Below are 56,284 nucleotides of genomic sequence, written 5' to 3'. Positions count from 1 at the left end.
GGAGGTTTGTTCTATGGAATTTAGCGAAAACTCAAATGAAATTTTACTCTCTCCATACTGCGCGAAAAACAAAATTTTAAGCCTGGAAGAGTATTTGAAATTTGCGATTTTAGCGCATCAGGGCGAGTATTTTGACTCTGAACTCGCCTCGATTTTGGGGATTTCGCGAAAATCGCTTTGGGAAAAGAGAAAAAAATATGGTATCACGCGAAAAAAATAGCATTGAGATTTCAAAAAGCGAGCTTTGCGCCCTGCACCTTTTGAAATTTGGGGCATTTGGGGGCGAAGAGAGGCTAAAAAACGGCAAAAATTTCGCCTTTGTAGCGGGGAAATTTAGAGCTGGCGCAGAGGTAAATTTAATCTGCAATGGCGAAATTTGCGGAAAATTAAAAATTATTTCATCGCAAAAAATCACAGACGAAGAAAAACAAAACTCCGTTTTTGAAAACAAACGCCCAGGAAATGAGGCGATTAGGGGCGAGCTTAGCCTAAATTCGCATATAATTGGTGATGAGTTTGCGGAATTTTTCGCGCGAAAATCAAGCTTTAAAAACCCCAGAATTTCAGCCTTTTTCACCATGGCAGATCCCTTGCACAGGGTGCATGAAAGGTTACTTCGCCTGATGATAGACAAGGCTGATTTTGTGGTGATTTTTTTGGTGGGTTCGAGCAGGGTTGACGCATTTAGTGCAAATTTGCGCAAAAAAACCTTGGAGTTTTTGTGCGAAAATTTCCTTGTAAAAGGGCGGGTTTTACTCATAGATTTAAACAATTTTAGCGCGCTAAATAACCACTCCGACCCCACGCTTGAATGCGCCATAGCGCACAATCTAGGCATAAATAAGGTCGTATTTGGGCAAAAACACAAGCATGTGGCAGGCTACTTCGACCACGGCGATATGCACTCTGTGCTGGATTTTTGCGATTACGAAAATTTCGAAATTTGGCTTATGCCAGAGTATGTGTATTGCAACAAATGCAAGGTTCTTTCTAGCGTGAAAAACTGCCCGCACGGCTCGCACCACCATGTGCATTATCACACGCGCAACCTCAAAGCCATGCTCTATGCTGGGATTTTGCCACCTGCGCTTTTCATGCGAAAGGAGATTTCGGCGATGATTTTGGCCGAGCTTTTTCCTAATCGCTTCGCCGATTTGCAAGCCCTTTATGATGATTTGTTCCCTAACGACGGGCTTATCGAGCCTAGAAGTGAGAGTGAATTTTACGAAGAGTTAATGAGGCTGTATCAAACCAGCGCGCTAAAAACTTGAAATTTGAAATTTAAAAGGAGATAATTTGAATAAACTATTTGTTACATTTTTTGGAAGTGGGCTTTTGCGACCTGCGCCTGGGACTTGGGGGAGCGTGGCAGGCTGGATTGTAGGGCTTGTGATTTTATCACTTGCGGGAGGAACGACGCTGTTTTTGTGCGCTGCTCTGGTTTTTGTAATCTCGCTAAAAATCATTGACGAATACGAAAAACAGGTCGGTTCGCACGATAATAGCGAAATCGTAATCGACGAGGTCGTGGGCGTGTGGATCGCTATGAGCATCGGTGCTAGCGTAGGCGAGGTGTATGGGATAGATTTCGCGCAGATTATTTCTGGCTTTGAAGCTAGCCAGCTTTCGTGGCTTGCGATGATTTTATCCCTTGTGCTATTTAGGGTTTTTGATATATGGAAGCCATCTATCATAGGGCGCGCCGATCGCGATATCAAGGGCGGTCTGGGCGTGATGAGCGATGATGTGCTAGCTGGATTTTTCGCTGGGCTTGGGGTTTTGATTATTTTTTCGTTGATGATTAAATTTGGACTTGGAGGGCTGATTTTTTAATCAGCCTCTACCTACATTAAAGCGAGAATATTTTTTAAATGTCTCTAAATTATGGAAAGTTTTGCAAAGATTGCTTTTTTTGTTTATAGGATAAAGCTCCATAAAGTATAAATTTCCGTCGTGTTTGAGCGTGATATCTGCGCACATTTCCATATTTCCCTTAGATTTGACGCCCACGCCGTATTTGATAGGCTTGCCGACTACGACTTTCGCGTTTAAATCCTCGTCGCTAAACTGGCGCACGCTTGTCATGTTTTTAAGCTCTCTAAATTCGCCCTTAGCGTCATAATCGCTTTTGATATCCTTAAAAAACCTATCCAAATCCGTCACAGCAGAAGCCGCCAATGGTCCGTCTGTAAGAGATGTAAATTTCGGCCACACAACCTTAACGCCGAAAAAAATCACAACTATGATTAAAATCAGACTACCTAGTCCGTTACCGCCTGCTCCGCCTTTACTCATCTTTTCACTCCTTCATCGATGTTTTTTGAAATAGCCTCTATTTTGCTAGAAAACATATAATTTTCATAACTCTTTTGAATATATGCCTTCAAAAGCTCGCCCACATCTACATGCAAACCATCTCTTGCGATCTCGCGCCAGTCCCGCTCGAAGCTGAGTGCAAACTCATCTTCTAAGCTAATAGAATACTCTTTACTCAAAGATTTGCTCGTAAATTTAACTGAAATTTCTCTCATTTTTAGTTGTCAAATTCATCTTTTGCAAAAATTTCATCTAGTTTTTTGCTAAGCTCCTCGTCGCTTAGTTTGCGATACTCGGCGTCCTCTTCTAGCGTGCCAAGCTGCATACTAATCGCCTCATTTTGCGCTTTGATACTAACTAGCTCTGCGCGCAATCTCGCGTTTTCTTCCCTAGCCTCGCTGTATCTTCTGATAAGCTCCTCGACCTTTTGACCCAAACTCTCGACTTTTTTTTCTTCGTCAAAGATTGATTCCATATTTGTCCTTTTTTAGATATAATTTAAAGTTTTTATTCTAACCAAATTTAGCTTTAAAATAAAGGAAAAATTTGCAAAATTTTAAAATATCATCAAAATTTACCCCAAGCGACGATCAAAAAAACGCGATAGAAAAAATCGTGCAGGGTATCAAAAACGGCGAAAAATATCAAACACTGCTCGGAGTTACTGGAAGCGGAAAAACCTTTACTATGGCAAATATCATCGCAAAGTTGCAAATTCCAACTCTCATAATGACACACAACAAATCCCTTGCAGCGCAACTTTATAGCGAATTTAAGGGCTTTTTTCCGCAAAATCATGTCGAGTATTTTATCAGCTATTATGATTATTATCAACCAGAAGCCTACATCCCACGCCAAGACCTTTTTATCGAAAAAGATAGCTCCATAAATGACGAGTTAGAACGCCTTCGTCTCTCAGCCACGGCTAGTTTGCTTAGTTTTGACGATGTCATTACGATAGCTTCGGTTTCGGCAAACTATGGTTTGGGTGACCCTGCCGAATACAAAGGTATGGTGCTTCACCTTGAACTAGGGCAAAGTTTTTCTAGCAAATTTTTACTTCGCAAACTCGTCGATATGGGATATAAACGCAACGACAATTTTTTTGATCGTGGCGATTTCCGCGCTAACGGCGATACGATCGACATTTATCCGGCGTATTTTAACGACGAAGCCATAAGGCTAGAATTTTTTGGCGACGAGCTTGAAGCGATGTATCATTTCGATGTTTTGGAAAATAAAAAAACAAAAAGCGTGGCTAAATTTATCCTTTATCCCACAAGTCAGTTTATCGTCGGCGAAAACCGCCTAAAAACGGCGATTAAAGGCATTGAAGAAGAGCTTGGCGAGAGATTAAAATTTTTTGAAAATGAAAATAAACTCGTCGAAGCCCAGCGCCTAAAACAGCGGGTCGAATTTGACCTTGAAATGATGAGTGCAACGGGTATTTGCAAAGGAATCGAGAATTATGCGAGATATTTAACAGGGCAAAACGCCGGAGAAACGCCGTATTCGCTGTTTGATTACTACGAGAGCAAGGGGCAAGACTACCTAGTCATCGTCGATGAAAGCCATGTTTCTTTGCCGCAGTTTCGAGGTATGTTCGCAGGCGATCGAAGTCGCAAAGAGACACTCGTAGAATACGGCTTTCGTCTGCCTTCTGCGCTTGATAACCGCCCTTTGATGTTTGATGAATTTATCAGTAAAAAGGGCAAATTTTTATTCGTTTCAGCCACGCCAAATGAATACGAAGTGAATTTAAGTGGCGGAAAGGTTGTGGAGCAAATTTTGCGTCCGACAGGGCTTTTAGACCCCGAAATTCTCATAAAAGATAGCGACAATCAAGTCGAAATCCTGCACGACATGGCAAAAAAGGTCATAGCTAGAAATGAGCGAATTTTAGTAACCGTGCTAACAAAAAAAATGGCAGAAGAGCTTAGCAAATACTACCTTGAACTAGGAATTAAAGTAAAATATATGCACTCAGACATCGATGCGATAGAGCGAAATGAGCTAATCAGGGGGCTAAGGTCAGGCGAATTTGATATGCTAATCGGTATAAATTTGCTCCGTGAGGGGTTAGATTTGCCCGAAGTTAGTTTGATTGCGATTTTTGATGCCGACAAAGAGGGATTTTTGCGCTCGGAAACTAGCCTTATTCAGACTATGGGACGGGCTGCTAGGAATTTAAACGGGCAGGTTGTGATGTTTTGCAAAAAAATCACCCGCTCAATGCAAAGTGCTATCGATATAACCACGGCTAGACGCAAATTCCAAGATGAGTATAACAAAACTCACGGTATAACGCCACACTCGGCAACCAGAAACATAGAAGAAAGCCTAAAAATTGATGATGGGGCTGAAATTTTAACCAAAGCGAAAAAATTAGAAAAAATGCCAGCTGCCGAGAGAGCCAAAATCATAAAAGAGCTTCGCAAACAAATGCTAGAAGCCGCTTCAAAACTCGAATTCGAAAAAGCCGCTGCATTGCGTGATGAAATCGCGAAAATGAAAAAACTCTAAATTTGGATAAAATTTGAGACCATAAAATAAACTCTGACAAATCCAAATTTAAAGCCCATAATTCTCAAACAAAAGTGATTTGTCAGAATTAGATTGATAGTCTCCATTTTTGGCGGGAAAAGATGCCCACCCTACGATACTAGCGGTAAAAACGGCTTTGAAGCATTAAGTGAATTTGATACAAACAATGACGGAATAATAGATAGCAATGATGAAAAATTTGCAAATTTAAATTTACTAGTTGCTTGAATTTATAAATTTAAATTCAAATAATCAAATTTGAGTTTAAATTTGTGAATTCGAATAAATTCAGTATTTTTAAATACTGACCGAATTTGAATTTGCAAAAAAACACAAAGGAATTATATGGATATTTTAATTGTTAATTTAATTGTGGCGTTTGCTTGTGCGTTGTGTATAAAATATATCGCGAATTCACAGATAAACAAATTTGCAAAAGTATTTTTTATCATCTTATTTTTGCTTTTTATTTTCTTTGGATTTTTTGTGTTTGTGTTTTTTCTGACTTTCTTATTTTTAGCATTAATCAAGAAAAAATACAGAGTTAAAATTCACAAAATAGACGAAAAAATAACTTATGAAAAAGTAGAAATTTCAAAAAATGATAAATTTTTATTTGCAAGTAAAGCCCGTTTTTTTGCTACTTTAATGGTTTTATTTTTCACTTGCGGATTTGTATTTGACGGGTTTAAGATACTTAAATTTGAATACGAGTGCAACATTAAAAAGGATTTTAAGATTGAAATCGTAAGTGATGATTATGAGATAAAAGAGAGTGATTATGTGATAATAAAAAAAGATTTTCCATATACTTACACTTCATACCCAGACAGCAATATAAGTTTTTTGTCCAACGATGATTTAAAAAGTTGTTATTACTCGGATTTGTCAGATTTAGCGAAAAAATGTGGTAAAAGTGGTTATAGACATACTGCTGATATTTTTTACCAAAATAATTTGGTAGCAAAAAAGTATGAATATTTTATGCCGTATAACTATTTTATGGCAAAAATGCAATCTATCGAAACAAGTATTCATTATGAAAAATGTGGATATGGATATAACGAAATAATCGATATTTTAAAACAAAACTTAATAAACAAAAATTTCAATGAAAAGGATAAAAGATGAGTATCGTAGGGCGGGTATCCTTGCCCACCAAAAAAATACTCAATTTAAATAAAGCTTCTTTGCTTTGCAAAGCTTTACTCATAATGACACAAAACCAATCGTAAATTTAATCTCGCAAATCGCCACGACAGCATTGTTGCCTCGCACTGACAATAGCAAGCATCGAGGCAGTGTTTTTAGCTTGCGAAATGCAATAATAAATACAAGAGTAAGGATTTTCCTTGAATTGCTTCGGCGTTGCACGCCTCGCAATGGCAAATTTTGCGCCACTGCGAGAATTTGCAAATTTAAGCCGAAACTAAAATTTAAAATTTTAATTCCTAAAACTATGAATCGGCGCAGGTATTTGCCCGCCTCTGGCGATAAATTCAACCGACGAGGCCGAATTTACACTCATCACTGGCGCAGAGCCTAGCAACCCGCCAAACTCGATCATATCGCCCTTTTGGCCTAACGGGATAATGCGCACAGCGGTAGTTTTTTGGTTTATCACGCCGATTGCGGCCTCATCGGCTATCATCGCTGAAATCGTAGCTGCGGGCGTATCGGACGGAATCGCAATCATATCGAGCCCCACAGAGCAAATCGCCGTCATCGCCTCTAATTTTTCCAAATTTAGCGCGCCAGCCTTGACCGCCTCTATCATGCCCTCGTCCTCAGAGACCGGTATAAACGCCCCAGACAGGCCTCCGACTTGGTTGCACGCCATGACGCCACCTTTTTTAACCGCGTCGTTTAAAAGCGCAAGCGCAGCCGTCGTGCCGTGCGCGCCCACGCGCTCCAAGCCCATTTCTTCGAGCACTCTCGCCACAGAGTCGCCAACTGCGGGCGTTGGCGCAAGCGAGAGATCTACAATGCCAAATTTCACGCCCAGCCTCTCGCTAGCCATTGAGCCGACCAACTGGCCTATGCGGGTGATTTTAAAGGCGGTTTTTTTGACGGTTTCAGCGAGTATATCAAAGCTCTGTCCGCGCACCTTTTCTAAGGCGCGTTTGACCACGCCAGGGCCTGATACACCGACATTTATGACGACATCAGCCTCGCCTACTCCGTGAAATGCGCCCGCCATAAAGGGATTGTCCTCGACGGCGTTTGCGAAAACTACGAGCTTAGCGCAGCCAAATTTGCTTAAATTCGCGGTTTGTTTGATGATCTCGCCCATATCGCGCACAGCGGACATGTTTATGCCGGTTTTGGTCGAGCCTACATTTACGCTAGCACAGACACGCTCGGTTTTGGCTAGGGCGCGCGGGATTGAGCGGATTAGGATTTCATCGCCCTTTTGGTAGCCTTTTTGCACAAGAGCGCTAAATCCGCCGATGAAATTCACACCCACAGCGTGCGCGGCTTCATCTAGTGTGCGCGCAAAAATCGTGTAATCATCTAAATCCGTGGCTGCACCGATGAGCGAAATCGGCGTTACGCAGATGCGTTTATTTACGATTGGGATACCAAGCTCGGCTGAAATTTCATCGCCCACAGCTACCAAATTTTCGGCTTTTTTTGTAATTTTGGCGTAAATTTTCTCGCAGGCTTTTTCGGGGTTTGCGTCGATACAATCAAGAAGCGAAATACCCATTGTAATGGTGCGGATATCGAAATTTTGCTCCTCGATCATTGAGATTGTTTCGGTTACTTGCTTGATATTCATTTGCGCGCCTTAGATATTGTGCATGGCGTCAAAAATCGCCGAGCTTTGGATATTGATTTTGACATTTAGACTAGCTCCGAACTCTTCAAGCTCACTGCGAAGGGCCGTGAAGTCCTTTTTATCATCGCTACTAACCACAGCCATCATTGTGAAAAACTCGTCTAAAACGGTTTGCGTGATATCGTCGATATTTAGCCCAAGTGCGGCTAGCTTGGTAGCTACGCCAGCTACGATGCCGACTTTGTCCTTGCCGACTACTGTTACAATTGCTTTCATGTGTGTCCTTGTAAAATGTGAAATTTAAAGGGGATTATAGCAAATTTGGGGGAAATTTGGAATTTTGAAATTCCAAATTTTAGCTTGCGCCCTCACGGAATAAAACGGCTTTTATGGTTTTTAAAATAATCACAAAATCAACATAAAGCGTCCAATTTTTGACATACCAAATATCCATTTTTGCTCTAATTTTAAAATCAGTATCGCCTCTACCCATAACCTGTGCTAGTCCCGTGACGCCGGGTTTTACATGGAGTAAAATTTTCATATCAGCTTGGCTTATTCCTCCGTTTTCTCGCTCTCCGACCACAAACGGGCGGGGACCTACGATACTCATATCACCTTTTAGGACATTTATGAGTTGCGGAAGCTCATCAAGCGAAGTTTTACGCATAAAATTTCCGATTTTTGTAATGCGTGGATCGTTTTTATATTTATGATATTTATCAAAAAATTCGACTTCATCGGGATTTTTTTCAAGATAATTTTTCAAAATTTCATCGCCATTTTCTCTCATAGAGCGAAATTTAAAGCAATTAAAAGGTCTGTTATTTCTGCCTGCTCGTGGTTGCGAAAATAAAATTTTTCCCTTTGGTTCTTCGATTTTCATTAAAACAAAAATCACAAAAAAAGCCACAACCAAAAATGGTAAAGCCAAAAGCACGACAATGTAATCAACCAAACCCTTCATAAAATAATTTATCGGCTTTAACAGCGAATTTTCCAGCAAAAATAAATTCGTGCGAGAGTTAAAAAGGCTGAAAATTTCTCCGCCAGCAAAATCATATCCTTGCAAAGCGGGAGTGAAAATCACCTCGCGGTTTTTGATGACATTTTCTTCGACCAACCTGTTTAGCTCATCAATACTCTTTAAATTTTTATTTGCGATAAAAACGGTCTCGTAGTCATCGCCACGGGTAAATTTATAGCCCAAATAGTGATTTTTAAAGATTTCACGGCGGAATTCTTTATCGCCATTGATAACCCTAGCGTTTTTTTGCCAAATTCCAACGCGATAAAGGTATTTTTTAAGAAAAAATTTGCACATCGGTATCAAAACCGCGCACAGCCCAAACGCCAAAAATATCACAAATCGCGAGTGCGAGACATTTTTGTTAATCGCAAGCAAGAAAAAAATCATCACCAGCGCAAACATACATGATGAAAACACAATATAACTTTCATGCCAAAAATCATAGCGTTTGGTGTAAATTTTGCGATACGCTAATGTGCCGATAATCAAAACATATATAAAAAATGATCCAATATAGGTGCTGTAATGCTGCGGTGTATTGCCTGCAAAATCGAATTCTATGAAATTTCTCACGCTCACAGCGATGAAAAATGATATCAAAATGCACAAAACATCAGCTACTAAAAGTATAGCCATAGCATAAAATTTTTTCATAATTAAATTTTCCAAAAATAAATTTGCGACATTGTAGCCAAATTTTAGTTTAATTTTGATAAAATTAGAACTTTTAAGATTTTTAAAATATTCGTATTGATTAATGTAATACACACTGGCTTGGCGCAAGTTTGATAGCAAGGGAAAAATCAAAAATTTTCGCTATAATCGCGCCAAAATTTTAAGGCAAAATTTTAAGGATAATAGTGAAAATCGCACTTTTTGGCGGGAGTTTCGATCCGCCTCATGCCGGACACGACGCGATAGTAAAAGAGGCTCTAAGCGCAAATTTAGCCGATTTGCTAGTGATTATGCCAACTTTTATAAATCCGTTTAAGTCCGAATTCACAGCCCCTCCAAGCCTGCGCCTAAAATGGTGTCAAAGCCTTTGGGGTGAGCGCGAAAATATCCTTATTAGCGATTACGAAATCTCGCAAAACCGCAAGGTTGCGACTATTGAAAGCGTGAAATTTTTAAAACAAAAATTTAACCCTAGCCAAATTTACCTCATCATCGGCGCAGACAATCTCGCCGAGCTTGAAAAATGGCAAAATTTCGAGCAGTTGCGAGATTTGGTTTGCTTCGTGATCGCCACCAGAGAGGGCGCTAGTATCCCCACAAAATGGGCAAATTTGCCAAAAATTAATATTAATGTTAAAATCTCTTCCTCATCTTTTCGCGCTAGTTTAAAAGGCGAAATTCCAGCGCAAATCAAAGATGAAGTAATAAATTTTTACAAAGGAAAAAAATGCAAGAAGTAAGACAAAGAGCCGAAAAAATCGCTCATATCCTAAGCGAAAAAAAGGCCGAAAATCCCCAAATCATCGACATGAGCGAGAAAGAATACATAGCTAAATTTGTAGTCATCGCCACGACCTTTACTGGTCGCCACGCATACTCACTGATTGAAGAGATGAAAACCACTCTCAAACCAGCTGGCGAGGAATTTTTGGCGATTGAAGAAGGCGATGATTGGAGCGTGGTTGATTTGGGCGATATAATCGTGCATCTTATGAGCGATACATACCGCGCCAAATACGATATCGAGGACTTTTTAGCAAAACTTAAAAAAGAAGAGTTCTAATGGAGCGTCAAACTTGGAGTAACAAACTCACCTATATCCTAACCGTCGCAGGCGCAACAATCGGCTTTGGCTGCACCTGGCGTTTCCCGTATTTAGTCGGCGAAAACGGCGGTGGGGCGTATGTTTTTGTATTTTGCGTAGCGATGATTGCGCTTGGAATTCCAATGATTTTGGTCGAAAATGTCATCGGACGCAGGGCGCTAAAAAATTCAGTCGATGCCTTTGGTGTGCCAAAACTTAATGGCGAGCAAATATCGCAAAAATGGAAAATCGTAGGCATTATGGGGCTAATTGGCGCGTTTGGAATTTTGGCTTATTATATGGTGCTTGGCGGCTGGGTTCTGACATACATTATCAACATAATCAATGGAAATTTCAATCTCTCCGCCCCGATAACAGACCCAAAATTTACGGAAAATTTCTACAACGCAAATATCGAAAACAACCCGCTTTGGATCGGAATTTACACATTTATTTTCGTAGCTATTAACTGGTATATCCTAAAAAAGGGCATAATAGATGGAATCGAAAAATTTGTCAAATTTCTCATGCCAGCACTTTTTTTGTGCTTTATCGCGGTTATTGTTACAAATTTGACCCTGCCTAGCGCGACAGCGGGCGTGGGGTTTTACCTTAGTATCGATTTTGCCAAAATCACGCCAAAGCTTCTAATCGATGTGCTAGGGCAGGTATTTTTCGCCCTATCTTTGGGATTTGGCGTTATGATTACCCTTTCTAGCTTTTTGGACAAGGAAGAAAATTTAATCCAAACCGCCACACTCACAGCCGTGATAAACACGATAATTGCGGTGCTTGCGGGATTTATGATTTTCCCTGCGCTCTTTTCTGTGGGTTTAGAGCCTACAAAGGGCACAAGGCTAGTGTTCGAATCCCTACCTATCGCGTTTTCGTATATGCCATTTGGCAATCTAATCGGCGTCGTGTTTTTGTCGATACTGCTCATCGCAGCACTTACCACATCGCTTACGATTTATCAGGTTTTGATAAATTATGTCGAGGAAAAATTCAACCTCACCACCATAAAATCTACAAATATCGTGCTTTTAGCTATTTTTGTGCTAGGAAATATCCCTTGCATACTTTCAAGCAATATCTTGGGCGATGTGCAAATTCTCTCTCGCTCGATATTTGACGCGTTTGACTTCGTGAGTGCAAATATTTTCTTTGTCCTAACAGCCTTGATGTGTAGCCTTTATGTAGGCTGGGTGCTAGGCGATGACGCCGTGTATGAGCTCACGAACGGCGGAAAACAAGGCGCAGGTTTAGCCAAAATTTGGCTAGTATATGTGCGATTTGTGCTACCACTAATCATAGCGGTCGTCTTTGTGTATGGAATTTTTGGATAGAAATTTATGATTTTATTTTTTCTTACAATGTTTCCGATTTCGCTAATGCCGGGCATTAATATGATTTATGCGCTAAATTTAGGCATGTCGCATGGATACGCACGCTCGCTTCCTGCGCTCATAGCCCAAACTATCGGCATTGCACTCGTTTCGCTTGCTTGCATTTTAGGCATTGCTGGGCTTTTGATAACGCACCCAAGCGCACTTTTTGTAATCAAGGTTTTGGGCGGAATTTACATTTTATACCTTGGAATTTCGCTTTTTAGAAGCAACGGAAAATTCGAAGAAAAAGAGCAAAAAATAGAGAAAAATTTATTCGCGCAAGGCTTTGTGATTTCTACGACAAATCCCAAAGCATGGATATTTTTCGCCGCGATTTATCCTAAATTTATCGATGCTAACCAAATTTTGGGTTATTATAATTTCGGCTTAATCGGCGTAATGTGTCTAAGCGAGATTATCGCGCTTAGCGTGTATTCACTCGGTGGAACGATTTTGAAAAATTTGCTTAAAACACATTTGCGATATTTAGAGATTTTTTGCGCGATTTTAATGTGCGTAATCGGAATTTTGATGATTTTTAGATGATTTAAGGAGGGAAAATGGCAGAGAGGTATGAAGGCTACAATTTTAGACTAAAAGATTCGCTTTTGGGCGTGCAGTTTCTGTTCGTAGCGTTTGGCGCGCTGGTGCTGGTGCCGATTTTGACAGGGCTAGATACTAATGTCGCACTATTTACGGCTGGTATCGGAACGCTTGTTTTTCAGCTTTGCACGAGAAAACAGGTCGTGCCGATATTTTTGGCTAGTTCGTTTGCATTTATCACGCCGATAACTTTCAGCGTATCGCAATGGGGCGTGAGTGCGACAATGGGCGGATTAATGGCGGCAGGTTTGCTCTATGTCGCACTTAGCTTTGTGGTTAGATACAAGGGTGATGGCTTCATACACAAGCTCTTGCCCCCAGTCGTCGTGGGTCCTGTAATCATCGCAATCGGCCTAATCCTAAGCCCGACAGCTGTGAATATGGCTATGGCAAAGGATATCGACGCGATCCCGCAAACCACCGCGCTTATCATCGCTTTTATCTCGCTAATCGCCACGATAATCGCCATAATGTTTGGCAAGGGTATCATCAGGCTAATACCGATTTTATCTGGTATTTTTGTAGGATACATCGCCTCGCTGTGCTTTGGGATCGTGGATTTCTCGCCCATTAGCAACGCAAAGTGGTTTTCCGTGCCAAATTTCAGTGCACCAAGCTTTAATCTAAACGCGATTTTATACATGCTTCCAATCGCCATAGCCCCTACAATCGAGCATATCGGCGATATTTTGACGATTAGTAATGTCACAAAGGAAAATTTCTTAAAAAACCCAGGACTTAAAAGCACGCTTTTGGGCGATGGCTTGGCGACTACGGCAGCTGCGTGTTTTGGTGGTCCGCCAAATACCACTTATAGCGAAGTTACAGGCGCTGTGCGCTTAACCAAAGCCTTCAACCCAGCCATTATGACATGGACAGCCATAACTGCGATTTTGCTTGCATTTGTGGGCAAACTAGGCGCATTTATCGCCACAATCCCGGTGCCTGTCATCGGCGGAATTATGATTTTGCTCTTTGGAATCATCGCTTCTGTGGGCATGGAATCTCTCATCAAAGCCAAAGTCGATCTATCAAATCCGCGAAACATGGTCATAATCTCGCTAATCTTAGTCGTTTCAATCGGCGGGTTGGTGCTGGATTTTGGTTTTGCTAAATTTAGCGGAATTGGCCTAGGAGCAATCGTGGGCGTAGTTTTAAATCTAGTCCTACCAAAGGTCGATAAAATCGAAGAAATGGACTTCGAGCAGTTAGAAAGCGACGAAGAATAAACTCAAAATTTAAAGATAAATTTGCAAAAATTTATCTTTAAATTCCTACTAAAATTCCAAATAAAACAAAATTTGTAATAAATTATAATTATGTAACATTTTAAGCAAATTTATTGATTTAAATCAATAAATTTTTACTAAATCGTGCTAAAATACCAACTTAACAAATTTTAAATGAAAGGAGTGCTTTGATTACTAACAAATCATCACAGAAAAAGCCTTTTTCTGTAGCCGGCCTCATTCTTTCAGCCTTGATAGGCTTAGTGTTTGGCTTCGGTGTTTTTACATTTGTCTATGCAGACGGCCTAGTGCATCTTAGCAAAGATCCAATCGCCTGTAAAAAATGCCATGTCATGAACCAAGTCTATGAGAGCTGGGAAAAAGGTGGTCACCAGCATGTCGCTACTTGTGGTGATTGCCACTTGCCACACGACTTTGTCGGCAAATGGCTAATGAAAGCAGAAAGCGGTCTTCACCATGGCTATGCTTTTACTTTCAAGGACAACCCGGTAGCTTTTTCAGCTAGCCCTAAGAGCAAAGCAATCGTGCAACAAAACTGCATTGAGTGCCATAAAGAGTATGCTGAACCAGCGATTCACGCTAAACAAGCAGGTGGCTCAGATGTCCAAAACGAAGCCCTTAGTTGCGTATCTTGTCATAGACAAGCCGGACACGCCCATAATTATTAAAATTTAAATAGGAGTACCATAATGAAAAAACTTTTTGCTACCGTTTTTGTCATCGCGGCACTTGCAGGTGCTGGCGTCCTTGCGCTTTTCGCTGACATTAACAGTAAAAAAAATGAGGATAGAGAATATCCACTAATGCTTACTAAAAACGACGATACTGTTCCAAATATCCAAGAGTGGGGTAAAAATTTCCCAAGCCATCTTGATATGACTTTGAAAATGAAAGACATAAATTTCGAGACCGATTGGGCTGGTTCATTACCATACTCAAAACTTCGCCGCTTCCCAGCTGCTAGCGTATTTTGGAAGGGCTATGCGTTTGCGGTAGATTACAATCGCCCAAGACTTCACTACTATTCACAAATAGATCAAATGGAGACTAAACGCAACAACAAAGAGTATCTAAATTCTCACGGATTGCCTAAATTTAACGGCCAACCAGGATATTGTATGAACTGCCACAGCGGTCATATCATGGCTATAATGAGCGATCCTGATTACAAAGAATTACACGATCCAGCTACTCGCCCAGAGTCATTTAACCAACCAATGGGTTATTTCGACAATGACAAAGAAAATGGCGTATTCAAAAAAGAAGCATGGACAAAAATGAACTCTATCCCATACTTCGATGTTGTTAAAATGATCACTAAAAAACACGGCGAAGATCCTCACGGCGGCGCTCAACTAGGTTCAGCCTGTGCAGACTGCCACCACCCAGATGATATGAGCCTACGCGTAACTCGCCCAGGATTTGTAAATGCAATGGTTGAGCGCGGTTATGAAGCAGATCCTAAATCAGGTATCAAAGGCACAAGAGTCGAGATGAGAAACTATGTTTGTATGCAATGCCATGTCGAATACTATCCAGGCATGAACTCTACACTAGTTTTCCCATGGGCTAAATGGAAAAAAGATGAGCCTTTCAAAATCGAGAATTTCGATGAATACTACGATGAGAAAGCTGCAAATGGTCAGTTCAAATTCGACTACAAACACAAACTAACTGACGCTCCAATCGTAAAAATGCAACACCCAGAAGCAGAGCTATACTCTACAAGTATCCACGCTAGAAGCGGTGTAACATGCGTCGATTGCCACATGCCATACAAACGCGAAGGTGCTAAGAAAATCACAAATCACACTATCCAAACACCTTATGCTGACATCACTGGTGCTTGCAAAACTTGCCACATGCAAAGCGAGCAAGAGCTAAAAGATAGAATTTCATTTATCCAAAATCGCTATGCGTTCGAGCTTAGAAAATGTGAAAACAACCTAATGGCATTTATCCAAGATGTCGTTACAGCACGCGAAGAGCTAGCTAAACACGAGCAATTCTCAGGCCTTGATGCTGACGCTCAAAAAGCAGCTATCAGCGAGGCACTAAAAGATGTTCTAGCTTACCACAGGAAAGCTCACATCCGCTGGGACTTCGGATTTAGCGAGAACAGCTACGGATTCCACGCTCCACAAGAAGCAAGCAGAATCGTAGGCCAATGCCAAACTATCGCGAGAGAGGGTCAAGCAGCACTTGTTAATGCCCTAGCTCCATACGGTATCACAATCGCTCTACGCCAAAACGCAGACGAGATCCCTGAGCCAGAGGTTATCACATCTCACAACTACCCAACAGCGATTGATCCTTCTGATAGACTCAAAAAACTTGACGAGGATATCAAAAATATGAATTTCAAATAATCTTTGATTAATTGAAATTCAGCTGCCCCGAGCAATCGGGGCATTTTTTTTGCCCTAAAATTTTAAAATTTAACCTTCACAAAAGCACTATTTAACGCTAAATTTTGTATAATCGCCAAATTTTATTTTTGAAGGACGCTTATGAACGCAAAGGCATATTTTGGCGCATTTGGAGGGCAGTTTGTCCCAGAAACTGCGATGTTTGCGCTAGAAGAGTTAGAGGAAGCTTACAATAAAATTTCAAAAACCAAAGAATTCCAAGACGAGCTAGCAGATTTGCTGAAAAACTACGCCGGTCGCCCTAGCCCACTTTACCACGCTACGCGCCTTAGTGAGCATTACGGGCATGAGATTTATCTCAAACGCGAGGATTTAAATCACACTGGCGCGCACAAAATCAACAACGCCCTAGCCCAAGCCCTATTAGCCAAAAAAATGGGCAAAAAAAAGGTCATAGCAGAAACCGGCGCAGGTCAGCACGGCGTGGCGACTGCGACAGCTGCGGCGCTTTTGGGTTTAGAGTGCGATGTGTATATGGGCGAAACAGATGCCGCTAGACAGCAGTTAAACGCATTTCGCATGAAGCTACTTGGCGCAAATTTAGTCACTATTTCTGACGGATTAAAAACGCTCAAAGAGGCCACCACAGCGGCAATTCAAGCATGGGTAAATGAGATTGAAAGCGTATTTTATGTCATCGGCTCGGCTGTGGGACCGCACCCATACCCTGCTATGGTGCGCGATTTCCAGCGCATTATCGGCGACGAAGCCAAAGCACAAGCCACAGAACTTGGCATAAAGCCTGATTTCGTCATTGCATGCGTGGGTGGCGGAAGCAACGCGATTGGAATTTTCACTGCGTTTTTAGACGATGAGAGCGTAAATTTAATCGGCGTCGAAGCAGCTGGTCTTGGCGTGAATACACCTTATCACGCCGCGACTATCACAAAGGGCAAACCTGGCATAATCCACGGCATGAAAACTATCGTTTTACAAAACAAATACGGCATGATCGACCCGGTCCATAGCATTTCAGCAGGTCTTGATTATCCGGGTGTGGGCCCACAGCACGCGCATTTGCACGATATCGCTCGCGCCAAATACGCAGCCGTCACAGACGACGAGTGCATAAACGCGCTTAAACTTTGCTCGCGTTTAGAGGGCATTATCCCTGCGATTGAGAGCTCGCACGCCCTAGCCTATCTCGAAAAACTCTGCCCGAATTTGAAAGAGAAAAAAACCATAATCGTAAATGTCAGCGGACGCGGTGATAAGGATATGAACACCGTAATGAATTATCAAAAAGGAACAATCTATGGATAAGATAGCAAGCGCATTTAAGGGCAAAAAGCCAAATATCGGCTACATCGTCGCAGGATACCCAAGCGTGGCGCACACGAAGGAATTTTTATCAAATTTAGACGCTGGCGCGCTTGATTTGCTAGAAATCGGCATACCATACTCAGACCCAATCGCCGATGGCAAAGATATTTTTAACGCTAGTTTTAGCGCCGTGCAAAATGGCGTTACCACAGATACGGTGTTTGAAATTTTAGGCGAAGTAAAGACGCAAAAACCGCTAGTTTTTTTAGTGTATTACAACCTAATTTTCGCTTACGGCGTGGAAAAATTCATCGAAAAATCCGCGCAGTGCGGGATTAGCGGATTTATAATCCCTGATTTGCCATTTGAGGAAAACGAGGAAGTATTCGCTCTGTGCCAAAAATTTAACCTTGCCCTAATCCCGCTAATTAGCGTTACTAGCGAGCATAGAGCCACGCGCCTTTTAAGCAGGGCTAGCGGATTTATCTACGGCGTGGGCGCGATCGGCGTAACAGGCACGAAGCAAACCCCGCTAGATAGGCTAAAAAACATGGTCGCCGACCTGCATAAAATGAGCGATTTGCCAGTGGCTATTGGCTTTGGAATCCGCACCAAAGAAAATGTTTCAGAAATCAAATCCTTTGCCGACGGCGCGATAATCGGCACTGCGATTGTGAATTTGTGCGCGAAATTTAGCGGAGCCGAGCTACAAAAACAAATCGCAAATTTATTTGAATAAAGAAAGAAAAAAATGAGAAAACTACTTTTAATCTTACTTGCAAATTTCGCCCTTGGGGCAAATTTATTACAATACGAAATTTTCAACAACGACGATAGCGTCGATATTGTGCTCTCTTTCGACTCGTCGTATGAGCCAGATATCACGCGCACGATCGACGGGCAGTCTATGAGCCTAGTGCTAAAAAACCTAGGCAGCGAAGAGAAATACAACGAAATGCGCACCAACCAAAAGGTTTTGCGCGGATTTACTATCGCGCCTAAGGGCAACAATGTCGAAATCAACTTCCCCTCAGGGGCAAATTTAATCGCAAATGCAATTTCACAAGACGCGAAATTAAAGCTCTCGATCAATATCAAAAACCCAAATTTCGACCAAAGCCAAATGAGCGTTTCGCCTAGCCAAACCGAAACCGAGCAAGAAAAGCCAAGCTCAAATTCTGGCCTTGGCTGGATACTGCCTAGCATTGTCATTTTGCTACTAATCGGCGCAGTAATGGTGCTCGTGCGCAAATTTAAGGGATTTAAAGGGCGCAAAAGCATAGATGATACCTGGGAGCAGTTCAACTCATCTGTGCTAGAACGCCAAAACAGCGATGAGAGCGAGGATACAGGCGCGCAAGGTAGCGAGCGCAACTATGAGGCGCGGGCAAATTTCGACGATGAAATCAGCGACGAAGTAGCCCAAAACATATCCTTCACCCAAGAGAGCGAAAAATCGTGGCAAGAACTAGCCCAAAGCGACGAAATAGAGGAAGCAGTAGCGGAGGAATACGAGCCACGCGACGATAAATTTGACGATGAAATGCAAGATGAAATAGAAGAAGAATTTGAAGAAGTCCCACAAAACAGCGCTTTTCAAAATACTGCGCCGAAAAATACTGCCCCACAAAGCTCGTTTAGCTCGGAGCTTAAAGAGCGTTTGGAGGCTAAAAGCGATAAAATTTCAGCCTTTGAAAGCGTTTTGCGAAATGAAATCAAAGAGAGCGTGAGCGCAAGCCCTAGCGATATCGGAGTCGAGTTTGTCAAAGAAATCGACGAAAGTAGCACCGCTGTGGTGTTGAAATTTAACGGCAAAAAACACCTTGTCGTGCTAAAAAACTCAAATATCATCGAATAATTCTAAATTCAGGGCGAAATTTAGCCAAATTTCGCCTTTTTTATCAACTCATATTGTAGTTTTTATGCTTTTTCAAATTCTACATAATTTTAGAGTTTGTCACAAATTTGGACAAGTCATATCTTTTGTATCGTAAAAATTATATATTTTTTGCATTTTTTACAACGCACAAATTTTTTCAATAATTTTATTTATTTAAATTTGCTATTTTTTTTATATATTGAAAATTCAAAAAATAAATTAGCGTAAATCAAAATAATCACATAGATATGTATGACAAAAATAAAAAGCCAAAATAAAAAATTAATTGATTCTAGGCTCTTCATTATAAATTCTATATCTGAAACAATAGCTAAAAAAGCAAAATAAAAATTTGGGACAAATATAAGCAAAATCGCAAAAACGCTGACCAAAAAATAACCATTATCACTCAATTTGTAAAAAACATAATAGGTTTTGTATATAAAAATACCGCCAAATAGGTAACCTAAAAAAATAATAATATTAATCAGCAAGCTATCATCAGATACAAGATTGCGAAAATGCAAACAACTCGCCAACATAATAATCAAAACTCCAATCAAATATAAAATCCAAGAATTTTTGTTTTTTGCAGTTTTTGACATTATGTAAAATTGCTTTATTTTGATTAAAAGCACAGAAAATAAAGCAAAATAAGCCAAGCCTAAATTTATCGAGCTTGAAACTGGGAGAAAAACTATACACAAAAGACAAACGCTGACTATAAGTAATTGAATATGTATATATCTCTTATATTTTTTTAAATCAGTTTTTATTAAGTGCATCGTTTAAATTCTTTATATTTTTCTATATTATTCTAAATCCTGCTTCTTTTTCACAGCCTCGTAAATTTCATCTACGCTGGTTAAATTCTGCTCGATAAATTTTTGCGCGCTTTGGCGGGTTTTGCGCCCGAAAATCCCGTCTTGCTTGGCTCCGACAGCCTTTTGGATAAAGAGGATTTTCTCTTTTTGACTGATATTTGCGCTATCGTTTGCGTCGCGGATTATCACGACGGTGAAATTGCCCTCGTCCTTTATCGCCACGGGCGCGCTCGCAGTATTTTCAGAGCCAAATTTCGCGCACAGCTGGCTGGCTAAATTTTCAAATTTGCCCGCAAGCGCGATTTTTGGGACGCTGTTTTTAGCCGCCAGCACCCCATACACGCCCCCTGCTAGCACAAAAGCAGCCAAAATTTTCGCAAATTTCACAAACGCAGGGCGATTTCGCAGACTTCTGCGGTATTCGCTTGGGATTTCGCGCTGTTTTATCAGCGTCCAAACGCTACTTAGCCCCCACAGCACCGCACCGCACACGCCAGCAACCAGCGCAAAAATACATAATACGCCAAAAATCCCCACTAGCGCGCTTTTACCAAACGCTCCCGCCATAAATCCACACGCTCCAAGCGCGCCTAGCACCCATACTATCGCGCCTAGCACGCCCCACACAGCGCGCGAGTGCGTAGGCGAGACCCTATCTAGACAGCCCCTTATCATCGCGCTCATATTTCGCGCCATTTCATCGCCGATGAAGCCCTCGCATGAGCGTTTTACGATATTTGCAGCCTCGTCCTCGCTAGGATTTGGCGCACTAGCGATTTTTTTCATCGCACTATCAAGCACAGGCTGAGCGGAATATTTCTCGAAAAATCCATAAGCCTGACGCGCGCTCATACCGCCTTGGGATTGAATTTTGACCAAATTTATAGCGTCATCGGCGAATAAATCATCGAAAATTTTAGGCTTTATAAAGATACTAAGCGGATCGCCAAAGCCCACCAAAACATAATTTTTATCAAAAATTTCAAACCTTAGCTCGACCACCTTGCATTTGCCGATATATTCGGCCTCGCACGCACTTTCGCTAAGCTCTTCCCCGCTTTGGGTAAAGGCGATTTTGCTAGCAATGAATTCTAAATTTTGCGCGCACAAATACGCCAAAAATTCATCATTATAAGCGATTTGGCGCAGTCCGATTCTAGCGCTTGCACTTGCATTTGCGCAAACGCTTCTAGTGCGGATAAAAAAGCCATTTCCCGCGCATACTTCGCAATCGCTCCAACCAGCCCCGTCGCAGGCTTTGCACTTCAATTTCCCTGTGCCAGCGCATTTTTGGCACTCTTCATAGCCTGCGCCACCGCATTTTTGGCAGGTTTGCACGCCCTCGACCATTTTGGTAGAGCCGTCGCTTTGCTCCCTAATATATGTGGCTGGGATCTGACCTGCGCCTGCGCAGATAAAGCAGGGCTGTTTGCCCGCACCCTCGCATGCTGGGCAATCTTGCGTGCCTGAACCTGCGCATTTTTTGCAGGCGATTTTGCCCTCTTGGGCGCATTTTTCGCAACCCTCATAGACGCTAAATGGGCTAAATGAATAATACCTTTGCTGTGCTTGCGCGCTTGCGATTGCCGAATTTGCGCCTTCCCTGAGTGAGTTAAGCAAAATTTCATGCAGTTTTTGGCTGTTTTTGGCCTCGCTCATGCACTCGCTTGCATGCGCTTCAAACCCCGCTCTATCCTTGCCAAAATGGATTGAGGCGTTTTCTCCGCCAGCTACGACCTCATCGCTAAATTCGCCGTCAAATTCCCATTTAATGGAAATTTTGACCTCGCTAGGGAAAAAATCCCCCCTAGCATTGCGCAAATCGCTAGCCTTGGCAGAGTTTTTGTCGATTAAATTTCGTAATTTTTGTATCAGTGCTTCGTATATTTCGTCCATTTCATCGCCTCAAATTTAATCCCTAATTATAATCAAATTTTGCTTTATTATTTTTCAAATTTCGCCCACCAAGGCGCAACTAGCATTAAAATTTTGTTTTATAAGCAAATTTAAATTATAATCGCTTTATAAAAAAGGAAAACGGACAAAATGAAAAAACCAACCCCCATAAACGAAGAAATTCGCCTAGAACCCGATCGCTACATCGTATCCAAAACCGATACCAAGGGCTTTATCACCTTTGCCAACACCTATTTTTGCTATATTTGCGGATACAGCGCCGATGAGCTTCTAGGCTCGCCACACTCGATTATACGCCACCCAGACATGCCACGCCTCGCCTTTAAAATGATGTGGGACGAGATAAATCAAGGGCATGATTTTATCGCGCTAGTTAAAAATTTAGCCAAGGACGGGCGGTATTATTGGGTGATGACAGAGTTTCGCCCATACCGCGATCCCCTAAGTGGCGAGATTTACGAGCATACCGCATACCGCAAGGCTCCGCCTCGCTCTGCGATTGAGACAATCGTGCCGATTTATGCCAAGCTTTTGGAGGCTGAAAAAACAGGCGGAATCAAGGCTAGTAAGAAAATTTTGGACGAGCTTTTAGCTAGCAAGGGCAAAACTTACAAAGAGTGGATTTTGGAGCTGACACTACGCAAAGATACATTTACCGATAATTTTTTCCGCACGATGAGAAATATCTTTAACCGCGGCGAGATTTGAAATTTTGCGTTATTCATTGTCGTTGTAAGCAGGCGCGCGTTTGATTTGTCATTGCAAGAATTTGCTCAATTTGTCATTGCGAGAAATGCGAAGCATTTCCGTAAAAATGAAACCAGCTAAATTTAGAAAAACGAAGTTTTTCTAAATTTAGCCACCTTGTAAAGCGTCGTCGGGGGAAATTCGCACGGTGCAAAAGGCGCGAACAGCGCTTTTGCGTGCGAATTAAATGCAGGGGAAGGGGCGCGACCTCGCAAAATGAGCGTAGCGACGGCGACAGCCGGCATTTCTTGCGAGCGAAGCGAAGCAGAGTAATTTAAGCCCTTTCCCCCTTACGAGAAAAGCACGGCGCAGGTTAAATTCAAAAAATCGTTCAATGCTAGATTTAGGTTGAATTTTGAATTTAAATTTCTCTGGATTGCTTCGCTCGTTGCACTCGCTCGCAATGACAGCAAATTCGCGCACTTTAAATTTTAAAGTCGTAGATTGCTTCGTCGCTATCGCTCCTCGCAATGACAATAGCGAGCAAAATTTGCATAATCTGTCATTGCGAGAATTTGCGTAGCAAATTCGAAGCAATCTACGAATTAAAAATTTAAAGTCAGTTTTTTTGCAAAATTTGCTTAAATTACTTCGCGCGTTGCGCTTGCAATAAGAATAAATTCGGCTCAGTATTTTGAAGTTTGCGCTAGCGGAATTTGAAGAAAATGGCTAAATCTAGCCTTTGCCAAATTTAGCCTGGATTTTAAAATTTAGCCGTTTTTACGGGCGAATTCGTTCATAAACTCCACGAGAGTTTTGACATTTTCTGCCGTGATTGCATTGTATAGCGACGCACGGATTCCGCCTAGCACGCGGTGTCCTTTGAGCCCAATCATACCAGCCTTGCTAGCCTCATCGATAAATTTCGCCTCAACCTCAGCCCCGCTTGCGATATTAAAGCTAATATTCATCAAGCTTCTGCTATCCGCTCTCGCATGCCCAGCGTAAAATCCGCCACTCGCGTCGATTGCCTCGTATAAAATCGCAGCCTTTTGCTCGTTGCGCTCAGCCATTTTGGCTAGGCCGCCGATTTCGTTTTCGATCCACTCTAACATCAAATCAAGCATATAAATTCCAAAGGTATTTGGAGTATTATACATAGAATCGGCGTTTGCTTGGGTTTTGTAGCGCAAAATCATAGGGGTGCTGGTATCATCAGCCCTATCAAGCAAATCCTCGCGGATCGCCACCATTGTTACACCTGCTGGGCCGCCGTTTTTTTGGATACCACCATAAAACAGCCCCACACTTGAAATATCCACAGGCCTAGAAAACAAATCGCTCGAACTATCCACGACTAGCGGGCATTTGCACTTCGGTAGAGCCTTATACTGCGTGCCATAAATCGTATTATTCGAGCAAATGTAGCCATAATCGGCGTCGTCGCTGAATTTCACCTCTGGGATATGGTCGAATTTGCTCTCTTTGCTACTTGCGATTACGCGGTGATTTATGCCTAAAATTTCCGCCTCTTTTATGGCTTTGTTCGTCCAGTTTCCGGTGTTTGCGTATTCGGCGTAGCCTGTTTTTGTCATGAGATTCATAGGCACTTGCGCGAACTGCAAACTGCCGCCGCCTTGCAAAAACAAAATTTTGAAATTCTCGCCAAAGCCATAGAGCCGTTTTACGCGCGCCATTGCGCTATGTAGGACTTCCTCGAAAATTTTGGTGCGGTGAGAAATCTCGATAATCGAATATCCATGACCCTTGTAGTCGGTAAATTCGGCCTTAGCGTGCTCTAAAACGCTTAGCGGGATCGTGCTAGGACCAGCGCTGAAATTAATAACTCTACTCATTTTGCCTCCTTGAAATTTAATCTAATATTTGCGCCACTTTTTTAGCATTTTGCGATACAATCGCGATTTTATCGCCACTTTGTAGCTCTTCTAGGCTGATTTTTTTGCCATCTTTTTGGATTTGCACTAAATCTTTTGTGAGCTCAAAATAGCTTGCTTTTTGTTTTAAAATTTCGTTTTTTAGCTCGATTTGGTGAGTTAAATTTGCAAATTTGGCGTTGATTGTGTTTTTAAATTTAATCTCTAAATTTTGCAAATTTAATAAATTTTGCGTGATTTTGGTATCCACGGACTTGCTTTTTAGCTCGAAATATCGCATTTTAAGCTCACTATGCAAATTTGCGATTTTTTCATTTATAAATTTTTTCAAATAATTTTCCGCGCCGTCTAAATTCTGATAAAGCGTGGAAATTTCAGGCAATAAATCCACCATAGCCGCTGTTGGCGTGAGTGAGCGATGATCTGCGACAAAATCGCTTATGCTAAAATCTATTTCGTGCCCCACAGCCGAAATTATCGGTGTTTGCGCTGCATAAATTTCGCGGGCGAGCATTTCGTCGTTGAAACACCACAAATCCTCTTTGCTACCACCTCCCCTTGCGATAATAATCGCGTCATAGCTCGCGCTATCAGCCCTGCGCAGTGCCGATATGATCGAGCTTGGCGCGCTAGTTCCTTGCACCAAAGAGTTGTAAATATCAATTTTAAGCATAGGAAATCTATCGTTTGCTACTCTAAGCATATCCGCGCACGCTGCCGATCCTGCGCTCGTAATAAGCGCGATATGGCGCGGAAATTTTGGAAGCGGTTTTTTGCGCGACGCGTCGAAAAGCCCCTCGCCAGAGAGCTTTTCTTTAAGCGCATTAAAGCGCATTTCTAGCTCGCCAGCCCCAGCTTCGCGCATTTGCGTTACTTGGATTTGATACGCACCTGAGGCTGGATAAATCGTAAGCTTGCCCGTTAGCACGACACGCATACCGATTTTTGGCGCGAAATTTACCTTTTGATTGGCAAAGCGAAACATAGCGCAATTAAGGGCTGAGTTTTCGTCTTTTATCGTAAAATACCAGTGTTTGCTTATGCTTTGCTCGCTAAATTTCGAGATCTCGCCCTCGACCTCGATACCAGCAAAGGTCGTTTCTAGTAGCGCTTTGGCCTTTTCATTGACTTCGCTGACGCTAAGCATCTTTCACCTTTTTGGCGATAAAAAGCGTGCTCACATCGAAGCTAAATCCCTTTATCACAAGTGGCTCAAAGCCCGAATTTATGAGCTTTTCTTTGAAGCTTGCGGTGTCTAGGAAATTGCCGATTGAGCTTGGCAAATACTCGTAAGCTTCCTTGTTTTTCGAAATCGCCCCACCGATTAATGGCAAAATTTTGCTGACATAAAAATCGCGCATTTTAAATACTAACCCGCCATTTTGCGCCTTGGTAAATTCTAGCACCACGACTAAGCCGCCTGGCTTTATAACGCGGTTAAACTCGCGCAAAGCTTCATCTAGAGCCACTACATTTCGTATGCCATAGCTGATACTTACGATATCCACACTAGCGTTTTCTAGCGTCGTTTGCGTCGCAGTCGCGGTGATAAAGGTGTGGTCTTTGAATTTCTCTTTGGCTACGCCTAGCATGCCCACGCTTGGGTCAATCCCTATGATTTGCTCGATTGAAACGCCGTGTTTTGGGGCTAATTCCTCCCAAATTTTAATCATATCGCCAGTTCCGCACGCTACATCGGCGATTTTTACGCTTTTGTTTTTGCAGTATTCAAGCGCCGCTCCCACGCCTGCTTTGCGCCACGAAGTATCCACGCCAAGGCTGATTGCGCGGTTTGCCTTGTCATAGGTAGGCGCGATTTCATCGAACATTTTTATGATTTTTTCTTGTTTTTCCACGATTTTTCCTATCTGTATATTTTGATTTTTGCAATTGCTTTTTTTATGGATTTTAAAAACTCATCTTTGTGGTCTAAAATCTCGCTTTTTAGGGACTTTGTCTTGGCAATTAGCTCGTTATTTAGAGCCAAAAGATATTTGAAACTCTCGTCGTTTTTATCGCTTGCTTTTTGATACATGGCGATGAAATTTTGCCAAATACTCACATCTTGGAGCGCGCCAAAGCTCTCTTGCGCGATTTTAACCTGCTTGTAAGCCTCGCTGATCCTAGCGCTCTCATAAATCCTAGCGCAAAATTCAAGCTCATAGCGAACCTTTTTTAGATAAATTCGCGCGTCGTGAAATTTGGCTATTTCACTTTTTTCGTTTAATTCACCAATCACGCCTCTAAGGGCTTTTAACGCCTTGTTTAGGCGATTTGAGATAAATTTTTTGGCGATTTTTTCATACTCTGGGCTAAGGTAAATTCCGCCTAAATTTTTCAAAAAATCCTCAAATTTAGCCCTAAATTTATCAAATTCAGCGTCGCTTAAAGCTCTTTTTGTGCGCTCATTAATACTGCGCCCAAGTGTATTCATCTGCGCTCCAAAGTGCGCTGGGGCGGAGTTTTGTACCAAAAATTTGCTAAATACTTCGATATCTCGCATTTGATTTGTTTTGCCGACGATGTTTTTGAGATGAGTTAAAATTTCATCAGTGATTTTTGGCGCGAAAAGCGGAGCGAAAAATTTCACCATAACCCGCATTTTGCGCATTGCAATGCGAAATTTATGAAGTGCTTCCTCATCTTTGGCACCCATATATTCATCGTGCGATTTTAAAATTTGCGAATAAATTTTAGCAAAAATCACGCCAGCACTTTGCGCGCTATCGGCGTATGGCGGGATTTGAAATTTCATATCGTCAAATTTTTCAAACACGCTTTTGGCGAAGCCATAATTTAGCTTTTCGCAAGGCTTGCCAAAACGCGCTAAATAGCGTGTTTTATAGCGAAAATCATCGCTGATATCTAAAAATTCGTGCTCGCCAAATGTTTTGATAAAATCAAACTTCTTGCTAGCTTCTTCGCTTTTGAAATTCGCAACTAGCGTGATTAGCGTAGATAGCCTGGAAGAGTAAATTTCTAGGTGAAAATCAGCCTGAGAATTCGCAAAGCCATAACGGCATTTTTGCACCATTTCGCCCTGCATATCGGCCTTGGCTTCGCTAAAATCGTCTTTGGAAATTTTAAATTTTAAAGCCTCGCGGATGAGATCTTCTTTTTTATGATGAAGCGTAAAGGTATTGTTTTCGCAGACATAGTAAATTTCGGGCGAAAATGATGTATAAAACCAGCTAACATCGCTTTTGCGAAGTTTGACGCCAGCATCTTGCAATGCAAATAAAATCGCCCTATCATAAAGTAGAAATTTGCGCTTTGTCTTCATACCCACTCCAAAAATAAAATGGGTAATGATAGCAAATTTAAGCTTATATTACCTACAAAACTCGCAGTCTTCAACTGTGGCTGTGATATTTAGTTTGCGGACAAAATTTTTAAGCTGTTTTTCGACGCTGGTGCGCATATCGTCCATAAAAATATCGCCCATAAACATATCGCTGACATTTCCGCATTTTTCGCAAACAACATGCATGTGCGGGGTGTTGTAGATATCGTATCTTGGCTTTTGGTTTGGAGTATTTACCTCGACAACCACGCCCTCATCAAGCAATCTATTTAAATTTTTATAAACCGTAGCAAGTGAGATTGATGGGTAATCCTCTTTAATCCCGTCATAAAGCGAGTCGATATTTGGGTGCTCGTGGCGGTCTAGCACTTTTAGGATACAAAGGCGTTGTGGCGTGGCTTTGAGCCCGCAGTTTTTGAGCAAATCTACATGTGTCATAATGTCGTCCTTAGATAAAATTTACTCATTATATGCAAAAAATATTAAACCAAAATTATACTAATTGATAATTTTTTGTATTTGATATTACTTTTGCTAAATTTTGCGCATCTAAACCTAGCGATTTCTCCACATCTGCGGTGCTTCCGTGCGGTAAAAAAATATCGTCAAACTCATAAGAAATAATTTTTACATTTTGAATATTTTCCTCTTGTAAAAACGCGCCTAGTATTTCGCCCACACCGCCTTTTTTCATACTTTGGCTAAATACGAACCAAATTTTGGTTTTTTTCGCTAAATTTAGTAAAAATTCTCTATCCAGCGGCTTTACAAATACCAAATCAACGATATTTACGCTCATTTTATCATTTAGGATTTTTGCTACCTCGCACGCCTTGCCAGTGCTATCTCCATAGCCGATAAATGCGATTTGGCTAGCCTCGCACTCTTTGATAAATCTCGATTTTAATGGCGAAATTTCAGGAATTTGCCCGAAATTTGGCTCCAAGCTTTGCATCGTAAAACTTCCGCGCGGATAGCGAATCGCCAAAATCCCCTTATGCTCGTGCGAATACCTCATCAAAGCCCTAAAACTCGCTTCATCGCACGGCGCACACATGCTTAAATTTGGAACCCCGTTAAAAAGGCTGATATCAAACACACCCTCGTGCGTCTCGCCGTCCTCGCCCACGATTCCAGCCCTATCCATGGCGATTACAGCGTTTAAGCCCATAAGCGCTAAATCGTGGATTACTTGATCGACCGCGCGCTGCATGAAGGTCGAATATATCGTAATGTATGGCCTAAAACCCTCTTTTGCCATTGCCGCCATTGAGGTTACGGCGTGTTCTTCGGCAATCGCCACATCCCAAAATCTATCAGGGAAACGCTCAATTAGTGCGTCTAGCCCAGTCCCGCTTGGCATAGCAGCCGTTACGCCCACTACATCAGAGTGAGCCTGCGCTAGCTCTAAAAGGGCTTCTTGGTAAATTTTTGTAGCTGATTTCGCGCCCGATTTTTTCTTAAATTCGCCACTTTTTATGTCGAAAGCTCCCACGCCATGCCAGTTGCCGTCGTCGTTTTCGCTGTTTTTATAACCCTTGCCTTTGATTGTTTGGATATGCACGATTACGGGCTTTTTAGCACTCTTTGCAACCTTAAATGCGCTAATTAAATCGCCTAGGTTGTGTCCATCAACGGGGCCGATGTATTCAAGGCCAAGCTCCTCGAAAAACATGCCAGGAATTATGAGTTTTAGCGAGTTTTCAAAGCGCCTTGCCATGTATGTGGCACTCTCTGGCGCGTGAGATAAAAGCTCTCTTATGCGCGATTTAAATTTTTGATATGTCTCGCCCGCCATCATCTGGCTAAGATACTTGCTAAATGCGCCGATTGGCTTAGAAATACTCATTTTGTTATCATTTAATATGATTACGCAGGGCAAATGCAAATCCCCTAGCTCGTTCATCGCCTCATAAGTCATGCCCCCACTCATCGAGCCGTCCCCTACTAGCACCACAGGCACCCTATCCTCGCCTTTGAGTTTGATTGCCTTTGCTGCGCCCACAGCTAGGCTAATCGAGGTGCTAGCATGTCCAGCCACGAAATAATCATGCTTGCTCTCGCTAGGCTTAGTATATCCGCTAAGTCCGCCAAATTTACGCAAAGAGCCAAATTCCTCCCAGCGCCCAGTCAGAAGCTTGTGCGCGTAGCTTTGGTGGCTGACATCGAAGATAAATGGATCTTTTGCGCTATCAAAAACCACATGCATAGCCACTATTGCCTCGACTGCGCCCATATTTGAGCTAAGATGACCGCCGTTTTGGCTCACGACTTCGACGATTCTGGTGCGAATTTGCTCACAAAGCTCGCTAAGTTCGATTAGGCTTTTGTTTTTGATATCCACTACAACAACTCTTTTAAGGCTTTAAAAACGCGCAAATTTTGCTTCGGAAGTCCGATTGTAATGCGAATCGCGTTTAATCCATAACTCTTTAAATTTCGCAAAATTATACCTTGTCGCAAAAGAGCGTCGCAAATTTGGGTTGAATTTTGATTTTCGCCTAGCATAAATGTTATGAAATTTGCATAACTTGGCAAGAATTTAATGCCATTTTTGGTGGCGAATTTTTCAAATTTTTTCATTTCTTTAAAATTGTTTTGCAAGGTCTTTTGCACAAATTTATCATCGCCAAGTGCCGCAATCGCCGCTGCTAAGGTCGGCGTGGTGATATTAAATGGCGGACGCAGTTTATAAAGCGCGCTAATAATTCCGCTCTCGCCAATTCCATACCCCACTCTCATGCCCCCAAGCCCATACGCCTTAGAAAATGTCCCAAGATAGAGGGCGTTTGTGAAATGCGTGGCTATAAATTTAGGGTCAAGGTGCTTGTTTTTGTCCTTAAATGTGGCAAACTCGTTATAAGCTGCGTCGATGATGACGAGGGTGTCCTTATCCACGCTAGCGATAAATTCGTAAATTTTCTCAGCGTCCAAACACTCGCCAAGAGGATTGTTTGGCATACACAAAAATATCGCTTTTATCTCGTTTTTATGCGCCTCGTAAAGCGATTTTAGCGCCTCTAAATCGTGCGAAATTTCTTTGGTTTTATAAATTTTGCCCTCGCAGTGCCTTGCGTAAATGCCATACATCGCAAAGCTTACCCCTGCTTGAAGTATCGCAAAACCCTTGCTAAGCACGCTGTGAAGGGCAAATTCGATGATTTGATCGCTACCTGCGCCGATTATGATATTTTCGCTTTTTACGCCAAATTTCGCCGCTAGCACGTCTTTTAGCTCAAACATACTATCATCAGGGTAGAGATGAGCGGAGGCGGCGCATTTTTTAATGGCTTTTTGCGCTTTTTTGCTAGATCCAAATGGATTTTCGTTGCTAGCTAGTTTTAGCACATCTTTTTTCTTCACGCCAAATTCGCGCACCACTAGCTCGATTGGCTTTCCAGCCTCGTAATTACTCAAATCGTCCAAAAATTTGTTAAATTTCATTATTCATCTCCATTTAAATAGCTTCCAAGCCAAGTTATTTCATGAGCGTGGCGAGTGGCGTTTTCTAGCACTCTAATCACACCCTCATCGTCAATATGCCCCTCAAAATCGATATAAAATACGCTTTTGAAATCATGCGATTTAATCGGGCGGCTCTCTAATTTGGTCAAATTTATTCCCTCATTGCGAAACATTTGAAGCAGCTCCACCAAACCACCCGGTTTATCATCGGTTTTAGCCAAAATGCTGGTTTTGTTGCGATCACTTCTTTGGTTTTTAAAGTCGCTTAGCACGAAAAATCTCGTGCGATTGTTTGCATTATCTTCGATTTTTTCATACATTACAGGCACGCCATACAACTCGGCTGCGATTTTAGAGCAAATCGCTGCTGAATTTGGGGTTTCAAGCGTCGCTTGGGCGGCTTTGGCAGTGGATTTGGTGGCTGTAAATTTAACCCCGCTAAGCCCGTGATCGTCTAAGAATTTCAAGCATTGATTATAGGCTTGCGGGTGAGAGAAAATCTGCGTAATCTCGGCTGTTTGCGTGCAGTTTGTAACCAAAGAGTGGTGGATATCCATATAAATTTCGGCTACGATTTTGACCTCTTGGTATTTGCGCAAACAATCCAGCGTCACGCCTACTGCGCCTTCGGTGTTGTTTTCTATGGGCACGACGCCGTATTTAGCCTCTTTGGTGATTAGGGATTTAAACACTGCCTCGATGTTTGAGAGTGACTCATAGGTGCTAATCGCGCCAAATCTAGCCTTGGCTGCTTGGTGAGTGTATGTGCCAAAAGGCCCTAAAAACGCTACGACTTGCGGTTTTTCTAAATTTCTAGAAACGGAGAAAATTTCAAAAAATATCGCCTCAATCGCCTCTTTGTTTAAATTTTTAAGTTTGACGCCATCGAGCCTAGAAATTATCGCACGCTCCCTTTCTGGGCGATACACGGCGCTTCCTGTGGTCTGCTTCAATTCGCCGATTTTTTTGACATAATCCATACGCAAATCAATCAAACGAATAATCTCATCGTCGATTTTATCAATCCCTACGCGTAAATCTTCTATGCTTTTCATCACTCTTCCATATATTTTTTTTCGTTTGCAACGAGATCCTCGAAACTCTCTCTGGCTCTGATTAGGCGATCCTTGCCCTCGCTAATAGCCACCTCAGCTGGACGCGGGCGCGTGTTGTAGTTGCTAGACATGCTAAACCCATACGCTCCTGCGCTTTTTATCACCAAAATATCGCCGTGGTCTAAATTTGGCAAATTTACATTTTTGGCTAAAAAATCGCCACTCTCGCAAATCGGCCCTACAATATCACAAAGCGAGCTTTCGCCCTCTTTTTGCACTGCTACGACCTCGTGATAGGCTTGATACAGGCTTGGACGGATTAGATCGTTCATAGCTCCGTCTGTGATGACAAAGCGTTTGGCGCCGTTGTATTTCTCGTATAAAACGCTAGTGATAAACTCGCCCGCATTTCCTACGATAAACCTGCCCGGCTCGCATGTAATCGTAACATCTAAGCCACTTAAAACAGCCAAAATTCCTTGCGCATAATCATACAAACTAACCTGTTTTTCGTCTTTATAGCGGATTCCAATCCCTCCGCCGATATCGAAAAATTTAATCTCAATCTGCGCTGCAAGCAGTTCGCGCAAAAGATCGCTTACGATTTTCGCTGCGTCGTGGATCGGCGAAATGTCAGTTAGCTGCGAACCTATGTGAAAGTGGATCCCAACTGGATTTAAAAATTCAGACTTTTTGGCGTAAAGATACATAGCGCGCGCATTATCAATGCTAACGCCGAATTTGTTTTCGTTAAGCCCAGTAGAAATGTATGGGTGGGTTTTGGCATCGACATTTGGATTTACGCGGATACTAATCCTAGCGGTTTTGCCCAAATTTTGCGCGATTTTTTCTAGGCGATACATTTCGGCTTCGCTCTCTAAATTTATATATAAAATTTCGCTTTTTAACGCCTCTTCTAGCTCGTAATCTTGCTTGCCCACGCCTGAATATATGATTTTATACGGATTTGCCCCAGCTAGTAGCGCGCGTCTGACCTCGCCGATACTCACACAATCAAACCCGCTTCCTAGCCTTACTAAATGTTGCAAAATGCTTAAATTTGAGTTTGCCTTAATAGCGAAGCAAACTAGCGATTTGCGCGCCGCAAATGCACCTTTGAGCAATTCATAATTTTTCGTAATCTCGTCGAAATCATAAACATAAAGTGGAGAGCCGTATTTTGAGACTAAATTTTTGTAATTCATCTATTTTCTTTCGGTAAAAAATTTTGCGCATTTTAGCAAATTCGGACTTAACGATGCTTAAAAACCAGCCAAATCGCAAATACTAAAAGTAGCAAAATCGGCACGATAATGCCTAATTCTGGGAGTATCACGCCATTAAGCGAGAAGCGAATCAGCACGAAAAACAGCCCCCACGCACACAGCGTAATGATAAAAAACCCAAAACTCATAAGAGCTAGGTTAAAAAACCTGCCAGTAATCGGAAAATAATAATAAAGGATTAAAATCATAATTGGCGCAAAAAGCGGGAAAAATATCATATTGTATAAATTTGCCTTGATTGAATTTACATTGACGCCTTGGTTTGCGAAGGTTTTGATAGAGCGAATCGCGTCTTTGATCGAATAGACATTGCTCGTATCATACACGCTTTCGATCGAGCTTGGGTTAAAGCCCCTTAGCATGGCTTCGTTTTGGATACTTTCCCTTTTCAACCCAGCCTCGCCAAGGCTTAAATTTGTAGGAATTTGGGTTTTTTCGCCCTCTTTAAATTTCCACTCTTTCGCGCTGTATTCGCCGTTTTTAGCCCAAATTCTACTTTGCAACTCGCTAGCGTTGATATCAAAGGCTATCATCTCATCAGCGTGGTTTTGGTGAAGTCCGTTGATATAGATATATTTGCCCTCGTATTTTAAAAACATCTCGGGTCCTACTGGCGTGAAATCCGTCAAATTCTTTTGAAATTTCAAAGCATAGGCAAAAGGGGTGGTATTTAGATAAATATATCCTAGCGTGATAAAAAGCGATATCAAAAAGGGCGGGATTATCAGGGCGTTTTTGCTCACGCCAAGGGCGTAAAAGCTGATAAGCTCGCTACTTCGAATCATGTTAAAAATCATTATAATTAGCGCAAAAATCAGGCTTAATGGCAAAATATAAGTAATCGCCACGCCAGCTGTTAGTGCCACATATAAAAGCCCTGTATTGGCGCTTTGCGGGAAGTCTTTGAGATTGGTTAAGACATCGATTCCCACATAAAAAAAGTCCAAAGCTACAAATAAAATAAAAAAATATTTAAGATAAACAAGGCTTACATATTTGGCATACAGCTTCATTGCGCAACCTTTTTTATCGTGAATTTTTGCGAAATTTCATCTATATCGCTGTGAATTAGCTCATTTACAGCCTTTTTGGCATACTCTAAAATTTGACTTAGTTTTTCTGTATCATCGTCCCCAAATTTAGCCAAAACAAAATTTGCAGCGTCCCAGCCTTCTGGCTTTTTGCCCACGCCGATACGCACTCTTTCATATTCAGTCCCGATTAGATTGTCAATTGATTTAAGCCCGTTATGTCCGCCAGCGCTTCCGCCAAGCTTAAATTTAATCGCACCAAGTGCTAAATCAATATCGTCGTGGATTACGATAACTCTATCAGGTTTGTAAAAATCGCAAACCGCTTTGATTGAATTTCCACTTAAATTCATAAAAGTTTGAGGTTTAAGAAGTAGAAGTGAGCCTTTTTTATAAAGCTCACCCTGAAATTTCGCTCCGCTAACATCGCTAAAACCGCCATTGCTTAGCAGAGCGTCGATTAGCATAAATCCTACATTATGCCTAGTGTGAGAATACTTCTCCCCTGGATTACCAAGTCCGACGAGCAGTATCATAGCTCACCTATTTAGCCGAAGTTACTCCGACAACTGCAACAGAGCCATCCATAATAATGCTTACGCCATCTTTTACAGGGATATCGCGAACTAGGATAAAATCGCCTAAATCTAGATCTGTAACATCTAGCGTAAAGCTATCTGGTAGATCTTTACCAGCGCATTTTACAGCTAAGCGGCGTTTTGATTGGACTAAAACACCTTTGTTTTTTAGGCCTTTTGCGACACCTGTTGTATAGACTGGAACAAGATATTTGCTAACTACATTATCATCTACTACGCGTAAATCAACATGAGTTAGGGCGTTTGTTACAGGGTGTTTTTGGTATTCTTGCACTACTACTTTGTATGTGCTATCGCCCACTTTTACCTCGAAAGGCAAAGTATTTTTGCTGCGAACTGCTTTGATAAAATCGTTTGTTTTAAACGCAGCATTTATATTTTGTAATCCTTTCGCATAAATATTAGCGATTAGATAACCATCTCGTTTTAAAGACTTAGAAGCCTTTTTACCGATACTATCTCTAACGATACCTTCTAACATGAGTTTTCCTTTAAAAAAAATAGGGGCTGATTTTACTAAAATTTAACTTTAATATAGCTTTATAAAAGGGTGCTAGCAAGAAATTCTTGCTAGCGTAAATTTAACGACGAATATCTTGGAGTTGAACGACTTCTTCTGCGAGTTGATCTGGGATATCCTCGCCGTTTGCGAGCATCATACCGCGTTTTTTCGCTAGGTCTGCGTTTTTCATTTTTAGCTCTAAGTCGTTGCGTTTAGAAGCCTTATCAAGGGCTTCATCTCTCGTAATCACCTCTTGGACATACAGATCAAGCAGGTGTTGATCGAAGGTTTGCATACCGTAAGTATTGCGTCCATCGGCGATTGCGTCTGGAATTTCGGAGTCGCGTCCTTCTAAAATCATATCTCTAATACGGGTATTTTTACGCAAAATTTCAACTACCGCCACGCGTTTTCCATCAATTGTGCGTGCAAGGCGTTGTGAGATTACAGCCTCGATAACGCTAGCTAGTGTCATACGGATACGCTCTTGCTCAGCTTGTTCAAACATCGCAACGATACGGTTGATTGTCTCTTTTGCATCGATTGTATGCACGGTAGAAAACACAAGGTGACCAGTCTCGGCTGCGTGAAGCGCGGTCTCAATCGTAACAAGGTCGCGCATCTCGCCCACAAAAATAACATCTGGATCTTCACGAAGCGCAGCACGAAGCGAATCAGCAAATGTGTTGCAGTCCTCGCCGATAGCGCGTTGGTTGATGATACATTTATCATCTTTGAAAACGAACTCAACTGGATCTTCAATCGTAACGATATGGCTCGTTCTAGCGTGGTTTATGCGATTTAGCATAGAAGCGATTGTGGTTGTTTTACCGCTACCTGTTGGGCCAGTTAGAAGCACGACGCCACGCATAGCAGTATCGCAGATCTCTTTGATACTTTTTGGAAGTCCAAGCTCATCAATTGTAGGAATTTTAACTGGAATCGTTCTAAATACCGCACTTACGCCGTCAATTTGGAAAAAGATATTTACACGGAAGCGGTATTCGTCGTTTAATTTGTATGTAAAATCCACGCTTTTGTTTTTAATCATCTCTGGGAAACGAGTTTTTAAAAGCTCTTTTGCCAAAGTCATCATATCCTCTTTAAGATAAGGATCTTTTGTAAATTTTACAAGCTCACCATTAATCCTACCACGCACCACAGAACCTGCTTTTAGGTGCAAGTCGCTACCGCCGTTTTGAACCAAAAAATTCAAAAATTTATCAAGTCTATCGCGTTGCTTAAAATCCAGCGTGCTTACATCGACTTGATATTGTGAATAATCAATTGCGTCAGCCATTATTTCTCCTTTTCAAGTGTTGTCATAATCTCATCAAATGCTTGTTCGAAAGCCACTAATCCGTCTTTTAAAAGCTTTTTGTAAATTTTATCCATATCAATGCCAGCCTTTTGCGCGACATCAGCGAAAAATTTATCAATTTCCTCATCGCTAAATGGAGTTTTTGGCTCACATTTCGCCCCTATGAAAGCCTTGATTGTATCAAGCGGGGCAGTATTTACGCTGGAAGGATACAAAAGCTCTTTTATATAATAATCCGCAGGGATTTCGCCACCTTTTACCCCCGTGCTAGCAAAAAGCGCCCTAACAAACGGCAAATTTTCCTTTGCGATTATATTATAACATTTCGTAGCGTTCATAATGCCGATTTTTGCAGGCTCTAAGCCAGATTTTTTCATATCCTCATCAAGGGCTCTATCAAAACGGCTAACAAAAATGCTAATCACAGATTGCGGAAGTTTTGCGCCTTCAAATTTAGCCGCGAACTCGCTTGTGCCCTCTTTAATTGCTTCTAGGCATTTTGCGGTTTGCTCTGGCGAGAAAATCAAGGTCGCATTTACATTTATACCACGCCTCGTCAAAGCTCTCATCGTCTCGTATCCAGCATGGGTCGCTGGGACTTTTATCATCACATTTGGCATTGCGATTTGCGCGAACAGCCTTTTGCCCTCTTTTATCATAGCCTCTGCATCATCTGAGATACTAGGATCTACTTCGATACTAATAAAGCCGTCATCGCCCTTAGCGTAGTTTGCCAAAAGTGCGTTTGCAGCGTTTTTGATATCAGTTATGGCTAAAATTTCATAAAGTTTTTTTGTGTTTTTGTGCGCAAATTTCGCCTTTTGCGCACCGTAAGCTTGGGAGGTTGTAATGGCGTTTTTGAAAATAGAGGGATTTGAGGTCGCGCCGTTAAATGTGCCTTTTGCGAGAAATTCGCCAAATTCCTTTGCGATAAAATCGCGCTCGATAAAATCGCACCACAAGCTAAATTTGATATCGTCGTTATACATACTGCATTATCTCCCTTAAATCTTTTTTATCCACGCAATGAGTTGCCTCTTTTTTCAGAATTTCATTGGCGCAAAACGCGATTCTTAGCCCCGCTTCTCTAAACATCGCCACATCGTTTGCCCCATCTCCCACGCACATAACCTCATCTGCGCTTAAATGCAAAATCGCTTTGAGCTGTTGCAAGACCACGCCTTTTGAGTAGCCAAACATCATCTCTCCGCCCACATGACCGGTTAAAACGCCGTCTTTTCGGTGCAAGATATTGGCAAAACTCGCATCAAATCCTAGCACCTCTTTTGCCCAGTCTGTCGCCACATGAAATCCGCCACTAAACACCACGACGGTAATTCCCTTGGCTTTGAGATAGCTTATAAGCTCTTTTGCGCCTGGCACAAAGGGCAAATTTTGCGCGATTTTTTGCATATCCGAAAATTTCATACCCTTTAAAAACATAGCCCGCTCTTGCAAACTCTCGAAAAAATCGATCTCGCCCGCCATTGCGCGCTTTGTAATCTCTTTAACCTCTTTTTCTTTTCCTACGCTTTTTGCAAAATTCGTTATCGTCTCCCCGTCCATAAGCGTAGAATCGAAATCAAACACACAAAGTTTTATCATTAAATTTCCTTTATAAAAAAAAGCAATTATATCTAAGTTTTAATTTAAGTTTTTTGAAAAGAGCTCAAAATTTTGGCTATTTTGCACCTCGTAAATTTTCTCACTCACGGCAAATGAGTTTAAATTTATATATTTTACGCCTTCAAATTCTAAAATTTCATCTTGGTGATAATGCCCCTCGATTACGATAGGCGCGGTGTAGTTGTGGATTTTTGGCTCGATATAGGATTTGAAATTCTCAGCCTTTTTATACAAAATTTTATTCTCTTGGCTTTTTAAAATCATTTTTGAAATTTTAAAATTTAGCGCGCAATCAATTTTATCCATAAATTTCAAAAACGCCCTATTTCGCAGTGATAAAAGCGCAAATTTTGTCAAAGCTGGCAAAAAAATATCGCCGTGAGAGATTTGAATTTTTTCGCCTTTAAAGCTGAAATTTGCCGGCTGGGCGCAGTTTGCGAAGACCCGCGCGTGCGGGAAAATAGCCTCTAAATTAAAATCATGATTTCCCTCGAAATAATAAATTTCGCATTTTTGCGAAATTTCATTGATTATTTCAATGTATTGGGCGTAAAATTCGCGCACAAATGTCGTATTTGCGAGGAAATCAAACATATCGCCAAGCATAAAAATTTGCGGCGGCAGTGTTTTCGCGCTCCCTAAATTTCGCAAAAATTTCAGGAAATTTCGCTTGTTTGCGTTATCGTGCGCGTCGCTGATAAAAACAGCTCCGGGCTTTATTTGCAGATTTTCCACGATTTAAATGCTATTTCCTAGGAGTGGCAAACCCTCGCCCACATCGTAACCAAACATCAAATTCGCATTTGCCACAGCCTGACTTGATGCGCCTTTTAGCAGATTGTCGATTGCCGAATTTATCCAAATTTTATCCCCCTGCGTTTTGACGAAAATATCGCAAAAATGCGTTCCTGCGACATTTTTCACAGACACTGGCTCACTACGCACACGCACGAAAGGCGAATTTGCATAAAATTCGCGCAAAATTTTCTCTGCGTCGATACTCTCTTTTAGCACGCCAAAGACGCTTGCAAGCATTCCGCGCGTAAATGGGGCTAAATTTGGCACAAAAGATACGCTAAATTCCGCGCCATTTATCAGGCTAAGTTGCTCCATAATCTCGTCAGCGTGGCGGTGAGTGAGTGGGGAGTATGCGTTTATGTTTTCATTGACGCTCACGAAATGGCTAGTGGCTTTTAGCCCCTTGCCTGCGCCACTGACGCCACTTTTAGCGTCTATAAAAACGCCGATTTTGCTATCCATGTATTTCACAAATGGCGCAGTGGCTAGAACCGAGCATGTCGGATAGCAGCCAGGATTTGCCACGAGCCTTGCAGAGGCGATTTTTTCGGCGTTTAGCTCAGCCAAACCATACACAGCGTGGGCTAAATTTAGCGGGTCTAAATGTTTGGTGTAGTTTTTCTCGTAAAGTTCAAGCGATAGGCGATAATCCGCGCTTAAATCCACGACTTTGACGCTAGGAAATTTCAAAATTTCACTCGCAAACTCCATTGCCTTTTCGTGCGGAAGTGCCAAAAACACCACATCGCAACTTTGCGCGGCAGTTTTAGGATCTGCTATTTGCACCCTCATATCCAAAATCCCAGCCAACTGCGGGAAAATCTCAGAAATTTCGCCCTCACTCGTAGCGGCAAGATACGAAATTTCAAAGCCTTTGTGCGCTAGTAAAATTTTAACTAGTTCAAGCCCAGTATATCCCCCTACGCCGATGATTCCAGCTCTTTTCATATTTTCGCCTTAAAATTTAATCGGTTTGTAGCTAACGCTGATAATCTCGACATCTCTGGTGCCACTTGGCAAATTTAACACCACTTCATCGCCCTCGGCCTTGCCCAAAAGTTGGCGCGCTAGCGGGGTGTTGATATTAAGTAGTCTTTTTGAAATATCAGCCTCCATAAGCCCCACGATGACATAGGTTTCCTCGATTTCGGTTTCCACATCCATAAAGGTTACGGTAGAGCCGAATTTGACCTTGTCATGCTCGTAGCTTGCGGGATCTATTATGCGAGAGCGCGAGAGTATGTCGTTTAGCTCGGCAATGCGAGAGAGCAAAAACGCCTGTTCCTCGCGCGCTGCGTGATACTCGGCATTTTCCTTCAAATCGCCGTGATCTCGCGCGATATCGATTTGTTTGATGATGTGAGGGAGTTTGACATTTTGGAGCTCTTTAAGCTCGGCAGTGATTTTTTCGTATCCATAAGAGGTCATGGGTTCTGTGATACTCATAGCAATCCTTTTTCAAATTTTTCTAATTATACTTTAAATTTCGCGTTTGTCGTTAAAATTCGCGCCACATTTTTCGCACTTGGCATAGCCAAATACTCTCTAAGCTCCACGCAAGCGCGCGCAAAGCGCTCATCATCGCGCAGGGCGTAGGCGTCGTAGAGATTAGCCACACTCACTTCTTCTTGGATTAATTCTTTGTGAAGCTCGTCTTTTTCGCAAAAATCAAAGATTATGTTTGCAAGGCCGACATGTTTTAGCTTCACAAACCTGCGCGCGATCGCGATATCTAGGGCCTTGGCTTTGTAGCAAAGCACAAAAGGGGTGCCAATAAGGGCAGCTTGCAGGGTCGCAGTCCCAGAGCAGATAAAGGCAAATTCGCTTTTTGCCAGGGTTTTTATAGCGTCTGTTTCTATGCTAAAACCGCGCGTATCGCCGTAAATTTGCTCCACCTTATCCGCCAAAAATGGTGGCACAACTAGGCTAAATTTTAAATTTGCATTTTCGCTTTTTAGCTTTTTAGCTAATTCCCTATAAACTGGCATAAGCCGCGAAATCTCAGCCCTGCGAGAGCCCGGCATAAAGGCGATTAGGCCGTTTTTTTCATACGAGCTTTTGCGCTCTTTGATTTCATCTAAAAGCGGGTGTCCTACGAAGCAAAAACCGCTTTTATCGCTTAAATTTGGCAAATTTTCAAAATTTAGATCCAAAATTTTAGAATAAAACTGCCTCTCAAACTGCCAAATTCCACACAAAAAATCGCAATTTTCTTGCAGAGCTTTGACTCTACCGCGCTTCCACGCCCAAATTTGAGGCAGGATATAATACACTATCCTCGCACTCACGCCCGATTTTTTCAGAGCCTTTGCAAGGGGCAGGTTAAAGGCTGGGCTATCGATTAATAGCACCACATCGCAGTTTTTTGCTAGCTCGCACATCTGCTTTAACGCCCTTTTTGCCTTGAAAATCAGCGGGATAATCTCCACAAACCCCATTGCCGAAAATTCGCTCGATTTATACAACGGCTCGCCGTGCGCGCTAAATTCCTCGCCAAAAATGCCATAAATTTTAGCGTTTTTATCGAGGATTAAAATTTCACGCAAAACCTCGCTAAAATGCAGATTTGCAGACGGCTCCAAACACGAAATCAAATAATTCAAACTCTTGCCTTTTTTAATTTTTGGCAATTATATCAAAATGTGCTAAAATTAAACATTTTTAAATTTTAATCACAAGGAAAAATTATGCAAAAATACCTAATTTGCGCCATTTGCGCGCTGTTTGTGGCAGGGTGCGCTTCCACTCCGAGCTACCAAAAAATGCAAATCGACGAACCAGATAGTGCCATAAAAGTGGCAAAGACAATGACCGCAAACAACGCCCCAGAGGGTATCGCAAGGCAAATCAGCGATAGTTTTCGCGCTCACCCTGGCGCGCAGGCTGATTTTAACGGCGCAAGGCTAGTAGATGTCACGAGCGAGGGAGCTAGCGCTGTTTATCACTTCGAACTATCCTCAAAATGGGGCGAAATGAGCCCAAAAAATAAGGAAAATTATCTCAAATCCTTTCAAATCGTCCTAGCAAATCAAGCTTGCAACTCGCCTAGCAAGCGCATTTTGCTCCGACATGGCGTGAAATTTAGCCATAGATTTTTCTACGATGACCCAGCTTCGCCACTCTCATCTAGTGATGTCGATGAGAGCTTTTGCCTAAGCAAGGGGCTTTAATGCACGAAATTTTAATCACAAACGACGATGGCTTCGAAGCTAGGGGGCTTTTGGAACTTGCAAGCGCGCTAAGGGATATCGCGCATATCACTATCGTAGCCCCAAGCTCGCAAAAGTCCGCCTGCTCGCACTCTCTCACGCTCACTCGCCCACTTCGCTTCATCGCAATCGGCGATGATTTTTACAAACTCGACGACGCTACGCCTAGCGATTGCGTGTATCTCGCACTTCAAGCCCTGTATTCGCGCAAACCTGACCTCGTGATTTCTGGCATAAATCACGGCGCAAATATAGCCGAAGATATCACATACTCAGGCACTTGCGGAGGGGCTATGGAGGGGGTTTTGCAAGGAATTCCATCTATCGCAATCAGCCAGTATTACAGCGCAGATTCGCTGGATAAATACGGATTTAGCCTAGCTTGCAAATTAGCGCGAAATTTGGTTAAAAAGATTTTTGCCACCAGTTTTCCGCTTCCGCCAAAGCAGTTTTTAAATTTAAATGTCCCGGCTGTGAGCGCGTCGCAGTTTTTGGGGCTAAAATGCGCGAGGCTTGGCGAGAAATTTTACGGACACGACGCCACGCTAAATCGCAATCCGCGCGGTGAGGAATATTACTGGCTAGGAAATGCGGTTTTTGAGTTTGATAGCGAAAAAAACGCAGGTAGCGACATAGACCTTTTGATGAAGGGCTATGCTACGCTCTCGCCAGTGCAGTTAAATTTAACCGCAAATGACCAATTAAATGGGCTTGAAGAGTGGATTATGAAATAAATGACCGCTTCACCAGAGCGCGCTGGATTTTTGGCGAGAAATTTGAAATTTTGCAAAATGCGCGCGTGCTTGTGTGTGGCTGTGGCGGCGTAGGAGGCGCACTCATCGAGGCGCTGTATCGCAGCGGCGTGGTAAATTTGAGCGTGATTGACTGCGATGAATTTGATATAACCAATCAAAATAGGCAGTTTGCAAGCGAAAATTTAGGCGAGAAAAAGGCAGAAGTTTTCGCGCGCAAATTTAATGGCGTGCGCGCAATCTGCGCTAAAATCGATAGCGAATTTTTGGCAAATTTTGACATAGGCGAATTTGACTTTATCATCGATGCAATCGACGATGTGGGCGCCAAAATCGCGCTTGCCACGCTCGCGCACGAAAAAAATGTGAAATTCATAAGCTCTCTTGGCGCCGCCAAACGCCTAGATCCCGCCAAAATCGAAATCGCCTCCGTGTGGAAAACCCACACCGACCCATTTGCACGCAAATTTCGCTACGAACTCAAAAAAGCGGGATTTTCTGGCGATTTTCCTTGCGTTTTTAGCTCCGAACTTCCGCGCTGCGAAAAGCTTGGCAGTTTTATGGGCGTAACGGCTAGTTTTGGGCTTTTTATCGCCAGCTATGTCGTGCGAAATCTAATAGGCGAAAAATGAAATTTTTCATCGCCGAGTTTTGGGCTTTTGGGCTAAAACAAATCCGAGCTTGCATTTTTGCTGGCTCATTTTTTGTGCTACTTTTCGCCTCAAAACACCTAAATTTGGGCTTCATCGCGCGCTATGATTTTTTGCTAATTTCGGCTTTGATTTTGCAAATTTTGCTCGTCGCGTTTAAATTCGAAAGTCTTCGCGAGCTTTGCGCGATTTGCCTTTTTCACGCCATTGGGCTAGCCTTAGAGATTTTTAAAACCCACCCAGCTATCGGCTCGTGGAGCTACCCGGAGGCGGGAGTGTTTAAAATTTATGGCGTGCCACTTTATAGCGGATTTATGTATGCGGCTGTGGGAAGCTATATGATTCAGGCATGGCGAATTTTGCATTTACGGCTAGAAAACATGCCCCGCTCATACGCTAGTTTCGCCCTTTGCGCGCTAATTTATGCGAATTTTTTCACCCACCATTTCATAGGTTATGATTTTCGCTATGTTCTATTAATCGCTGTTTGCGCGCTGTATTTTCGCGCGAAAGTCTATTTTCGCCCGCGCCAAAGAGAGTATGCAATGCCACTTTTGCTTGCGTTTTGCCTAATCGGATTTTTTATCTGGGTTGCCGAAAATATCGCTACATTTTTTGGCGCATGGGTTTATCCAAACCAAGCTCAGACTTGGCATATTGTGAGCTTCGGCAAGATTTCTAGCTGGATTTTGCTTTGTATTATTAGCTTTATTATCGTGGCGATTTTGAAGCGAATAGAGGGCAAAATTTTGGGTAATGGCTAAATTTCGCTAGCGCAACCCAAAAATACTGCGTCCAAAATTTTGCTTTTTCAAAATTTTACCCAAAACTATAATCTCAAAGAATTTTGCGAAGCAAAATTCAGTAAAATAAATGCGTGCGTAGCACGCCACCTTGTAAGCGTCGCCCGGGTGGGGGTGCGGGGGCGGGCGGGCCTCGCCACTCTGAGCGCCGCCCCCGCAAAAAAGGATTAGACTTAAAAATTTCTAGCGGTTCGCAATTATCAAAAAGAAACAAAAATTCAAAATTCTGCCATTTACCCTACTTTTAATTTAAGCTTTGGCGATTGCCACGCCGTGCTTTCGCACGGCTCGCAATGACACTTAAAAGCAAATTTTGGGCGTAGCTTTTAAAATTTACAAAACACGATTTAGAATTTTAGACTTAATAGTCAAAATTACAAATTTATCGCAAACAATCCTTATTTGAAACTTCGTATTCATAAGTATTATCCAAATTTTGCGTTTTAATAATTCGTTTAAAAGTTAAATTTGCATTGCGAATATTAACAAAATCTTCGCTATTACAATATCTATTTTTTACTATTTCTCCAATAAAAAATAAAAAATTTGATTTCTCTTTTTCGCCCATTTTTTCTAAATCAACAGAAAGGATACTATCGTGTGTTAGAATATTGTTTTCACATTTTATTTCACGCAAAGTAGTAAAATTATCCATTACTTCTCCTTTTAACCTTTCGATTTTTTCTTGTGCAAATTTGTTCTTACAACCGCCTTCGCCAAAAGCAAATACGCTTAAAATAGCTACTATAACTAACTTTTTCACAAAAAACCTTTCTAAAAATTTGCAAATTTACTCGCTAAAATGGTGCCTTTCGCCCTTAAATTCACAAGTATTGTCTAAATTTCGATCCTCCGCCTTGCCAATGACGCTAATTGGGGTTTTGGTTTTGGAGGCGATTTCGTAAATTTTGCTAAGAAATTTTGGCTCGAACGCGAATAAAATCTCATACTCTTCGCCCGAGTTTAGCACATATTCTTTGGGGCTAACAAGCCAGCTCATACCCACGCCGCTAGCGCGCAAAAGGCGCTCCAAATCCTGCCCAAGCCCGTCGCTGATATCCATAGAGGCACTTATATATTTGGCGGCTTTGTAGAAAAATTTCGCCCTGAGTTCTGGGCGAAGCATGCGAGAATGTGGCGAAATTTCACTTCTTTTGCCCCCTCCAAGCAAAATTTGCAAATCAATTCCCACATAGCCGAGCTTGCCCGTGTGCGCGATCAAATGCCCGCACTTCACGCCATTTCTGAAAATCGGCTTTTTGCACTTGCCTATCATCGTGATACTGATGGAAATTTTATCGTCGCTAATCGTATCCCCGCCGATAATCTCAATGCCCCATTTCTGCGCGGTTTCGTTTAGCCCAGCGCACAGCTCGTCAATCTGGACGGTGGTAATGTCCCCGGGCAGCGAAAGCCCGATTAGAGCATATTTTGGCTTAGCGTTTTTGGCGATCATGTCCGAGATATTTACCAGCATGGCTTTCGCGCCGATTTCGTGCATGCTAAGCCACTCGCGCCTAAAATGCACGCCCTCGACAAAAAGGTCCTTACAATACGCCAAATCGCCCACGATAGCGCAATCATCGCCGTTTAGTTTGCTTTTGAATTTCGTGTAAATGTAGGCCTCTTTGTCCATTTGCTAACCTTTTTCGCGAGAATTAAATTTTGCTATTATATGAAATTTAGCTTAAATTTATGGGGTAAATCAAAAAGCTGTGGCGATACCAAAGCTCGTTTTGATGCGCAATCGTTTCGCGCTCATTTTTTATTTTCGCAAATTTAATCTCAAAATAAACGCTAAATCAAATTTATCCACAAACGCCATTATAAGGCGAGTGGAGAGTTTTGTTTTATTTTTTAGTATTTTTCGTGCAGTGGTGAAAAACGGCGTTTTGCTTAAAATTTCACACTCGCACTTACTAGCAAATTCGCCCACATTTTGCACGAAAAACTCCATTTTAGCCATATCTTTGCCAAAGCGCCCAACATAAAAATTCGCGCATCTTATGCCAAATTTTGTCGTAGCGTCAAAAATGAGCTCGGAATTTTTAAAATTTGCCTTTAAATTTGCGATTAAATTTAATATTTTTTTCTCGGAAAAATACATAAAAACGCCGTTTGCGATGAAAATCGTAGGCAAGCTTTTATCTAAATTTTCGTTCCATTTCATATCAAACAAATCGCATGAAATCAGAGTTTCATTATCATTTTGCAGTAGCAAATGTTGCCTAAATTCGATAACTTCTGCCAAATCAACGCCGTAAAATTTCGCACTATTTTTGCCGAAACGAAATGCCAAAGTCTCCAAGCCACAGCCCAAATTTACGACATTGCAAACGCCGTGCGTGGCAATGAAATCCTTTATCATAATGTCGGTTTCATAGTATCTTGCAGCAGAAGCCAAAGACTCGTATTCAGACGAAATTTTTAGAAATTTTTGCGGGATTTTATCTTTAAATTTCATCGCCGTCTCATCGTAAAAATACTGCTTGAAATTTTTACTTGCATGAATTCTTGCAATCAACGGAATAAATAGCGTATTTGCGATTTTATTTTGCATAAATATCCTTTTTACGGGATTTTGTAAAATTTAATAACGATATATTTTATCAAAAAATGCTTAAATTTCTCAGTCCAATGTGTTTTTGTAGGCTTTTAGCGTCAGGGCGGTGATTACAAGCACGATTAGGCAAAGAGGGGCAAGGTTTGGCAAAACATCGGCAAATTGCGCGTTTTTTAGCATTATCGCGCGACAAATTCGCAAAAAATATGTCAGTGGGAAACACTGTCCCAAAAACTGCGCCCAGCTTGGCATGCCTAAAAACGGGAACATAAACCCGCTTAATAGCATTGATGGAAGCATTACGAAAACCGACATTTGCAGAGCTTGGGTCTGGTTTTTGGCGATTGTCGATATCAAAAATCCTAATGCCAAATTGCAAACAATGAAAATAAACGAACAGAAAAAAAGCAGTGCCAAAGAGCCTAAAATAGGCACTTCAAAGAGAAATTTCGCCATTATGATTATGAGAGAGGTTTGCACAATGCCGATGAAAACAAACGGCGTGATTTTGCCAATCATCACTTCGAGCGGGGTTACTGGCATGGAGAGCAGATTTTCCATCGTGCCTAGCTCGCGCTCCCTCGTCAGCGATAGTGCCGTCATCATAACACCGGTAAAAATCAAAACCATGCCGATTAGCCCAGGGATTATGTTGTATCTTGTAAATCCCTCTGGGTTGAAATTTCGGTGAAGCAGAATTTCAAATGGCGGATTTTTGGTGCGCAAATGAGCCAAATTTCCTTTAAATTCTTTATTTATCACGCTTTGGCTGACCCCAGAAATCGCGCTTATAGCCGACGATACAGCCACTGGATCGCTAGCGTCTGCTTGAAGCAAAATTTTAGGATTTTCAGCGCGGATTATACCCTTGGTAAAATTTTCGCCTATATTTAGCACGAACAAAACTTTTCCCTGTTTTAGGAGCTTTTCGCCGGTTTTGTCATCTGAGATTTCGGCGACTATCCTAAAATAGCCCGAATTTTCAAGCCCACTTACAATGCTTCTGCTAAGCGGCGAATTGTCCCTGCAATTAAGCGCCATGGGTAGGTTTTTGGGGTCCATATTTATGGCGTAACCAAACATCAAAAGCCAAATTATCGGGATCGCCACGACCATGCCAAATGTGGTTTTATCGCGCCTTAGCTGGATTAGCTCTTTTTTGACGAGGGCTTTTATGCGCGCTAGCCTCATTTAAGCGCCTTTTTTAGGTAATACACGAAGGCATCTTCTAGCAAAACCTCGCTTTTTTGCCACGAAAGTTCGTGCTTAAATTTATAGGTTTGCAGGATTTTTTCTAGCCTTTGCTCATCTTCGCCACAAATTCGCAAACTCTCTCCAAACATCGCTGTTGTGGTGATTTCGTCCATGTTTTGCAAAATTTGCGCCAAATTTGCCAAATTTATTCCGCCAAGTATAAACGAAAAAAGCCCAGTTTGCCTAGCGACGCTTTTTGGCGTGCCTTTGACGACGATTTTGCCGTTTGCGATATAGACCAACTCATCGCAACGCTCAGCCTCGTCCATATAGTGCGTGCTCACAAGCGTGGTAATTCCCTCGTCCCTAAGCCTGCCAAGCTCGTCCCAAAACTCGCGCCTAGCCTTTGGATCGACGCCTGCCGTGGGCTCATCAAGCAACAAAATTTCAGGCTTGTGCAGTATGCAAGCACTAAGCGCAAGTCTTTGTTTCCAACCGCCAGAAAGTCCCCTGCTTAGCTGATTTTGTCTATCTGTAAGGCCTAAATTTGCAAGTGTTTCGTCGATGATTGTTTTTGAATTTGGGATTTGATAAATTTGGGCTACGAATTCTAAATTTTCCCTTATCGTCAAATCTTCCCAAAAGCTGAATTTTTGGGTCATGTAGCCGACTTTTTCGCGGATTTTATCGCTTTGGGTCAAAACATCGTATCCTAAAACCTGACCTTTTGCGCTATCTGGGGTCAAAAGTCCGCAAATTAGCCTGATTGTCGTGGTTTTGCCGCTGCCGTTGGGACCCAAAAATCCATAAATTTTGCCACGCGGGACTTGAAGCGAGATATTTTTTATGACCTCTTTGCCGCCGAAACTTTTTCTTAGCTCGCTAACATCGATTGCAAATTCGCTCATTTTATTCTCACGCTAACGCCCAAACCCGGCTTAAATTCGGTGTTTGGCGCAAAGGTCGCTTCGAGCATAAAGACCATTTTTTCTCTGCTTGCGACGCTGTAAATCACGGGCGGAGTAAATTCGGCGCTTGGCGAGATATACGAGATCACAGCTGGTTTTTCGCCCTCGCAGCCGTCGCACGAAACTCCGATTTCATCGCCGATTTTGAGCTTCGCAAGGATTTTTTGTGGCACAAAAAATCTGACTTTGATATTTTGCGGTTCTAAAATCGATAAAACCGGGCTGTTTGAGCCGACAAATTCGCCTTTTTTGAAATAAATATCGTAAATTTGACCGCTGTGTTGCGAGACGGCTGTGTTTTTGGCAAAGATTAATTTTGTTTTTTCTAAATTTTGCTCAGCAATGGCGATATTTGTTTTTGCGATTTCGATTTCATCGTCCCTTGCGCCAAGGTTAGCTGTTTGTAACACTGCCTCGATTTCCGCGACTTTGGCTTTTGCAGTGTCGAAATTCGCAGATTTTTGGTCGAATTCGGATTTGCTTATGGTGTTTGATTTGAAAAGTTTTTGCGCTCTAAAAAACTCTTTTTGTGCGTTTTCGAGTGCGATTTTAGCGGAATTTAACTGCGCATTTAGGGCAGAGATTTCGCTTTGTCTTTTGCCTTTGATTAAATTTTCGTAGTTTGATTTTGCCTTATTTACTTCGTTTTGGGCGATTTTGACATTTGCTTCGCCAAGAGCCTTATCTACGCAAAAAAGTTTATCTTCTGGCGAAATTTCTTGCCCTTTTTGGACATAAATTTCATCTAAAATCCCAGAATTATACGGCGAAATATAGGTAAATTCAGCCTCTATGTAGCCATTTAGTAGCTCTTGTGAGTTTGCAAATGAAAAAAGGAAAATTAGCAAAAAGAAATTTTTCATAAAATACCCAAAAATTGAAATCTGGCGATTATATCAAAAGAAAAATAAAATTTATATAGGTTTTAAGCCAAACACTTTAAGGATTAAAAATTATGTGGATAAAAAAGTGGTGTCCTGCGTTGGATTCGAACCAACGGCCCCCTCATTAAAAGTGAGATGCTCTACCGACTGAGCTAGCAAGACACGGATTGTAAAGTTAAGTGGCGCGATGGATGGGGCTCGAACCCACGACCTCCGCCGTGACAGGGCGGCATTCTAACCAGCTGAACTACCATCGCACAAGTGGTGGTCGCTATAAGACTCGAACTTATGACATCCACCTTGTAAGGGTGGCGCTCTACCAACTGAGCTAAGCGACCATTTATTAAAAATGAAGTGTGATTATATATCGATTGATATTAAATTTCGCTTAAATTGGAGAAAAAAATCGAATTTTTTGCTATACTCACGCAAAGCTAAATTTAATAAGAAAGAGTTATGAGAAATTTTATACTGATTTTATTTTTTTCATTGCGATTGTTTGGGTATTCGCACGCAGATATTACAAATTCCATCGCGTATGTCGCCACAAACGAGGGCGTCAAACCCGAAATTTTATACACAATCGTAAAAATCGAAAGCGATTTTAACCCCTTTGCGATTTCATTTCTCACAAACAAAGCAAACGCCGATTATTTCGCCACCCTAAGCAGTCCAAATGCGCGAATTCGCACTAGCAATTACAGTCTAAATCGCTCCAAATGGGTCGTGGCAATTCACCCCATAAACGAAGCCTACGCAATCCAAATCGCAAAAGAACTCTACGAAGACGGCTTTCCTATCGATGTGGGACTTGGGCAGCTAAACGCCGTAAATTTCGACAAAAGCGAGATTGATTATATCTTCAATCCCGTTTATAATCTCACAAAATGCGCCAAAATCCTGCGCAAATGCTGGAATGCCAAAAACAAAAACATAAAAGACACAATCGAGTGTTATAATTACGGCATGCGCAAACGCTACTCTAACCCCTACTACAAGCGATTTTACGAGCATTATGAGAAGATGTTTGGCAAGCCGTATTAAGATTAATTATTAATTAAATTTGGTTAAAATAGCCGAAATTTAAACAAAGGATAGAAAATGATTTTAATCGCAGGACCTTGCGTCATCGAAAGCAAAGAGCTAATTTTCGCGGTGGCTGAGAAGCTTCGCAAATTTCACGAAATGGACGGGATCGATTTTTATTTTAAAAGCAGTTTCGATAAGGCAAATCGCACGAGTATTGCAAGCTTCCGCGGTCCGGGGCTTAAAAAGGGCTGCGAAATACTAGCCGAAGTGAAGGAAAAATTTGGATTTAAAATCCTAACCGATATCCACGAAAGCACCCAAGCTGCGCCTGTGGCGGAGGTCGCCGATGCGTTGCAAATCCCGGCATTTTTGTGCCGCCAAACCGATTTGCTCGTAGCCGCTGCTAAAACAAAAGCGGTAGTAAATATCAAAAAGGGGCAGTTTCTCGCACCGCAGGCGATGAATCACAGCGTAAAAAAAGTCCTTGAAACGCGTGGTGTAAAAAGCGCAGGTTACGAGGCTGCCAAAGAAAACGGCGTGTGGCTGTGCGAGAGGGGAAGCACATTTGGATACGGAAATCTCGTCGTTGATATGCGAAGTTTCCCGATAATGCGTGAGTTTGCGCCCGTGATTTTCGACGCGACACACAGCGTGCAAATGCCAAGCGCAAATGGTGCCACAAGTGGCGGAGACGCGAGATTTGTGCCGTATTTGGCGCGCGCGGCTGCTAGCGTGGGGGTCGATGGGTTTTTCTACGAAACGCACCTAAATCCGTGCGAAGCCTTGTGCGATGGGCCAAATATGCTAAATTTGGACGAGTTAGAAAAAAATATAAACGAAATTTTGGCGATTAAAAAAGCGCTAAATTTTGCCTAAATTTACCCCAAATTCGCACCCAAATTTCGCGGGTGCGAATTGATTGCTTAACCAATTTTATTCATTATTTCTGAAATTTTTGTATATTTCACTGATTAAATCAAAAATTTTTCTAAAATTTTCAAAATTAAATTCACTTGAATTTGCCATTACATACTCAGCAAATTCGTTTTTTGAAGCTAATCTTGCGTTATCACTAATAGCTTGTAATTTGTTATTGTCCGTGGAGAATAATTCATTATAATCACTAATTGGGTTTTTATCTGCGCCTTTTACAATAAATTTACCATCGCTGGATTTTCCAATTTTATCAAAATCTACGCCTAAATATAATCGCTTGCCATTATTTAATGTTTTGGTAATTTTGTCATTTAAATAATAGTGTTCTATGCAAATTTTATCACCTCTTTTTCTTTCTTCATTTTCCAAAAATGGAATTAAGCAAGCATAGACATTATTGCCTAAATTTTTAAAGTTACTCTCTATCCAATTGTTTATCTTATTCTCGTCTCTATCAAATAAGCCAACAATAAATAATATTATTATTGTTTAGTTTGGATAGATAATTCAACATTGGTTGTAATTCAGTATATCCTAGCGTTTTAGTTTCATTAAAATCATAAAATTCAATTTTATTCAAAAGTTCTTCGTCTAAATTTTCTAAACAACCAAAAGCTGTTTTAATGTGTTTAATATCTGTTTTTCCTTCTGTTATAAGTAAAATTTTATCTGTCAAATTTGCTAATTTATTCTTTAATTTTTCATTTTCTTCCAATATTTTTTTTGAATTGTTTTGTAATTCTTCTTTCTTTTTTTCTACATACGGAGCAACAAGTGGCATAAGCCCCATTTCTTCATCTATATCATCGACTTCGTTCATATCATCGCGATTGTTAAATAAATTTTTTTCAGTATTTTTTTGGATTTTTATTGATATATTTCGAATCACCATTTATAGATTTACTAACATAATAAAGTTTTGAGCTTTCCTCTTTTCCTTTTAAATAAAAAAATGGAGAGTGAGTTGTTATTAAATTTGTTTATCTTTACTCATTTCATACAATTCATCAGCCATTTTAGAACAAGATGTAAATTCTATACTATTTTCTGGTTCTTCGTATCCCCAAATAAAAATTCTTTTTACTTTACTTGATTCCATATTGTCATCTATATATTTTAAAATTGATGGTATATGACGAGTCCTGATGCCATCACCACGACGAGCTAAATTTATCTCTTTTACAAAATTATCACTAGTTGAAAATTCTAGATTTTTAAACAATACACTAAGATTTTTTGGCATTTCAATAACAGAATTTATATCTAGCGTATTACTCAGCGTTTCGGTTAAATTTTTTGTTATTTTTTGCAATTCATCTGAATATTTTTTATTTATATTAGATAAATTTTTATCAGCACTATCCATCATAGAATCATACATCTTAGACATTAAGTCTTTAAAATATTCATTGCTTTTGATTGCCGGGATGTATTGATATTTTATTTTATTTTCTAATAAATTTCTTGTTTTTGACCTTGACGAAACAATGTCGTTCATATTGTCGCCAAAAAAACCATTTTGTCTCCAAATTTTTTTCCAAGTTATCACATTATCTTTATATTTCTTTGAAGGTAAATTAAAAGCAATAGAAATAGTTATCTCTTCTGCCTTTTCATTACGCTTTTTAGCAAATTTAGAATAATCTCTGTCGAAATCAAATTCTGTATTAAAATCAGTTTGTTTATTAAAAAATAAATTTAAAGCTTTAAGAATATTCGATTTGCCACAATCGTTGTTTCCAACTAAACAAGTAAATTTGTCAAATTCTATCGTTTGTTCCACAATTGAACGAAAATTTTTAATCGTGATACTTTTTATCATATAATCTAAACCTTAAAAAATAATTTTTATCAAGTATTCTATCTAAATAGCATTTATAAAAAAACAAAAATTTAGCAAGCTTGCGCAAATTCAGTGAATTCAAAAAAAATCTAAATCCGCAAATTTAATACCAAAAGTCAAGTTAAATTGTAAAATCCACAAAAGTAACCTTATTTTAAAGCTGCTAAACTCTGCACTTACTACGGCTTCTACAAAGTCCTCTGCAAAAAATTGTTAAAAATAAAATTTACTTCATTTTTTAGCATTAAAATTCCGCTTGATGAAACATAATCAAAAAGCTATTTGCTAAAATTCTAATCACAGGTGCAACCACGCCCCAAACTAAAAACGCCAAAACCACGCCCAAAATCGGTCTTACATATTGTGAATGCTTGTTTATAAAGCCATCTATGGCAGACGCTGTTTTGGCTATAAAATCAGCCAAAAAATTACTAAGTGGCAAAACGCCTCGCCGATATACTAGCTCCAAGGTTTAAAAGCGAAATTTTAAGCCTTTCAAAGCCACTTTTAGCCCCGCTAGCTACTTCTGGGGCTTTTCCCACACTTAGCATAGTTGCACAAGAGCCGCTGCACTATCTGCGCTAAGTCCTAGCATATTTTGGCAAACTGCTCTTCGCTTTCAAACTCTATGTATTTTTTCACATCTACCATAGCGCTTTCATAATCCACAGCTAACTTTACAGGCACGCTAAGTGCGCCAATCTTGGCTAGTGCAGAAGGGCTTTTAGCAAACTCATCATCGAGCCTAGCTTTTGCTAGGTTTATGCTTTTTGTAGCACTGCCTAGATTTGCTATTTTTGCATTTAGCGTGCTCGCATTTGCTCCTGCTTTTTGTAGCGAAGCGCTTATTTGCTCAAAAGAGCTATTTAGCTTATGAATACTTGGCAGTCCTTTTATCGCCACACCTAAGACTGCGCCTAGTGTTGTATCATCCATGACTTGACACCTTTTTTTATTTTATATAATCCTTTTTATGAAAAAGGTTATAAGATACTCTGAGGGCTTTGTTATAGCTCTAATCATCGGCATTTACTTCTTTGAAGGCGATATAAGCAAGGATTGGAAATATGTCCTTTTGCTACCGCCTTTTTTTGGTGGATAGGCTATAAGATCGCAGACGGCTATGATGCTGGTGAGCTTCGCGATGAGAGCTTAGAAAAATACAAAGAGCCATTAGTTTGTTTTATGACCGCTTTTGTAACTTTTATAGTTTTTATTTCATCCTTTTTTATAGAGATGGGCGAACAAAACGCCTATACTATCGCTCTTTACACGATTATTTTTATATATATCTTTTTTGTGCCTATAACGCGGGTTTTAAGATATATTCTTCGCTTTTAAAATTTGCATTGAAATTTCTAAAAACTCGTTAAATTCAGCTAAGAAAAAACTTTGTTTTCTTTAAAAATCATGCCTTTTATCAATGATAAAATGATTATAAAATTTTGAAAAACACCGAATCGAATTTACAATGACATTTAGTAAAATTTATACACTCTCTATCGTCATTGCAAGTGTGTCTAATATGCGAAGAAATCTATGAGCAACAATCACCAAAATGTAAATTTCGTGTCATTGCGAGCGTAGCGAAGCAATCCAGTAAAATTTAGAGAGAATTTGAAAATTAATAAAATTTATTTGAATTTCCCTGGATTGCTTCGCTCGTTACACTCGCTCGCAATGACAGCGAATTTAGCGTAATGACAATGGTTAGCGTATCGGGGCAGTATTTGAAATGCGATAAAATTTGCGAATTTTAAAATTTCAAGCTACGGGCTAAATTTAAAATTTAACCCATAGCCTAAATTTGGAAATTTGAGAATTTTGCAGAATTTATAAATTTTAAATTCTTACTCACTCACAGCTTTTTTGATTTTTTTGACTTCATCGGCTATATCTT

Annotated in this window: 63 protein-coding genes and 3 tRNA genes (1 of these 66 cut by a window edge); 25 read left to right on the top strand and 41 right to left on the bottom strand. The window is 41.2% G+C overall.

Features of this window, described 5'->3' with window-relative positions; all coding sequences use genetic code 11:
• The 3 genes in view from OFO10_RS07645 to OFO10_RS07635 are tightly spaced (at most 25 nt apart) and all read left to right on the top strand, a layout consistent with a single transcriptional unit that may run on beyond the window.
• Positions 1-220 carry the 3' portion of a hypothetical protein gene (locus OFO10_RS07645; RefSeq protein ID WP_270866726.1) on the top strand. 647 nt of this gene lie to the left of the window's left edge, so 220 of the gene's 867 nt are visible here — the last part of the coding sequence; its start codon lies off the left edge, out of view; the stop codon is at positions 218-220.
• Entirely contained in the window at positions 198-1,271 is a 1,074-nt protein-coding gene (locus OFO10_RS07640) for a sulfate adenylyltransferase (protein WP_270866725.1), read from the top strand. The genes OFO10_RS07645 and OFO10_RS07640 overlap by 23 nt, the downstream gene beginning before the upstream one ends.
• A 25-nt stretch (positions 1,272-1,296) precedes the next feature.
• Entirely contained in the window at positions 1,297-1,833 is a 537-nt protein-coding gene (locus OFO10_RS07635) for a phosphatidylglycerophosphatase A family protein (protein ID WP_270866724.1), read from the top strand.
• On the opposite strand, the gene OFO10_RS07630 is transcribed toward OFO10_RS07635, so the two are convergent.
• From OFO10_RS07630 to OFO10_RS07620, 3 genes are read right to left on the bottom strand one after another with little or no spacing between them, the layout of a single operon-like run.
• Positions 1,834-2,295 carry a hypothetical protein gene (locus OFO10_RS07630; RefSeq protein ID WP_270866723.1) on the bottom strand — a complete coding sequence of 154 codons (462 nt, stop codon included), beginning with the start codon at positions 2,293-2,295 and terminating at the stop codon, positions 1,834-1,836.
• Complete coding sequence (locus OFO10_RS07625; RefSeq protein WP_270866722.1) at positions 2,292-2,531, bottom strand: hypothetical protein; 240 nt, start codon at positions 2,529-2,531, stop codon at positions 2,292-2,294. Before OFO10_RS07625 ends, OFO10_RS07630 begins: the two co-directional genes overlap by 4 nt.
• A 2-nt stretch (positions 2,532-2,533) precedes the next feature.
• Positions 2,534-2,791 (bottom strand): hypothetical protein, encoded by a 258-nt coding sequence (locus tag OFO10_RS07620; protein WP_270858296.1) that lies wholly within the window; start codon positions 2,789-2,791, stop codon positions 2,534-2,536.
• Positions 2,792-2,862: 71 nt separating this feature from the next.
• Here OFO10_RS07620 and uvrB point away from each other — a divergent pair, with 71 nt between their 5' ends.
• From uvrB to OFO10_RS07605, 3 genes are all read left to right on the top strand, one after another.
• The gene (gene uvrB / locus OFO10_RS07615; RefSeq protein WP_270866721.1) at positions 2,863-4,839 is read left to right on the top strand and encodes an excinuclease ABC subunit UvrB; all 1,977 of its coding nucleotides are present in this window, start codon (positions 2,863-2,865) and stop codon (positions 4,837-4,839) included.
• 93 nt (positions 4,840-4,932) lie between these two features.
• On the top strand, positions 4,933-5,088 hold the full coding sequence (locus OFO10_RS07610; protein ID WP_270866720.1) for a hypothetical protein: 156 nt from the start codon (positions 4,933-4,935) through the stop codon (positions 5,086-5,088).
• A gap of 117 nt (positions 5,089-5,205) precedes the next feature.
• Positions 5,206-5,991 (top strand): hypothetical protein, encoded by a 786-nt coding sequence (locus OFO10_RS07605; RefSeq protein WP_270866719.1) that lies wholly within the window; start codon positions 5,206-5,208, stop codon positions 5,989-5,991.
• 313 nt (positions 5,992-6,304) lie between these two features.
• Here the strand turns inward: OFO10_RS07605 and OFO10_RS07600 are convergent, their stop codons facing one another.
• The 3 genes from OFO10_RS07600 to OFO10_RS07590 all read right to left on the bottom strand — a co-directional run bounded on the left by OFO10_RS07600 (position 6,305) and on the right by OFO10_RS07590 (position 9,326).
• Complete coding sequence (locus OFO10_RS07600) at positions 6,305-7,642, bottom strand: PFL family protein (protein WP_270866718.1); 1,338 nt, start codon at positions 7,640-7,642, stop codon at positions 6,305-6,307.
• Between the two features lie 9 nt (positions 7,643-7,651).
• A complete protein-coding gene (locus OFO10_RS07595) occupies positions 7,652-7,918 on the bottom strand; it encodes an ACT domain-containing protein (RefSeq protein ID WP_270858301.1) in 267 nt (88 codons plus the stop codon).
• A gap of 79 nt (positions 7,919-7,997) precedes the next feature.
• On the bottom strand, positions 7,998-9,326 hold the full coding sequence (locus OFO10_RS07590; protein ID WP_270866717.1) for a sugar transferase: 1,329 nt from the start codon (positions 9,324-9,326) through the stop codon (positions 7,998-8,000).
• Positions 9,327-9,532: 206 nt separating this feature from the next.
• On the opposite strand from OFO10_RS07590, the gene nadD reads away from it, so the two are divergent.
• The 10 genes from nadD to OFO10_RS07540 all read left to right on the top strand — a co-directional run bounded on the left by nadD (position 9,533) and on the right by OFO10_RS07540 (position 19,222).
• Positions 9,533-10,087 (top strand): nicotinate (nicotinamide) nucleotide adenylyltransferase, encoded by a 555-nt coding sequence (nadD, locus tag OFO10_RS07585; protein ID WP_270866716.1) that lies wholly within the window; start codon positions 9,533-9,535, stop codon positions 10,085-10,087.
• Complete coding sequence (gene rsfS / locus OFO10_RS07580; RefSeq protein WP_270859674.1) at positions 10,075-10,410, top strand: ribosome silencing factor; 336 nt, start codon at positions 10,075-10,077, stop codon at positions 10,408-10,410. Before nadD ends, rsfS begins: the two co-directional genes overlap by 13 nt.
• On the top strand, positions 10,410-11,777 hold the full coding sequence (locus OFO10_RS07575; RefSeq protein ID WP_270866715.1) for a sodium-dependent transporter: 1,368 nt from the start codon (positions 10,410-10,412) through the stop codon (positions 11,775-11,777). Before rsfS ends, OFO10_RS07575 begins: the two co-directional genes overlap by 1 nt.
• 6 nt (positions 11,778-11,783) lie before the next feature.
• Positions 11,784-12,365, top strand: coding sequence for a LysE family translocator (locus tag OFO10_RS07570; protein ID WP_270859676.1), 582 nt, complete (start codon positions 11,784-11,786; stop codon positions 12,363-12,365).
• Positions 12,366-12,379: 14 nt separating this feature from the next.
• Complete coding sequence (locus tag OFO10_RS07565; protein WP_270859677.1) at positions 12,380-13,651, top strand: uracil-xanthine permease family protein; 1,272 nt, start codon at positions 12,380-12,382, stop codon at positions 13,649-13,651.
• Positions 13,652-13,839: 188 nt separating this feature from the next.
• A complete protein-coding gene (gene nrfH / locus OFO10_RS07560; RefSeq protein WP_270859678.1) occupies positions 13,840-14,340 on the top strand; it encodes a cytochrome c nitrite reductase small subunit in 501 nt (166 codons plus the stop codon).
• A gap of 21 nt (positions 14,341-14,361) precedes the next feature.
• Positions 14,362-16,041 carry an ammonia-forming cytochrome c nitrite reductase subunit c552 gene (locus tag OFO10_RS07555; protein WP_270862141.1) on the top strand — a complete coding sequence of 560 codons (1,680 nt, stop codon included), beginning with the start codon at positions 14,362-14,364 and terminating at the stop codon, positions 16,039-16,041.
• 141 nt (positions 16,042-16,182) lie between these two features.
• Positions 16,183-17,364 carry a tryptophan synthase subunit beta gene (trpB, locus tag OFO10_RS07550; protein WP_270866714.1) on the top strand — a complete coding sequence of 394 codons (1,182 nt, stop codon included), beginning with the start codon at positions 16,183-16,185 and terminating at the stop codon, positions 17,362-17,364.
• On the top strand, positions 17,357-18,103 hold the full coding sequence (trpA, locus tag OFO10_RS07545; protein WP_270859681.1) for a tryptophan synthase subunit alpha: 747 nt from the start codon (positions 17,357-17,359) through the stop codon (positions 18,101-18,103). The genes trpB and trpA overlap by 8 nt, the downstream gene beginning before the upstream one ends.
• Positions 18,104-18,115: 12 nt before the next feature.
• Complete coding sequence (locus OFO10_RS07540) at positions 18,116-19,222, top strand: hypothetical protein (protein WP_270866713.1); 1,107 nt, start codon at positions 18,116-18,118, stop codon at positions 19,220-19,222.
• Positions 19,223-19,413: 191 nt separating this feature from the next.
• On the opposite strand, the gene OFO10_RS07535 is transcribed toward OFO10_RS07540, so the two are convergent.
• Positions 19,414-19,848 (bottom strand): hypothetical protein, encoded by a 435-nt coding sequence (locus OFO10_RS07535; RefSeq protein ID WP_270866712.1) that lies wholly within the window; start codon positions 19,846-19,848, stop codon positions 19,414-19,416.
• A gap of 207 nt (positions 19,849-20,055) precedes the next feature.
• Positions 20,056-21,963 (bottom strand): hypothetical protein, encoded by a 1,908-nt coding sequence (locus OFO10_RS07530; protein ID WP_270866711.1) that lies wholly within the window; start codon positions 21,961-21,963, stop codon positions 20,056-20,058.
• Positions 21,964-22,113: 150 nt separating this feature from the next.
• Between OFO10_RS07530 and OFO10_RS07525 the strand changes: the two genes are divergently transcribed.
• Complete coding sequence (locus OFO10_RS07525) at positions 22,114-22,692, top strand: PAS domain-containing protein (protein WP_270866710.1); 579 nt, start codon at positions 22,114-22,116, stop codon at positions 22,690-22,692.
• A 749-nt stretch (positions 22,693-23,441) separates the two neighbouring features.
• Here OFO10_RS07525 and serC read toward each other — a convergent pair.
• The 19 genes from serC to lpxB all read right to left on the bottom strand — a co-directional run bounded on the left by serC (position 23,442) and on the right by lpxB (position 42,156).
• Positions 23,442-24,527 (bottom strand): phosphoserine transaminase, encoded by a 1,086-nt coding sequence (gene serC / locus OFO10_RS07520; RefSeq protein WP_270865233.1) that lies wholly within the window; start codon positions 24,525-24,527, stop codon positions 23,442-23,444.
• Between the two features lie 16 nt (positions 24,528-24,543).
• Positions 24,544-25,713: an exodeoxyribonuclease VII large subunit gene (xseA, locus tag OFO10_RS07515; protein ID WP_270866709.1), complete on the bottom strand. Its 1,170-nt coding sequence runs from the start codon at positions 25,711-25,713 to the stop codon at positions 24,544-24,546.
• On the bottom strand, positions 25,706-26,422 hold the full coding sequence (ubiE, locus tag OFO10_RS07510; RefSeq protein ID WP_270866708.1) for a bifunctional demethylmenaquinone methyltransferase/2-methoxy-6-polyprenyl-1,4-benzoquinol methylase UbiE: 717 nt from the start codon (positions 26,420-26,422) through the stop codon (positions 25,706-25,708). The genes xseA and ubiE overlap by 8 nt, the downstream gene beginning before the upstream one ends.
• An 8-nt stretch (positions 26,423-26,430) precedes the next feature.
• Positions 26,431-27,849, bottom strand: a complete 1,419-nt coding sequence (locus tag OFO10_RS07505; protein WP_270866707.1) for a CYTH and CHAD domain-containing protein — start codon at positions 27,847-27,849, stop codon at positions 26,431-26,433.
• A 48-nt stretch (positions 27,850-27,897) separates the two neighbouring features.
• The gene (locus OFO10_RS07500) at positions 27,898-28,308 is read right to left on the bottom strand and encodes a Fur family transcriptional regulator (RefSeq protein WP_270859690.1); all 411 of its coding nucleotides are present in this window, start codon (positions 28,306-28,308) and stop codon (positions 27,898-27,900) included.
• A 55-nt stretch (positions 28,309-28,363) separates the two neighbouring features.
• Entirely contained in the window at positions 28,364-30,214 is a 1,851-nt protein-coding gene (gene dxs, locus OFO10_RS07495; RefSeq protein ID WP_270866706.1) for a 1-deoxy-D-xylulose-5-phosphate synthase, read from the bottom strand.
• Positions 30,214-31,314, bottom strand: a complete 1,101-nt coding sequence (hisC, locus tag OFO10_RS07490; protein WP_270866705.1) for a histidinol-phosphate transaminase — start codon at positions 31,312-31,314, stop codon at positions 30,214-30,216. The genes dxs and hisC overlap by 1 nt, the downstream gene beginning before the upstream one ends.
• On the bottom strand, positions 31,314-32,390 hold the full coding sequence (gene pheA / locus OFO10_RS07485; protein WP_270866704.1) for a prephenate dehydratase: 1,077 nt from the start codon (positions 32,388-32,390) through the stop codon (positions 31,314-31,316). Before pheA ends, hisC begins: the two co-directional genes overlap by 1 nt.
• The gene (lysA, locus tag OFO10_RS07480; RefSeq protein WP_270866703.1) at positions 32,390-33,595 is read right to left on the bottom strand and encodes a diaminopimelate decarboxylase; all 1,206 of its coding nucleotides are present in this window, start codon (positions 33,593-33,595) and stop codon (positions 32,390-32,392) included. The genes pheA and lysA overlap by 1 nt, the downstream gene beginning before the upstream one ends.
• Positions 33,596-33,642: 47 nt before the next feature.
• Entirely contained in the window at positions 33,643-34,689 is a 1,047-nt protein-coding gene (locus OFO10_RS07475; protein ID WP_270866702.1) for an LptF/LptG family permease, read from the bottom strand.
• Positions 34,686-35,243 carry an aminoacyl-tRNA hydrolase gene (pth, locus tag OFO10_RS07470; RefSeq protein WP_270866701.1) on the bottom strand — a complete coding sequence of 186 codons (558 nt, stop codon included), beginning with the start codon at positions 35,241-35,243 and terminating at the stop codon, positions 34,686-34,688. Before pth ends, OFO10_RS07475 begins: the two co-directional genes overlap by 4 nt.
• Positions 35,244-35,250: 7 nt before the next feature.
• Positions 35,251-35,787, bottom strand: coding sequence for a 50S ribosomal protein L25/general stress protein Ctc (locus tag OFO10_RS07465; protein WP_270866700.1), 537 nt, complete (start codon positions 35,785-35,787; stop codon positions 35,251-35,253).
• Between the two features lie 100 nt (positions 35,788-35,887).
• Entirely contained in the window at positions 35,888-37,108 is a 1,221-nt protein-coding gene (locus OFO10_RS07460) for a type IV pilus twitching motility protein PilT (protein WP_270866699.1), read from the bottom strand.
• Positions 37,108-38,118, bottom strand: coding sequence for a transaldolase (locus OFO10_RS07455; RefSeq protein WP_270866698.1), 1,011 nt, complete (start codon positions 38,116-38,118; stop codon positions 37,108-37,110). Before OFO10_RS07455 ends, OFO10_RS07460 begins: the two co-directional genes overlap by 1 nt.
• Positions 38,111-38,734 (bottom strand): phosphoserine phosphatase SerB, encoded by a 624-nt coding sequence (serB, locus tag OFO10_RS07450; RefSeq protein WP_270859700.1) that lies wholly within the window; start codon positions 38,732-38,734, stop codon positions 38,111-38,113. Before serB ends, OFO10_RS07455 begins: the two co-directional genes overlap by 8 nt.
• Positions 38,735-38,773: 39 nt before the next feature.
• Positions 38,774-39,490, bottom strand: coding sequence for a UDP-2,3-diacylglucosamine diphosphatase (locus tag OFO10_RS07445; protein WP_270866697.1), 717 nt, complete (start codon positions 39,488-39,490; stop codon positions 38,774-38,776).
• Positions 39,491-39,493: 3 nt separating this feature from the next.
• The gene (gene argC / locus OFO10_RS07440) at positions 39,494-40,501 is read right to left on the bottom strand and encodes an N-acetyl-gamma-glutamyl-phosphate reductase (RefSeq protein WP_270866696.1); all 1,008 of its coding nucleotides are present in this window, start codon (positions 40,499-40,501) and stop codon (positions 39,494-39,496) included.
• Between the two features lie 9 nt (positions 40,502-40,510).
• Positions 40,511-40,993, bottom strand: coding sequence for a transcription elongation factor GreA (gene greA / locus OFO10_RS07435; protein WP_270859711.1), 483 nt, complete (start codon positions 40,991-40,993; stop codon positions 40,511-40,513).
• A 32-nt stretch (positions 40,994-41,025) separates the two neighbouring features.
• Positions 41,026-42,156, bottom strand: a complete 1,131-nt coding sequence (gene lpxB / locus OFO10_RS07430; protein WP_270866695.1) for a lipid-A-disaccharide synthase — start codon at positions 42,154-42,156, stop codon at positions 41,026-41,028.
• 84 nt (positions 42,157-42,240) lie between these two features.
• Here lpxB and OFO10_RS07425 point away from each other — a divergent pair, with 84 nt between their 5' ends.
• The 4 genes from OFO10_RS07425 to OFO10_RS07410 are packed head-to-tail and all read left to right on the top strand — an operon-like array spanning position 42,241 to position 44,928.
• A complete protein-coding gene (locus tag OFO10_RS07425) occupies positions 42,241-42,723 on the top strand; it encodes a hypothetical protein (protein WP_270866694.1) in 483 nt (160 codons plus the stop codon).
• A complete protein-coding gene (gene surE / locus OFO10_RS07420) occupies positions 42,723-43,496 on the top strand; it encodes a 5'/3'-nucleotidase SurE (protein WP_270866693.1) in 774 nt (257 codons plus the stop codon). Before OFO10_RS07425 ends, surE begins: the two co-directional genes overlap by 1 nt.
• Positions 43,493-44,146: a tRNA threonylcarbamoyladenosine dehydratase gene (locus tag OFO10_RS07415; protein WP_270866748.1), complete on the top strand. Its 654-nt coding sequence runs from the start codon at positions 43,493-43,495 to the stop codon at positions 44,144-44,146. The genes surE and OFO10_RS07415 overlap by 4 nt, the downstream gene beginning before the upstream one ends.
• Positions 44,143-44,928: a DUF817 domain-containing protein gene (locus tag OFO10_RS07410; protein ID WP_270865247.1), complete on the top strand. Its 786-nt coding sequence runs from the start codon at positions 44,143-44,145 to the stop codon at positions 44,926-44,928. Before OFO10_RS07415 ends, OFO10_RS07410 begins: the two co-directional genes overlap by 4 nt.
• Positions 44,929-45,349: 421 nt before the next feature.
• Here OFO10_RS07410 and OFO10_RS07405 read toward each other — a convergent pair whose 3' ends face one another.
• From OFO10_RS07405 to OFO10_RS07365, 9 genes are all read right to left on the bottom strand, one after another.
• Entirely contained in the window at positions 45,350-45,730 is a 381-nt protein-coding gene (locus OFO10_RS07405) for a hypothetical protein (RefSeq protein ID WP_270865248.1), read from the bottom strand.
• Positions 45,731-45,757: 27 nt separating this feature from the next.
• The gene (locus OFO10_RS07400; RefSeq protein WP_270866692.1) at positions 45,758-46,603 is read right to left on the bottom strand and encodes a thiamine-phosphate kinase; all 846 of its coding nucleotides are present in this window, start codon (positions 46,601-46,603) and stop codon (positions 45,758-45,760) included.
• A gap of 129 nt (positions 46,604-46,732) precedes the next feature.
• Positions 46,733-47,527: a class I SAM-dependent methyltransferase gene (locus tag OFO10_RS07395; RefSeq protein ID WP_270866691.1), complete on the bottom strand. Its 795-nt coding sequence runs from the start codon at positions 47,525-47,527 to the stop codon at positions 46,733-46,735.
• Positions 47,528-47,596: 69 nt separating this feature from the next.
• A complete protein-coding gene (locus tag OFO10_RS07390; protein ID WP_270865251.1) occupies positions 47,597-48,721 on the bottom strand; it encodes an ABC transporter permease in 1,125 nt (374 codons plus the stop codon).
• The gene (locus tag OFO10_RS07385) at positions 48,718-49,632 is read right to left on the bottom strand and encodes an ABC transporter ATP-binding protein (protein ID WP_270866690.1); all 915 of its coding nucleotides are present in this window, start codon (positions 49,630-49,632) and stop codon (positions 48,718-48,720) included. Before OFO10_RS07385 ends, OFO10_RS07390 begins: the two co-directional genes overlap by 4 nt.
• Positions 49,629-50,555 (bottom strand): HlyD family secretion protein, encoded by a 927-nt coding sequence (locus OFO10_RS07380; RefSeq protein WP_270866689.1) that lies wholly within the window; start codon positions 50,553-50,555, stop codon positions 49,629-49,631. The genes OFO10_RS07385 and OFO10_RS07380 overlap by 4 nt, the downstream gene beginning before the upstream one ends.
• 107 nt (positions 50,556-50,662) lie before the next feature.
• Positions 50,663-50,738, bottom strand: a tRNA-Lys gene (locus OFO10_RS07375).
• An 18-nt stretch (positions 50,739-50,756) separates the two neighbouring features.
• Positions 50,757-50,833, bottom strand: a tRNA-Asp gene (locus tag OFO10_RS07370).
• Positions 50,834-50,838: 5 nt separating this feature from the next.
• A tRNA-Val gene (locus OFO10_RS07365) sits at positions 50,839-50,914 on the bottom strand.
• 118 nt (positions 50,915-51,032) lie between these two features.
• Between OFO10_RS07365 and OFO10_RS07360 the strand changes: the two genes are divergently transcribed.
• The gene (locus OFO10_RS07360; RefSeq protein WP_270865254.1) at positions 51,033-51,620 is read left to right on the top strand and encodes a transglycosylase SLT domain-containing protein; all 588 of its coding nucleotides are present in this window, start codon (positions 51,033-51,035) and stop codon (positions 51,618-51,620) included.
• A gap of 57 nt (positions 51,621-51,677) precedes the next feature.
• The gene (gene kdsA, locus OFO10_RS07355; protein WP_270866688.1) at positions 51,678-52,481 is read left to right on the top strand and encodes a 3-deoxy-8-phosphooctulonate synthase; all 804 of its coding nucleotides are present in this window, start codon (positions 51,678-51,680) and stop codon (positions 52,479-52,481) included.
• 57 nt (positions 52,482-52,538) lie between these two features.
• Here the strand turns inward: kdsA and OFO10_RS07350 are convergent, their stop codons facing one another.
• The 4 genes from OFO10_RS07350 to OFO10_RS07335 all read right to left on the bottom strand — a co-directional run bounded on the left by OFO10_RS07350 (position 52,539) and on the right by OFO10_RS07335 (position 54,826).
• Positions 52,539-52,910, bottom strand: coding sequence for a hypothetical protein (locus tag OFO10_RS07350; RefSeq protein WP_270866687.1), 372 nt, complete (start codon positions 52,908-52,910; stop codon positions 52,539-52,541).
• Between the two features lie 85 nt (positions 52,911-52,995).
• A complete protein-coding gene (locus tag OFO10_RS07345; protein ID WP_270866686.1) occupies positions 52,996-53,361 on the bottom strand; it encodes a hypothetical protein in 366 nt (121 codons plus the stop codon).
• A gap of 150 nt (positions 53,362-53,511) precedes the next feature.
• Positions 53,512-54,363, bottom strand: coding sequence for an ATP-dependent nuclease (locus tag OFO10_RS07340; RefSeq protein ID WP_270866685.1), 852 nt, complete (start codon positions 54,361-54,363; stop codon positions 53,512-53,514).
• A gap of 265 nt (positions 54,364-54,628) precedes the next feature.
• Entirely contained in the window at positions 54,629-54,826 is a 198-nt protein-coding gene (locus OFO10_RS07335; RefSeq protein WP_270866684.1) for a hypothetical protein, read from the bottom strand.
• On the opposite strand from OFO10_RS07335, the gene OFO10_RS07330 reads away from it, so the two are divergent.
• Positions 54,820-54,969 carry a hypothetical protein gene (locus OFO10_RS07330; protein WP_270866683.1) on the top strand — a complete coding sequence of 50 codons (150 nt, stop codon included), beginning with the start codon at positions 54,820-54,822 and terminating at the stop codon, positions 54,967-54,969. The genes OFO10_RS07335 and OFO10_RS07330 overlap by 7 nt on opposite strands.
• A 3-nt stretch (positions 54,970-54,972) precedes the next feature.
• Here the strand turns inward: OFO10_RS07330 and OFO10_RS07325 are convergent, their stop codons facing one another.
• Entirely contained in the window at positions 54,973-55,320 is a 348-nt protein-coding gene (locus tag OFO10_RS07325; protein ID WP_270866682.1) for a hypothetical protein, read from the bottom strand.
• A gap of 37 nt (positions 55,321-55,357) precedes the next feature.
• Between OFO10_RS07325 and OFO10_RS07320 the strand changes: the two genes are divergently transcribed.
• Positions 55,358-55,486 (top strand): hypothetical protein, encoded by a 129-nt coding sequence (locus tag OFO10_RS07320; RefSeq protein ID WP_270866681.1) that lies wholly within the window; start codon positions 55,358-55,360, stop codon positions 55,484-55,486.
• Positions 55,487-56,284: the final 798 nt, after the last annotated feature.

It is taken from the genome of Campylobacter sp. VBCF_06 NA8 (genome assembly GCF_027737825.1).
In the GTDB taxonomy this organism is placed as follows: domain Bacteria; phylum Campylobacterota; class Campylobacteria; order Campylobacterales; family Campylobacteraceae; genus Campylobacter_B.
Note: the sequence above shows the minus strand (reverse complement) of the source record. Positions and strands in the feature narration are given on the sequence as shown.

What these genes read in the sequence shown, in the direction of transcription:
- OFO10_RS07345 (WP_270866686.1), bottom strand. Translation starts at nt 53,361, where the DNA reads ATGAACGAAGTCGATGATATAGATGAAGAAATGGGGCTTATGCCACTT.
- OFO10_RS07625 (WP_270866722.1), bottom strand. Translation starts at nt 2,531, where the DNA reads ATGAGAGAAATTTCAGTTAAATTTACGAGCAAATCTTTGAGTAAAGAG.
- argC (WP_270866696.1), bottom strand. Translation starts at nt 40,501, where the DNA reads ATGAAAAGAGCTGGAATCATCGGCGTAGGGGGATATACTGGGCTTGAA.
- OFO10_RS07425 (WP_270866694.1), top strand. Translation starts at nt 42,241, where the DNA reads ATGCAAAAATACCTAATTTGCGCCATTTGCGCGCTGTTTGTGGCAGGG.
- kdsA (WP_270866688.1), top strand. Translation starts at nt 51,678, where the DNA reads ATGATTTTAATCGCAGGACCTTGCGTCATCGAAAGCAAAGAGCTAATT.
- OFO10_RS07600 (WP_270866718.1), bottom strand. Translation starts at nt 7,642, where the DNA reads ATGAATATCAAGCAAGTAACCGAAACAATCTCAATGATCGAGGAGCAA.
- OFO10_RS07505 (WP_270866707.1), bottom strand. Translation starts at nt 27,849, where the DNA reads ATGAAGACAAAGCGCAAATTTCTACTTTATGATAGGGCGATTTTATTT.
- serB (WP_270859700.1), bottom strand. Translation starts at nt 38,734, where the DNA reads ATGATAAAACTTTGTGTGTTTGATTTCGATTCTACGCTTATGGACGGG.
- OFO10_RS07475 (WP_270866702.1), bottom strand. Translation starts at nt 34,689, where the DNA reads ATGAAGCTGTATGCCAAATATGTAAGCCTTGTTTATCTTAAATATTTT.
- trpB (WP_270866714.1), top strand. Translation starts at nt 16,183, where the DNA reads ATGAACGCAAAGGCATATTTTGGCGCATTTGGAGGGCAGTTTGTCCCA.
- trpA (WP_270859681.1), top strand. Translation starts at nt 17,357, where the DNA reads ATGGATAAGATAGCAAGCGCATTTAAGGGCAAAAAGCCAAATATCGGC.
- surE (WP_270866693.1), top strand. Translation starts at nt 42,723, where the DNA reads ATGCACGAAATTTTAATCACAAACGACGATGGCTTCGAAGCTAGGGGG.
- OFO10_RS07465 (WP_270866700.1), bottom strand. Translation starts at nt 35,787, where the DNA reads ATGTTAGAAGGTATCGTTAGAGATAGTATCGGTAAAAAGGCTTCTAAG.
- serC (WP_270865233.1), bottom strand. Translation starts at nt 24,527, where the DNA reads ATGAGTAGAGTTATTAATTTCAGCGCTGGTCCTAGCACGATCCCGCTA.
- hisC (WP_270866705.1), bottom strand. Translation starts at nt 31,314, where the DNA reads ATGAAATTTAACAAATTTTTGGACGATTTGAGTAATTACGAGGCTGGA.
- OFO10_RS07575 (WP_270866715.1), top strand. Translation starts at nt 10,410, where the DNA reads ATGGAGCGTCAAACTTGGAGTAACAAACTCACCTATATCCTAACCGTC.
- OFO10_RS07340 (WP_270866685.1), bottom strand. Translation starts at nt 54,363, where the DNA reads ATGATAAAAAGTATCACGATTAAAAATTTTCGTTCAATTGTGGAACAA.
- OFO10_RS07320 (WP_270866681.1), top strand. Translation starts at nt 55,358, where the DNA reads ATGAAAAAGGTTATAAGATACTCTGAGGGCTTTGTTATAGCTCTAATC.
- lysA (WP_270866703.1), bottom strand. Translation starts at nt 33,595, where the DNA reads ATGAATTACAAAAATTTAGTCTCAAAATACGGCTCTCCACTTTATGTT.
- pth (WP_270866701.1), bottom strand. Translation starts at nt 35,243, where the DNA reads ATGATACTGCTCGTCGGACTTGGTAATCCAGGGGAGAAGTATTCTCAC.
- OFO10_RS07455 (WP_270866698.1), bottom strand. Translation starts at nt 38,118, where the DNA reads ATGTATAACGACGATATCAAATTTAGCTTGTGGTGCGATTTTATCGAG.
- OFO10_RS07400 (WP_270866692.1), bottom strand. Translation starts at nt 46,603, where the DNA reads ATGGACAAAGAGGCCTACATTTACACGAAATTCAAAAGCAAACTAAAC.
- OFO10_RS07540 (WP_270866713.1), top strand. Translation starts at nt 18,116, where the DNA reads ATGAGAAAACTACTTTTAATCTTACTTGCAAATTTCGCCCTTGGGGCA.
- OFO10_RS07525 (WP_270866710.1), top strand. Translation starts at nt 22,114, where the DNA reads ATGAAAAAACCAACCCCCATAAACGAAGAAATTCGCCTAGAACCCGAT.
- OFO10_RS07380 (WP_270866689.1), bottom strand. Translation starts at nt 50,555, where the DNA reads ATGAAAAATTTCTTTTTGCTAATTTTCCTTTTTTCATTTGCAAACTCA.
- OFO10_RS07555 (WP_270862141.1), top strand. Translation starts at nt 14,362, where the DNA reads ATGAAAAAACTTTTTGCTACCGTTTTTGTCATCGCGGCACTTGCAGGT.
- OFO10_RS07630 (WP_270866723.1), bottom strand. Translation starts at nt 2,295, where the DNA reads ATGAGTAAAGGCGGAGCAGGCGGTAACGGACTAGGTAGTCTGATTTTA.
- OFO10_RS07360 (WP_270865254.1), top strand. Translation starts at nt 51,033, where the DNA reads ATGAGAAATTTTATACTGATTTTATTTTTTTCATTGCGATTGTTTGGG.
- pheA (WP_270866704.1), bottom strand. Translation starts at nt 32,390, where the DNA reads ATGAAAAGCATAGAAGATTTACGCGTAGGGATTGATAAAATCGACGAT.
- OFO10_RS07530 (WP_270866711.1), bottom strand. Translation starts at nt 21,963, where the DNA reads ATGGACGAAATATACGAAGCACTGATACAAAAATTACGAAATTTAATC.
- OFO10_RS07410 (WP_270865247.1), top strand. Translation starts at nt 44,143, where the DNA reads ATGAAATTTTTCATCGCCGAGTTTTGGGCTTTTGGGCTAAAACAAATC.
- OFO10_RS07535 (WP_270866712.1), bottom strand. Translation starts at nt 19,848, where the DNA reads ATGTCAAAAACTGCAAAAAACAAAAATTCTTGGATTTTATATTTGATT.
- OFO10_RS07620 (WP_270858296.1), bottom strand. Translation starts at nt 2,791, where the DNA reads ATGGAATCAATCTTTGACGAAGAAAAAAAAGTCGAGAGTTTGGGTCAA.
- OFO10_RS07395 (WP_270866691.1), bottom strand. Translation starts at nt 47,527, where the DNA reads ATGCAAAATAAAATCGCAAATACGCTATTTATTCCGTTGATTGCAAGA.
- OFO10_RS07385 (WP_270866690.1), bottom strand. Translation starts at nt 49,632, where the DNA reads ATGAGCGAATTTGCAATCGATGTTAGCGAGCTAAGAAAAAGTTTCGGC.
- OFO10_RS07590 (WP_270866717.1), bottom strand. Translation starts at nt 9,326, where the DNA reads ATGAAAAAATTTTATGCTATGGCTATACTTTTAGTAGCTGATGTTTTG.
- OFO10_RS07460 (WP_270866699.1), bottom strand. Translation starts at nt 37,108, where the DNA reads ATGGCTGACGCAATTGATTATTCACAATATCAAGTCGATGTAAGCACG.
- OFO10_RS07595 (WP_270858301.1), bottom strand. Translation starts at nt 7,918, where the DNA reads ATGAAAGCAATTGTAACAGTAGTCGGCAAGGACAAAGTCGGCATCGTA.
- OFO10_RS07390 (WP_270865251.1), bottom strand. Translation starts at nt 48,721, where the DNA reads ATGAGGCTAGCGCGCATAAAAGCCCTCGTCAAAAAAGAGCTAATCCAG.
- OFO10_RS07325 (WP_270866682.1), bottom strand. Translation starts at nt 55,320, where the DNA reads ATGGATGATACAACACTAGGCGCAGTCTTAGGTGTGGCGATAAAAGGA.
- OFO10_RS07605 (WP_270866719.1), top strand. Translation starts at nt 5,206, where the DNA reads ATGGATATTTTAATTGTTAATTTAATTGTGGCGTTTGCTTGTGCGTTG.
- OFO10_RS07500 (WP_270859690.1), bottom strand. Translation starts at nt 28,308, where the DNA reads ATGACACATGTAGATTTGCTCAAAAACTGCGGGCTCAAAGCCACGCCA.
- OFO10_RS07565 (WP_270859677.1), top strand. Translation starts at nt 12,380, where the DNA reads ATGGCAGAGAGGTATGAAGGCTACAATTTTAGACTAAAAGATTCGCTT.
- xseA (WP_270866709.1), bottom strand. Translation starts at nt 25,713, where the DNA reads ATGCTTAGCGTCAGCGAAGTCAATGAAAAGGCCAAAGCGCTACTAGAA.
- rsfS (WP_270859674.1), top strand. Translation starts at nt 10,075, where the DNA reads ATGCAAGAAGTAAGACAAAGAGCCGAAAAAATCGCTCATATCCTAAGC.
- OFO10_RS07640 (WP_270866725.1), top strand. Translation starts at nt 198, where the DNA reads ATGGTATCACGCGAAAAAAATAGCATTGAGATTTCAAAAAGCGAGCTT.
- OFO10_RS07570 (WP_270859676.1), top strand. Translation starts at nt 11,784, where the DNA reads ATGATTTTATTTTTTCTTACAATGTTTCCGATTTCGCTAATGCCGGGC.